A 54,318-nucleotide genomic window follows, 5' to 3' on the forward strand; every position below is an offset into this window, starting at 1 on the left:
CGCGAGCTCGAGGCCCTCTCGACCGTGGCGGCGAGCGACGCCGAGCCGGGTCCGCGCACCTGGGAGACGACCAACCTCCTGCACCTCGGGCAGGCGCTCGCGCTCCTGGCCCACCGGCGCGAGGAGACGCGCGGCGGGCATGTGCGCACCGACGTCCCGCGGCGCGACGACGAGCGCTGGCTCGTGCACCAGTCCGTCGTGCGGGCTGCCGACGGACGGCTCGACGTGCTCGAGCGCCCCGCCCTCGACCCCCTCGGAGGACCCCTGTGAGCGACCTCGGCTTCCCCCTCGACGACGCCCGGCTCGTCGTCGAGCGCGCGCTCGACGAGGACCTCGGCACGTCGGGCTCCGGTGGGCGCGACGTGACCACGCTGTCCACGATCCCCGCCGAGCAGCGGTCCGTGGCGCACGTCGTGGCCCGCGCGGGCGGCGTCCTCGCCGGGCTGCCGGTCGCCGCGCTCGTGTGCGAGGCGGTGGCCCGCAGGCTCGGGACGGGTGCCGTCGAGGTCGAGGAGCACGTGGCCGACGGGGCGCGCATCGCCCGCGGCGACCACCTCGCGACGCTGCGGGGGTCGACCCGGACGACGCTCGTCGCCGAGCGGACCCTGCTCAACGTCCTCTCCCGGACCTCGGGCGTCGCGACGCACACCCGGCGGTGGGCCGACGCCCTCGACGGCACCGGCGCGACCGTGCTCGACACCCGGAAGACCACCCCGGGTTTGCGCGCGCTCGAGAAGTACGCGGTGCGCTGCGGCGGCGGCACGAACAAGCGGATGGGCCTGTACGACGTCGCGATGATCAAGGACAACCACAAGCTCGCGGCCGGTGGGCTGGGGGCGGCCTACGCGGCGGTGCGGAACGCCTACCCCGACGTCGAGGTGCAGGTCGAGGTGACGACGACGGCCGAGGCGCTGGAGTCGGTGGCGGTCGGCGCCCGGTTCCTCCTCTGCGACAACATGTCCCCGGACCTGCTGCGGGCGACGGTCGAGGCCGTCCGCGCCACCGGTGAGGTCGTCGAGCTCGAGGCCACCGGAGGACTGACGCTCGAGGTGGTGCGCGAGTACGCCGAGACCGGGGTCGACTACCTGTCGGTCGGGGGGCTGACGCACTCCTCGCCGATCGTCGACATCGCCCTCGACCTCGACCCGTCGGACGCCTGACGCGTCAGGCGCGGGGCCACTCGCGCACCACGACGCACACCGTCGTCGCGTCGAGCATCGCGAACTCCCGGGCGCCCCAGGGGCGCAGGGTGGGGCTCGGCAGGTTGGGGTGCAGCAGGTCCGGGCGCCGCGCGGCGACGTCCGCGAACACGGCGTCGAGGTCGTCGGTCTCGAGGCCGAGCTCGGGACGCTCGCTGTGGGCCGCGGCCTCGGCGTTCTCGGCGAGCTGGATCTTCGCGCCGTCCCGCTCCAGCACGACGAAGCCGCCGTCGCGGTGCACGACCTCCATTCGCAGGCCGCCGACGAACAGGTCGAGACCGACCTCGAGGTCGGCGTAGAAGACGGTCGCCACGAACCGGGTCAGCATCCCGCCAGTCTGCGGGCGGAGCAGGCCTTACGGAAGACCTAGGCTCGGTGGATGCGCCACGAGCTCGCCGTCCAGCACGGCCCCGAGGACGACCGAATGCGCCCCGGCGCCGCCTACCGGCTGATGACGTCGGCCGTCGTGCCGCGGCCCATCGCGTGGGTGAGCAGCCGGTCCGCCGACGGCGTCGACAACCTGGCGCCGCACTCGTTCTTCACCGTCGTCAGCACCGACCCGGCGATGCTCGCGTTCACCTCGGTCGGTCGCAAGGACACGCTGAACAACATCGAGGCCACCGGCGAGTTCGTCGTCAACGTCGCGCCCGGCCCGCTGTTCGAGGTCGTCAACGCGACGAGTGCGGACTACCCGCCGGAGGTCGGCGAGTTCGACGCCGAGGGCGTGGCGCGCGAGCCGTCGCTGACCGTCGCGCCGCCCCGCGTCGCGGGGTCGCCGGTCGCCTTCGAGTGCCGGCTGCACGAGGTGCGCCCGACCGGCAACTGCTTCGTCGTCGTCGGGCTCGTGCTGCACGCGGCCGTCGACGCCTCGGTCGCCGCCAGCGACGACATGGTGCGCCGTCCGCACGTGGACATCGGTGCGCTGCAGCCCTGGTCGCGCCTCGGCGCCGACGAGTGGGGCCTGCTCGGCGAGATCCGCGAGATCGAGCGGCCGAGGTACGACGGCTGATGGCGACGCCCGACTTCATCGTCTCGCTCCGGCGCTCGGTCGGTCACGAGCTGTTGTGGCTGCCCGGCATCACGGCGGTCGTGCTGCGCGGCGACGACGTGCTGCTCGTCCGCCGCGCCGACACGGGGGAGTGGACGCCGGTCACGGGCATCTGCGACCCCGGCGAGCACCCGGCGACGACCGCCGTGCGGGAGTGTCTCGAGGAGACCGGCGTCCGCTGCGAGGTCGAGCTCCTCGCGTGGGTCGACGTCACGCCGGTCATCGAGTACCCGAACGGTGACCGGTCGCAGTACGTCGACCACACCTTCCGCTGCCGCTGGCTCGGCGGGGACGCGCACGTCGCCGACGACGAGTCGTCGGAGGTCGCGTGGTTCCCGCTGCCGGCGCTGCCGCACATGGCCGCGGACCACCGCGAGCGCATCCGCACCGCCGTCGCGCACACCGGCCCCACCCGCCTCACCTGACCCTTCCTCCCCGCGAACGCGTGTGAAACCGCCGGAGGACCCCGGCGAGTTCACACACATTCGGGGAGAAGTGGGGGAGGGGTCGAGGTCAGGAGCGGCGCCAGCGGAGGGCCACGGCGTAGTCGACCTCGAGCCCCTCGTGCTCGGCGAGGACGGCGTCGGCCGGCCCGGGCGGCAGCTCGATGCGGACGACCGCCTCGAGGTCCTCGCGCCGGTCGAAGGTCCACCGGATGGTCAGCGCCTGCGTCGTGAAGCCCTGCCGGTCCCAGAAGCGCTGCACGGCGACGGGGTCGTAGGCGGGGTAGGCGCGTGCGAACCACCCGCCGAAGGTCGAGCGCGTCACGTCGTTGTCGACGAGGCAGGCGACCCCGCCGGGCCGCAGGACGCGCTCCAGCTCGGCGAGCCCCGGCTCGCACCCGGCGCCGAAGAAGTACGCCCAGCGTGCGTGCACGACGTCGACGGAGGCGTCGGCCACCGGCAGCGCCTCGGCGCTCCCCGCCACGACCCGGGCGCGGGACCCCTTGGCGCGCAGCCGGTTCGCCGCCCGACGGACGAGCGGGAGATACGGCTCCACACCCAGCACGGTCGCGCCGCGCTCGGCGAACCGCGGCAGGTGGAACCCGGTGCCGCAGCCGACGTCGACGAGCACCGCCCCGCGCAGGGGGTGCAGCGCGGCGATCGCGGTGTCGATGACGCCGGCGCGGTCGGACGCGAGGTTCTCGAGCTCGTAGACCTCGGGGGTGTCCCAGATGTTCGGGCTGCGGATGGCCCGCCCGGACCCGCTCACCCCTCGCGGCGTCCCCGCGCCGGCCGGGCGGCGACCGGGTGGGCCGGCTCGTTCGCGCCGTCCTCGTCACCGGGCAGGGCGTTGGTGCCCCGGCGGCGCTTGACCCGCTCGCGGCGTCCCCCGATGGTCCCGGCCTCGGCCGTGGCGGGGTGGACGAGCAGCGGGATGAGCTTGCGGGCGCCGGCCGACTGCGCGTGGCGGACGACGGCGAGGTGCGCCTCGCAGCGGACGACGAGCTCGTCGTAGCCGGCCTGCCCCATGAGGGCGACGAGCTCGGCGTGGCTGCTGCGGTAGACCGGCTCGCGCCCGACGTGCGCCTCGGGGTTGGAGGAGCAGTACCAGTCGAGGTCGTGCCCGCCGGGTCCCCAGCCGCGGCGCGTGTACTCGGCGATGGTCACCTCGAGGTACGAGGTGTCGTCGGGCTGCTCGACCGTCCGGTAGGAGCGGCGGATCGGCAGCTGCCAGCAGACGTCGGGCTTGACCTCGTGGGGCTGCTGGCCGGTGAGGACCGCGTGCTGGTGGAGCGCGCACCCGGCCCCGGCGGGGAACCCCGGCCGGTTGAGGAAGATGCAGGCGCCGTCGACGACCTTGGTCTTGCGGTCGCCCTCGTCGTCGACCTCGGTCCAGGCCGAGCGGCGGGCCGGGCTCTTGTCGCCGCGCTTGCCGTGCCCCGGGTGGTGCTGCCACTCGTCCTCGCCGAGCTCGGCGACGACGGCGCGGACGCGCTCGAGGTCGTCGTCGTCGGTGAAGTGCGCGCCGAGGGTGCAGCACCCGTCGTCGGGCCGGTCGGCGTAGATGCCGCGGCAGCCGGAGCCGAAGATGCAGCTCCAGCTCGAGGTCAGCCAGGTGAGGTCGACCCGGAAGCGCTGCCCCGGGTCGTCGGGGTCGGCGAACTCGGCCCAGGTGCGGGGGATGTCGAGGGACGCTTCGGGCACGCGCCCACCCTATGCACGGTCGGCCGCGGGATGGGCGCGGTGGGGCCGCGCCACCCCGCAGCGGCTACCTTGTGCCCATGCGCCTCGGGGTCGTCGACGTCGGTTCGAACACCGTCCACCTCCTCGTCGTCGACGCCCATCCCGGGGCCCAGCCGCTGCCGGCGAGCAAGCACAAGATCGACCTGCGCCTGTCCGAGCACGTCACCGACGAGGGCCTCATCGCCGACGAGGGCCGCGACGCGCTCGCCGACTTCGTCGCGGAGTGCCTCGGCGTCGCCGAGGACCAGGGCGTCGAGGACCTGCGCGGCTTCGTGACGAGCGCGGTCCGCGAGGCCCCGAACGGCACGGAGGTGCTCGCCCACGTCGCCGAGCGCACCGGCGTCCGGCTCGACGTCCTGACGGGCGAGGAGGAGGCCCGGCTGACCTTCCTCGCGGTCCGCCGGTGGTTCGGCTGGTCGGCCGGCACGCTGCTCGTCGCCGACATCGGCGGCGGTTCGCTCGAGCTCGCGATGGGGATGGACGAGGAGCCCGACGTCGCGATCTCGGTCCCCCTCGGCGCCGGCCGCGTGACACGAGACCTCCTGCCGGGCGACCCGCCCTCGCCCGACGACCTGCGCGAGGCCCGCCGCCGGGTGCGCGCCACCATCGCCGCCGAGCTGCGGCCGCTCGCCAAGGCCGGCGCCCCCGACCTCGCCGTCGGCACGAGCAAGTCGATGCGCTCGCTCGCCCGCATCTGCGGCGCCGCGCCGAGCTCCGAGGGGATGTACGCGCGCCGGCTCCTGCCGCGCGAGGCGCTGCTCGAGTGGCTCCCGAGGATCGCCGCCATGACCGCGCGCGAGCGGGCGGAGCTGCCCGGGGTGTCGGCCTCGCGCTCGCGGCAGGTCCTCGCCGCGGCCGTCGTCGCCGACGCCACGATGGACCTGCTCGGCCTCGAGGCCCTCGAGATCTGCCCGTGGGCGCTGCGCGAGGGCATCCTCCTGCGCCACCTCGACCGGATGCAGTGACCGTGCCGGGCCCGCGCACCCCGCGCCGCCGCCGACCGGCGGCGCCGCGGGTCGCGCTCTCGACGTCGTCGGTCTACCCGCTCGGCTGCGCCGCGGCCTTCGCCACGGCGGCCCGGCTGGGCTACGACGGGGTCGAGGTCATGGTGTGGACGGACCCGCTGACCCGGGAGGCCGGGGCGCTGCGCCGGCTCGTGGAGCATCACGGCGTGCCGGTCGTCTCGGTGCACGCGCCGACGCTGCTCGTGACCCAGCGGGTGTGGGGGACCGACCCGTGGGAGAAGGTCGACCGCTCGCTCGACCTCGCCGCGGAGCTCGGCGCCAGCACGGTCGTGCTCCACCCGCCCTTTCGCTGGCAGCGCGACTACGCCCGGGGCTTCGCGGACGGGGTGGCGCTGCGCGAGGAGCGCACCGGGCTGCGGCTGGCCGTCGAGAACATGTACCCGTGGAAGGCGGGGGCCCGCTCGCGCGAGGTGGAGGCCTACCTGCCGCACTGGGACCCGGTGGCCCAGCCCTACGACCACGTGACGCTCGACCTGTCGCACACCGCGACCGCGGGCTCGAACGCGCTGTCGATGGCTGCCGACCTCGGACCCCGGCTCGTCCACCTGCACCTCGCGGACGGCTCCGGGGCGCCCCGCGACGAGCACCTCGTGCCCGGACGGGGCACCCAGCCCTGCGGCGAGGTGCTGGAGGCCCTCGCGAAGCGGGGGTTCGCGGGTGACGTCGTCGTGGAGGTCTCGACCCGCCGGGCCGACGACGAGCGCCGCGACCTCGACCTCGCGGAGTCGCTGGCCTTCGCCCGGCTGCACCTCGCCCCGGTGCCCTCCTGAGCAGAGGGACCGGGGCTGCGCGCGGGCGGCGGCGGTCGGTCAGCCCGAGGTGCCGACCGACGAGACGACGAGCTGCGGCGAGCCGCCGGTCGAGCCCTGGCAGGCCTGGACGGACTGCTTGACGAACGCGGCCTCGGTCGACCCGGGCGGGTAGACCCGGAACCCGTCCGCCGTCGTCGGGGCGCAGCTGCGCTGGGGGTAGTTGCCCGCGTTGGCGACCTGCAGGAGGGAGGTCGTCGAGCGGCCCGGGGCGAGGGTGACCGTGCGTGCCGTGCCGGTGCGTTCGGCGGCGGCGCCGAGCTGCGTGCCGTCACCCTCGCCGACGAAGGACACCCCCGGGAAGCCGTCGAGGACACAGCTGCGGGACCCGGTGTTGCGGAAGCTGATCAGCAGGTAGGTGCTGCCGGCCGCCGCGCCGCCGGACGGGCTGCGGACGCCGACGTCGAGCGAGCCGATCGGGCACCGACCGACCCGGCCGGTCGACGAGGTCGACGTCGTGGAGGCGCCGGAGCCGGAGGAGGTCGTCGGCGACGAGCCGCCGGTGGAGGTGGCGGAGCTCGACGGCGTGGAGGAGGTGGTCGGCGAGGCCGACGGGTCGGCGCTGCTGGTCTCGCTCGGGCTGCCCGACAGGCCCGTCGAGGCGCTGCCGGAGGACTCGAGACCGTTGCCGCAGGCGGTGAGGCCGAGGGCGGCGACCAGGGCGGTCGCCGCGAGGACGGGACGGAGGCGTCGTGTGCTCATGCCGACGACGCTAGGACGGCGAGGTCTCCGACGCGCCTCACGGCGGTCACCGTCACGCACCGGTCGGCTCACGGTCCGGTGACCCGGCCGTGACCTCGTCGTGAGGTCCACCGGACGGGCTCTCGGGCAGCCGGAGCCGTGCCCGGGCACCGCCACCGGCGGGGTTGTCGAGCTCGAGCGTCGCCCCGAGCACGCCGGCCTGCCCGGTGGCGATGACGAGCCCGAGGCCGTTCCCGTCGCCGGCGGTCCGGCTGTGCCGCAGCCGCTGAGGCCCCTCGCGGAGCAGCGACGCCTCGAAGCCGGGGCCGTGGTCCCGCACCTCCACGACCCGACCGTCCTGGACGACCTCGACCGGGGGTGCCCCGTGCCGCAGGGCGTTGCGGACGAGGTTGCTGACGACCCGGTCGACGCGGCGCGGGTCGGTCACCACCTCGGTCCCGCCGCCGGTGCGGACGGTGACGGCGCCCTCCGGCAGCTCCCCTGACGCGACACCGCGGCGGACCACGCGGTGCACGACCTCGCCGAGGTCCACCTGCTCGGCGAGGGCCTGCTCGCGACCGCCGTCGAGGCGGGCGACCTCGAGCAGCTCCTCGACGAGGGCGGCGAGGGCGCGGGCCCGGTCCCGCACGAGATCGGCTGCGCGTGAGGGCTCGAGCAGCTCGGCCGCGGTCAGCAGACCGGTCACGGGGGTGCGCAGGTCGTGGGCGACGCCGGCGGTGAAGCGCTGCTCGGCGCGGACCCGGTCGGCCAGCCGGGCGGCCATCGCGTCGACGGCGTCGGCCAGCGCGCCGACCTCGTCGTGCCGCTCGCCGACGACGCGGCGCAGCGACGCGGGGTCACCGCCGGAGGCCACACCGCGCGCGGTGTCCGCGGCCCGGCGCAGGCGCTGCGCCAGCCGTCCGGCGGTCACCCAGCCGACGAGCCCGGCGACGAGGACGACGACCGCCCCGGCGAGCAGCAGCGCGCGGTCGACCTGCGCGACCGTGCCGTCGGCCGGGACGAACCGCGTCCGCGTCGAGAGGACCACCTCGCCGTCCCGCGCCGCCGCCCACACCGTCCGCACCGAGCCACCGGTCACGAGGGTGGCGCGGGCGCCGTCGGCACGCACCGCGTCGCGCAGCTCGGCCGGGACGGACGGGTCGTCGACGCGCGCGTCGAAGGCGAGCAGCCCGGTGGCCGTCCGGACGTCGACGGCGGCGGAGATCCGGTCGGCGGCCGTGCGCCGGGCGGTGTCGACCTGCTCGCGCAGGACGAGGAGGTGGACGGCGACCCCGAGCGCGGCCACCGCGGCGAGGGCGACGACGATGACGGCCGTCGCGATCCGGCCGCGCAGGCCGCGCGCCCGCCGGCTCACCGCACCAGCCGGTAGCCGAAGCCGCGGACGGTCTCGACCCGTTCGGCGCCGACCTTGGAGCGCAGCCGCTGGACGTGGACGTTGACGACGTGGTCGTCGTCCTCGGTGTCGCCGTAGCCCCAGACCCGTTCCAGCAGCGCCCGACGCGAGAGCACGCGGCCGGGCTCGTCGGCGAGCTCGAGGAAGAGGCGCATCTCGGTCGGGGTGAGGCGCAGCACCTCGTCGCCGCGGCGCAGCTGGACGGCCCGGCGGTCCAGGACGAGGTCACCGAAGGTCTCCGGGCCCGTCCCGTCGGCGGACGAGGGAGAGCGCTCGGTGGCGGTGGGCGCCCGGTCGGCGGCGGACCGGCGCAGGGCGTTGCGCAGCCGAGCCCGCAGGACCTGCACGTCGAAGGGCTTGGTCACGTAGTCGTCCGCGCCGGCCTCGAGCCCGCCCACGACGTCGAGGCTGTCGGTGCGCGCCGAGACGAGGACGACGGGCACCTGGTCACTCTCGCGGATGCGCCGCGTCAGGCTCGCGCCGTCGAGGCCGGGGAGCATCACGTCCGACACGACGAGGTCGAACGGCGGTGCGGCACAGCGCCAGGCATCCCACGCCTCCAGCCCGTCGGTGTGCCAGACGACGTCGTAGCCGTCGCGCTCGAGGTGGGCGGCCGTGGCCTCCCCGATGACGGCGTCGTCCTCGACGAGGAGGACGCGGCGCCGTCCGGTCGCGGTGGTGCTCTCGCTCACGCGGCCACAGTAGGCGCGTCGTCGCGCCCCGTGGCCCGACGGGGCGCCGGCGGTGCTCGACACGGCGCGCGGGCGGTGCCATCGTCGGGGTCATGACCGACGACGCGATCGTGGTCGACGACCTCCGGGTGGTCCGGGGCGGGCGCGAGGTGATCCCCGGCCTGTCGATGACCGTGCCGCGCGGCGAGATCGTCGGGCTCCTCGGTCCGAGCGGTGGCGGCAAGTCGACGCTGATGCGGGCCGTCGTCGGCGTCCAGGTCGTCGCGAGCGGCACGGTGACGGTGCTCGGCGAAGCCGCCGGCTCGCCCGCGCTGCGGCGCAGGGTCGGCTACCTCACGCAGGCCCCGAGCGTCTACGCCGACCTCACCGTGCGCGAGAACGTCCGCTACCTCGCCCGGGTCGTCGGCGCCGACGCCGCGGCCGCCGAGCGCGCCATCGCCGCCGTCGACCTGACCGACCACGCGGACGCGCGGGCCGGGGCGCTCTCGGGCGGGCAGCTGTCGCGGGCCGGGCTGGCGTGCACGCTCGTCGGCGACCCGGACGTCCTCGTGCTCGACGAGCCGACCGTCGGCCTCGACCCCGTGCTGCGTCGCGACCTGTGGCGCATCTTCCGTGGGCTCGCCGCCGACGGCCGCACCCTCCTCGTCTCCAGCCACGTGATGGACGAGGCCGTCCGCTGCGACCGGCTCGTGCTGCTGCGGGCCGGACGGGTGCTCAGCGACTCGACGCTGCCCGGTCTCCTGGAGCGCACCGGCACCACCGACGCGGAGTCGGCCTTCCTCGCCCTCGTCGACGCCGACGACGGGCGGGCCGTCGACCCACCGCCGGAGGGCTACCGGGGACGGCACGCGGGGGAGGGGTCGTGAACGCGCGCATCACGCTTGCGACCGCCGCGCGCATCCTGCGCCAGCTGCGCGGCGACCACCGCACCGTCGCCCTCATGCTCGTCGTCCCCTGCGTGCTCCTCGGCCTGCTGGCCTGGCTCTACGCCGACTCCCCGGTCGACGTCTTCGACTCCGTCGGGCCCGCGCTGCTCGGCGTCTTCCCGCTCGTCGTCATGTTCATCGTCACGAGCATCGCGACCCTGCGCGAGCGCACGTCGGGCACGCTCGAGCGGCTGCTCACGACGCCGCTGGGCAAGGGCGACCTCATGCTCGGCTACGCCCTGGCCTTTGGCGTGATGGCGCTCGTCCAGGCCGTCGTCGCCAGCGCGTTCGCGGTGTGGGTGTGCGGGCTCGGCGTCGCCGGCCCGCTGTGGCTGCTCGTCGTCATCGCGGTCGTCGACGCGGTCCTCGGCACGGCGCTCGGCCTGCTCGCGAGCGGGTTCGCGCGCACCGAGTTCCAGGCCGTGCAGTTCATGCCCGCGTTCGTCCTGCCGCAGTTCCTGCTCTGCGGCCTCATCGTGCCGCGCGACCGGATGCCCGGGGTGCTCGAGGCGGTGTCGGACGTCCTGCCGCTGTCGTACGCCGTGGACGCGATGAAGGACGTGGCGACGCGGACCGACCCGCTCGGCGACGTGCTGCCGAGCCTCGGGGTGATGCTGGTCTGGATCGTCGTCGCGCTCGTCCTCGGCAGCCTGACCCTGCGCCGCCGCACCCCCTGATCCCGGCCGCGCCTCAGGGGGTCGCGATCTCGAAGTGCTGGTAGTCCTTGAGGCTCGTGTAGTCGCCGCCCCACGTGAACCCGCGGGCCGCGAACGCGCGGACCACCTCGTCGCCCGCGACGACCATCCCCGGGCGCACGTCGGTGCGGTCCAGGTAGGCAGACCCGGCGGTCGGCAGCACGAGGTCGCCCTTGACGTAGGGGTTCTCGATGGTGTTGACGTCGATCGCCTTGCCGTAGCTGTGGATCGAGAAGCGATCGGTCGTCCCGGTGATCGGCCGGCAGTTGAACGCCGAGGTGTTGTCCGCGGCCATCGAGGCGTCGTCGTCGGCGTCGTAGCGCTCGATGAGCTCCATCCGCCGGATCGGGAAGCGGTCGCGGTAGAGGTCGCCGAAGACGTGGGCCACGTCGCGGGCGACGTCCTCGTGCACCATGAGCCGCCCGAGGTGCGGGCGGTCGTCGAAGCCCCAGTACGTCATGGTGACGATCCGCAGGTCCTCGATCGGGACGGGGCACCCCGGCTTCCAGCTGACCCCGACCATCGTGGCGCGCGTCCGGTGGTCGACCGGCGTGACGACCGCGAGGAAGGGCAGGTGGTGGCCCGGGCGCCAGTGGGCGACCGCCCGGTCGAGGCCCGCCGCGGAGGCGGCCGCGACGTCGGGCGCCGACGGGCGGGCGGTCGCCGGCGCGGCAAGGGCCGCGAGGAGGGCGGTGGCGGTGGCGAGGACGGCGGTGGGGCGCAGGCGCATCGGTGGGCCTTCCGGAGCAGGGGGTCGGACGGACCCGGCCACGCTAGGCGCGCACCGCCCGCCGCGCGCGTCGAGCGGTCCCGGGCGCCCCTGCGGTCCGGGGCGGGCCCGCCGCCGGGCTAGCCTGCTCGTCGTGGACGCCTCCGACCTGCTCCGTGGAGCCCTGCTCCAGATCTCCGGCTCCGACGCGGTGCGCACCGCCGTGACGAAGGCGCCGGTCAGCCGGTCGGTCGTCCAGCGCTACGTCGCCGGGGACCTCGTTCCCGAGGCCGTCGCCGTCACCGGTGAGCTGCGCGGCACCAACCGCCTCGCGACGATCGACTACCTCGGCGAGGACGTCACCGACCGCGCGCAGGCCGAGCGCACCCGCGACACCTACCTCGCGCTCCTCGACGCGCTCGCCGAGGCCGACCTCGCCCGCTTCGGCGCGGCCGAGGTCAGCGTCAAGCTGAGCGCCGTCGGGCAGGCCATCCCCGGCGACGGGGACGCCATCGCCCTCGAGAACGCCCGCGCCATCTGCGAGGCGGCCGACCGCGCCGGGACGACCGTGACCCTCGACATGGAGGACCACACGACGACCGACCGCACCCTCGAGGCCGTGCGCGCGCTGCGCGCCGACTTCCCGTGGGTCGGGGCGGTCCTCCAGGCCTACCTCCACCGCACCGAGGCCGACTGCCGCGACCTCGCCGGCCCCGGCAGCCGGGTGCGGCTGTGCAAGGGCGCCTACAAGGAGCCCGCGTCCGTCGCCTACCAGGACGGCGGCGAGGTCGACCTCTCCTACGTCCGTTGCCTCAAGGTGCTCATGGCCGGCGAGGGCTACCCGATGGTCGCCAGCCACGACCCCCGCCTCGTCGAGATCGCCGAGGCGCTCGCGTCGCACCACGGCCGCACGCCCGACTCCTACGAGTTCCAGATGCTCCTCGGTGTGCGCTCCACCGAGCAGAAGCGGATCGCCGACCGCGGCCACCAGATGCGCGTCTACCTGCCCTTCGGCGAGGACTGGTACGGCTACCTCGTGCGCCGGCTCGCCGAGCGGCCGGCCAACCTGCGCTTCTTCCTGCGCTCGCTCGCCGGCAGCAGCTGAAACCCCCGCGCCGCCGACGCGGCCGGACGGCATACTCGGCGCCATGGCCACGACTGCGATCTTCGGTGCCGGTGTCATGGGCGAGACGCTCCTCTCGGGGCTGCTCCGCGCAGGGCGGCCGGCCGACTCCCTCGTCATCACCGAGCGCCGGGCCGACCGCGCCGCCGAGCTGACCGAGCGCTACGGGGTGCGCGTCATCGAGAACGCCGAGGCCGCCGCCGCCGCGAGCACGCTCGTCCTCGTCGTCAAGCCGCAGGACATGGGGGCGCTGCTCGACGAGATCGCGCCGCACGTCGAGCCCGGTGACCTCGTCGTCAGCCTCGCGGCCGGCATCACGACCTCGTTCGTCGAGTCCCGTCTGCCGCAGGGCCGTTCGGTCGTCCGGGTGATGCCCAACACGCCGGCCCTCGTCGACCAGGGGATGGCCGCCGTCTCGGCCGGGGCGCACTGCGGACCCGAGCACCTCACCGAGGCGCAGTCGCTGCTCGCCGCGACGGGCAAGGTCCTCGAGGTCCCCGAGAAGCTCCAGGACGCCGTCACCGCCATCTCCGGCAGCGGCCCGGCCTACATCTTCTACGTCGTCGAGGCGATGATCGAGGCCGGCGTCGTCCTCGGCATGCCGCGCTCGACGGCCACCGAGCTCGTCGTCCAGACCCTCTTCGGCGCCGCGACGATGATCAAGGAGACCGGCCAGCACCCGACCGTCCTGCGCGAGCAGGTCACCTCGCCGGGCGGCACGACCGCGGCCGCGCTGCGCGTCATGGACGACCACAAGGTGCGGGCCGCGTTCATCAGCGCGATGGAGGCCGCTGCCACCCGCAGCCGCGAGCTCGCCGGTGGCTGAGGCGGCGCCGGGCGTGCACCCCGGCCTGCGGGTGGAGTCGGTCACCGACGCCACGTGGCGCGCCTACCGCGACGTGCGCCAGGCCGCCCTCATCGACAGCCCGCGCGCCTTCTGGACGACGTACGCGCAGAGCGCGGCCCGCACCGACGACGACTGGCGCGCGCTCGTGGCCACCGGCCCGGCGCTGTGGCTCGCCTGGGACCTCGACCGCCCGGTCGGCACCGTCGGCCTCGCCCACGGCGAGGACCAGCCGGACGACGAGGTGTACCTCGTCGGGATGTGGGTGGCCGGCGCCGCCCGGGGGAGCGGCGCCGCCGCCGACCTCGTCGACGCCGCGCTGGCGCGGGCCCGCGCCGACGGCCGGCGCCGCGTCGTCCTCGACGTCGCCCGCGAGAACTCCCGGGCGCTGCGCTTCTACCTGCGGCGCGGCTTCGCCCTCACCGGTGAGACCGGGACGATGCCGTGGGACCCCACGTGTGTCGAGGAGCGCATGGTCCTCGAGCTCGCGTGACGGACCCGGGGCGCACCCGCTGTTCACCTCCCCGGTTGCCGCACACCGTGGGTGTCGTGGGAGAGTGACGGCCATGAGCGACATCACGGTCCGCACCCTGGGCGCCGAGGAGTGGGAGCACTACCGCTCCATGCGCCTCACGGCGCTGCGCGAGTCGCCCGAGGCGTTCGTCGCCTCCCACGACGAGGAAGAGGCCGAACCCGAGGACTTCTGGCGCGCCCGGATGGAGCGCTCGACCCGCCTGCTCGCCGAGCGCGACGGCGAGCCCCTCGGCATCGCCAGCGTCGGGGACGTCGACGAGGACCGCCCGGACCACGCCCAGCTCTTCGGCCTCTTCGTCACCCCGGCCGCCCGGGGCACCGGCGTCGCGGCCGCGCTCGTGCGGGCCGCCTCGCGCGTCGCCGCCGAGGACGGCCGCCGCCAGCTCCTCTACTGGGTGGGCACCGACAACGGTCGCGCCGTGGCCTTCGCCAGCAGCTTCGGCTTCCGTCCGACCGAGAGCCGCCGTCCGATGCGCGTCGTCTCCGAGGACGACGGCGAGGAGGAGGTCGCGATGACCCTCTCCCTCGCGGGTGACCGCGGGGGCATCCCCAGCGCGATCTGAGCCCGGCCGGCCCGGTTACGGCCGGGCGGCCAGCCGCTCGATGAGCGTCGTCGGCCCGCTGACGATGAGCGTGTCGTGGGCCGAGACCTTGGTCGTCGGCACCGCGTAGGTGAAGTCCTCGCCGGGCGCCTTGACGCCGACGACGGTGACGCCGTACTTGCTGCGGACCTGGCTCTGCTCGAGCGTGAACCCGATCGTCTCGGTCGGCGGCCGCATCTTGACGATGGCGAAGCCGTCGTCGAACTCGATGTAGTCCTGCATCCGCCCGCCGACGAGGTGCGCCACGCGCCGGCCGGTGTCGGCCTCGGGACGCACGATGTGGTGCACGCCGATCCGGTCGAGGATGCGGGCGTGCTCCGGCGAGAGCGCCTTGGCCCAGATGGCCGGCACCTGCGCGTCGACGAGGTTGGCCGCCGCGAGCACCGAGGCCTCGACCGAGGACCCGATGGCGACGACGGCGATCTGGAAGCGGCCGGCCTTCGCGTCGCGGATGACGCCGGCGTCGCTGGCGTCGCCGTGGACGACCTGCGAGATGCGGCCGAGGAACTTCTCGGCGAGAAAGCCGTCCTTCTCGATGGCGGTGACCTTGTGCCCGAGCCGTCGCAGCTCGAGGGCCGCCGCGGCGCCGAAGCGGCCGAGGCCGATGATGAGGACCTCGTCGTCGCGGGCGTTCCTGCCCATGGGTGCGTTCCTCCCGGTGGTGGGTCCGTGCGGTCCCAGCCTGCCACGGACCGACCACCGAGTAGCGTGCAGCCATGGCCCCACGGACGAGCGTCATCTGGGATGACGTGTTCACCGCCTACGACTTCGGTCCCGGCCACCCGATGGGCCCCGTCCGCCTCGACCTCACGACGCGCCTCGCGCGCTCCCTCGGCGTCCTCGACCACGTCGACCTCGTGAGCCCCGGTGTGGCGTACGATGACCTGCTCGCGACCGTCCACGACCCCGCCTACGTCGAGGCGGTCAAGGTCGCCTCGGCCGACCCGGCGCGGGCCGACGTGCACCGCGGCCTGGGGACCGACGACGACCCGGCCTTCCGGGGGATGCACGAGGCCTCGGCCCGGATCGTCCAGGGCACCGTCGAGGTCTGCCGGCGCGTCTGGGAGGGCGAGGCCGAGCACGGCGTCAACTACTGCGGTGGCCTGCACCACGCGATGCGCACGCACGCGAGCGGCTTCTGCATCTACAACGACATCGCCGTCGGCATCCAGTGGCTGCTCGACCACGGCGCCGAGCGCGTCGCCTACGTCGACATCGACGTCCACCACGGCGACGGCGTCGAGCGCGCGTTCTGGAACGACCCGCGGGTGATGACGATCTCGCTCCACGAGAGCGGCCAGCACCTCTTCCCCGGCACCGGGTGGCCGGCCGACGTCGGCGGGCCCGACGCGCGCGGCACGGTCGCCAACGTCGCCCTGCCCCCGGGCACCGGCGACGCGTCGTGGCTGCGGGCCATCGACTCGGTCGTGCCGCACCTGGTGCGCGCCTTCGCGCCGGACGTCCTCGTGACCCAGCACGGCTGCGACACCCACCTCGAGGACCCGCTCGCGCACCTCGCCATCACCGTCGACGCGCAGCGGCGCGCCCACGACGAGCTGCACTCGCTGGCCCACGAGGTGTGCGGCGGGCGCTGGGTCGCGCTCGGCGGCGGGGGCTACGAGCTCGTCGACGTCGTGCCGCGCTCGTGGACGCACCTGACGGCGATCGCGGCGCACGCGCCGGTCGACGTGCAGACGCCGGTCCCGCAGGACTGGCTCGACCACGTCGAGTCGCTGCTCGGGCGGCCCGGGCCGCGCCGGATGGGCGACCTGCCGAAGGACCGGCTCCCGATCTGGGTGCAGCCGTGGGGGACGGGGCACAACCCGGACAGCCCGCTCGACCGCGCGGTGTTCGCGACCCGGCAGGCCGTCTTCCCGCTGCACGGCCTCGACCCCTGGTTCGACTGACGCCCGCACGCCCCGGGGTCGGCCGTCCGGCCGGGGCCGAGCGCCCGAGCGGGGGTTCGGCCGATCGGCTCGACACGCCGAAATTCTGCTGTCGCAGACGGCGTGTCGGCTGGACAACGTCCACGAGTGCGTTCATTCCCCTTCACAGTGGTCACAACTGCCCCTATGGTTGCGACAGCACGCCACAGGGAGCTGTCCGGGCTGGATCCGGCACTGCGGCGAGCAGAAGATCGAGGTCCAGATGTCCACGGAGCGTCAGCTCGGCGAGGTGCGCTTCCTCACCGTCGCCGAGGTCGCCACGATCATGCGCGTCTCGAAGATGACGGTCTACCGCATGGTCCACGCCGGTGAGCTGCCGGCGATCCGGGTCGGCCGGTCCTTCCGGGTCCCGGAGGACGAGGTGCACGCGTACCTGCGCAGCTCGTTCGTCGACACCGCGTGACCCGGTCCCGCCGACCGAGGAGGGGCGCCCCGCCGGCCGGCGGGGCGCCCCTCGTGCGTCACCCGCACACCGTCTCCGGCCCCCGCGGTTTGGGGCCGGTGGGGGCCCGCCGGTAGGGTGGGCCGCCGTACCCCCGTACCACCGTGAGGAACACCCATGGGCTCTGTCATCAAGAAGCGGCGCAAGCGGATGGCGAAGAAGAAGCACCGCAAGCTGCTGCGCAAGACGCGTCACCAGCGTCGCAACAAGAAGTGACCACGCGTCACCTCTGAGCGTCGAGGGTCCCCGGCCGTTGCCGGGGACCTTTGTCGTCCCCCGGGCGCCCGGCCCGCGACCACGTCCCGGCTCCCCCTGTGGGTCCCGGGAGCGCCCCGGTAGTCTCGGTCCCGTCGGACCGGCATGGGAGGAGTCGCGGTGGCGAAGGTGGTGCTGGTCACCGGGGTGTCCCGGTACCTCGGGGGGCTGCTCGCGCGGCGGGTCGCGGCCGAGCCGGGCGTCGAGCGCGTCGTCGGCGTCGACGTCATCCCGCCGCCGCACCCCGTTCCCGGCGTCGAGTTCGTGCGCGCCGACATCCGCAACCCGATGATCTCCCGCGTCATCGAGTCCTCGGGCGTCGACACCGTCGTCCACATGAACGTCATCGCGACGCCGACCTTCGTCGGGGGCCGGACCCCGCAGAAGGAGATCAACGTCATCGGCACGATGCAGCTCCTCGCGGCGTGCCAGAAGTCCTCCACCGTGCGGCGCCTGGTCGTCAAGTCCTCGGCCGCGGTCTACGGCTCGACCCCGCGCGACCCCGCGCTGTTCACCGAGGACATGGACGCGCGCCGCACCCCGAGCAGCGGCTTCGGCAAGGACTCCATCGAGGTCGAGGGATACGTGCGCGGCTTCGCCCGGCGCCGCCCGGACGTCGACATCCTCATGCTCCGCCTCGCCAACGTCATCGGCCCGCGCATCCGCACCTCGATCACCGACTACTTCTCGATGCCGGCCGTGCCGGTCCCGCTCGGCTACGACGCCCGGATGCAGTTCCTCCACGAGGAGGACGCCATCGACGCCCTCGTGCTCGGCACCACCGGTGACGCGACCGGGGTCGTCAACGTCGCCGGCGACGGGGTGGTCACCGTCCTGCAGGCCGTCGCCCTCGCCGGCCGGCCCGCGGTCCCGCTGCCGCTCGGGAGCGCCTCGTTCGTCGGCGGCGTCACCCGCCGGCTCGGGCTCGCCGACTTCTCGCCCGACCAGATGTCCTTCCTCGCCTACGGCCGCGGCCTCGACACGACGCGGATGCGCGACCGGCTCGGGTTCGAGCCCCGGTACACGACCCGGGAGGCGTTCGAGGCCTTCGCCGCCACCCTCGGCTCGCAGGGGCCGGGTCTCGGCTCGGTCGTCGACGCCGTGAGCGGGGTCGCCGGCGCCGCGAGCCAGTCGGTCCTCACGGCGCTCGGCGCCGGGAGCGTGCGCTGATGGCCGCCCGCCCGGGAGCCCTCGCGGCCGGTGCCGCGCGCGCCGGTGGCGAGCGGGCCCGCCGCCGCTCGACGCCGCTCATCGGGGCCGAGCCGGTGGCGGCCGCACCGGTGGCGGTGACGACGAGCGCGACGTCGAAGGCCACCCCGGCGAAGAAGGCCACCCCGGCGAAGAAGGCCACCCCGGCGAAGAAGACCGCGCCCGCGAAGAAGACCGCGCCCGCGAGGAAGGCCGCGGCCACGAAGAAGGCCGCGCCCGCCAGGAAGGCCGCGGCGGCGAAGTCCGCTCCCGCCGCGCCCGCCCCCGTCGCGTCGGTCCGCAAGCACCGTCCGGCGCCCCGGGTCACCTCCGCCCCCTCACCACGCGCGACGACGCAGGCGGGGGAGCGCACCGGCGCCGGCCGCCTCACCCCGCGCGAGAAGGCCCGCCGCGACGCCGCCGCGCGCCGTCCGCAGCTGCGGGTCGCCGACCCCGCCGCGCCCCGCCGCCGGGCCGCGCGACCCGCGCCGCCCGCCCCGGCCACGCCGCCGGCGGCCGCCCCGCCGCTGGCCGCCGTGCCCCCGCTCGACCCCACCACCGCGTCGGCGCCCGGCCGCTCCGGCCTGCCGGTGCCCGACCTCGCCGACGTCCTCGACGCGCTCGTCGTCGGCCTGCGGGTCGCGGCCGAGGCCGCCGGCGTCGCGCCCGAGGACGTGGAGCGCCGGGTCGCGCAGGTGCTCGCGTACCTGCGCCGCCGGGTCGAGGGCGACTACGACGTCGACGACTTCGGCTACGACGAGCACTTCACCGAGAACGTCTTCTACCCGATGCTCCGGCCGCTCTACCGGCACTGGTTTCGGGTCGAGGTGCGGGGCATCGAGAACATCCCGGCGGAGGGCGGCGCCCTCGTGGTCTCCAACCACTCGGGCACCATCGCGCTCGACTCGCTCATGGTGCAGCTGGCCATCCACGACGAGCACCCGCAGCACCGGACGATGCGCGCGCTGGGGGCCGACCTCGTCTTCCAGACCCCGTTCGTCGGGACGATGGCCCGCCGCTCCGGCTCGACCCTCGCCGCGAGCGAGGACGCCGCGCGTCTCTTCGGCCGCGGCGAGCTCGTCGGCGTCTTCCCCGAGGGCTTCAAGGGCACCGGCAAGCCCTTCAGCGAGCGCTACAAGCTGCAGCGCTTCGGCCGCGGTGGCTTCGTCTCCGCGGCGCTCGCCGCCGGGGTGCCCATCGTCCCGTGCTCGGTCGTCGGCGCCGAGGAGACCTACCCGATCATCGGCAACATGGGCAGCCTGGCGCGGCTGCTCGGACTGCCGTACGCGCCGGTGACCCCGACCTTCCCGTGGCTCGGCCCGCTGGGGATGGTCCCGCTGCCGAGCAAGTGGATCATCGAGTTCGGCGCCCCGATCGACACCTCCGGCCACGACGAGGGGGCCGCCGAGGACCCCATGCTCGTCTTCGACCTCACCGACCAGGTGCGCGAGACCATCCAGCAGACCCTCTACACGCTGCTCATGCAGCGTCGGTCGGTCTTCTTCTGAGCGCCGTGGGTACCGCGCCGTGAGCACCCCCGAGCCCCGCGTGACCCTCGTGACCCGCGAGGGCTGTCACCTGTGCACGAGCGCCCGCGAGACGGTCGCCCGGGTGTGCGCCGACCTCGGCGTCGGGTGGCGCGAGCTCGACGTCGACGGCGACCTCGACCTGCTCGGACGCTGGTCGGAGGAGGTGCCGGTCACCCTCGTCGACGGGCGCCAGCACGACTTCTGGCGGGTCGACGAGACCCGGCTGCGGGCGGCCCTCGCGACCCCGCCCCGAGGGGAAGCATCCGGCCAGACCGGACGTTGAGCGCACTAGCACATCGTCGTCGTGAGGCACGTCACCGGGGTCCCGCGCAACTTTGTGCCTCCCTTCACAAAGTCGTAGGCTGACCGGGTTCCGCGGGCGACCGTGCGGCGTCTCGCCGTGCCTCTCGCCGCAGCCCGTGACCCGCGAAAGGAGTCGGTGACCGCCTGTGTCCACCGCAGCAGCCACCCGCCGGGGCATCCCGGACGCGTCGGTGGCCCGTCTGCCCGGGTACCTGCGAGCCCTCACCGCCCTCGCCGACGCCGGCATCGCCTCGGTCAGCTCCGAGGAGCTGGCCGGAGCCGCCGGGGTCAGCTCGGCGATGCTCCGCAAGGACCTCTCGCACCTCGGCAGCTACGGCGTGCGCGGGGTCGGGTACGACGTCGAGCGGCTCGCCTCCGAGATCGCCGCGGCGCTCGGGCTGACCCAGGACTGGCCGGTCGCCATCGTCGGGATGGGCAACCTCGGGCGGGCGCTCGCCGCCTACCGCGGGTTCGCCGAGCGCGGCTTCCGGGTCATCGCCCTGCTCGACCGCGACCCGCGGGTCGTCGGCGAGGAGGTGTCGGGCCGCGTCGTGCGCCCGATGGCCGACCTCACGACGCTCGTGCGCGACGAGGGGCTCTCGGTCGGCGTCATCGCCACCGCCTCCGACGGCGCGCAGGACGCCTGCGACGCGCTCGTCGCGGCCGGCATCCGCTCCGTGCTCAACTTCGCGCCGGTGTTGCTGTCGGTCCCCGAGGACGTCGCCGTGCGCACCGTCGACCTCTCGACCGAGCTCCAGATCCTCGCCTTCCACGGCCAGCGCAACGCCGTCGCCGAGGCGGTGGCGCCGTGAGCCTCGTCGTCCTCGGCCTCTCCCACCACGGGGCGCCCCTCGGGCTGCTCGAGTCGGTGGCCCTCGACGGTCCCGCCGCGACCGACCTCGAGACCGCCGTCCTGCGCTCGGAGCACGTCACCGAGGCGGTCGTCCTCTCGACGTGCAACCGCACCGAGGTCTACGCCGAGAGCCTGACCTTCCACGGCGCGCTCGTCGACATCACCAACGCTCTCGCACAGGCCTGTTCGGTCGACCGCGCCGAGCTGCAGCCCCACCTGTACGTGCACTACGAGGACCGCGGCATCGCGCACGCCTTCACCGTCGCGGCCGGCCTGGACTCGATGGCCGTCGGCGAGGCGCAGATCCTCGGTCAGGTGCGCCGCAGCCTCTCGCGCGCCCAGAAGCACGGCCACGTCGGTCCGGCGCTCAACGGGCTGCTCCAGCAGGGCCTGCGCGTCGCCAAGCGCGTCCACTCCGAGACCGAGATCGACCTCGTGAGCGGCTCCCTCGTGCAGGCGGGCATCACCCGCGCCGAGGCCGTGCTCGGGGGCCTCGGCGCCCGGTCCGTCCTCGTCGTCGGCGCCGGCGGGATGGGCGCGCTCGCCGCGACCACGGTCTCGCGCCACGGCGCTCGCGAGGTCGTCGTCGTCAACCGCAACCCCGACCGTGCGGTCGGGGTCGCCGAGCGGGTCGGCGGTCGCGCCCGCCCGCTCGCCGAGCTGACGGAGGCGCTCGCGGACGCCGACCTCGTCATCGCCTCGACCGGCGCGCGGGGCCAGGTCGTCACGGCCGAGCACGTCGCCGCCGCCCTCGCCACCCGCGGCGGACGCCCGCAGGTCTACGTCGACCTCGCCCTGCCGCACGACGTCGAGCTCGACGTCGACGCCCTCGAGGGCGCCACCCGGGTCGGTCTCGCCGAGCTCGGTGAGGACCTCGCCGAGGCCGGCTCCGCCCCGCAGGTCGCCGTCGCGCGCGAGCTCGTCACCGCCGAGGTCGCCGCCTACCTCCTCCAGCGCTCCGCGCAGGCCGTCGCCCCCACCGTCACCGCGCTGCGCGCCCGCGCCGGCGAGGTCGTCGACGCCGAGCTGACCCGCCTCGAGCGACGCACGCCCGGCCTCGACGACCACGAGCGGGCCGAGGTCCGCCGCGCCGTCGAGCGCGTCGTCGACAAGCTGCTCCACACCCCGACCGTCCGGGTCAAGGAGCTCGCCCGCGACGGCCAGGGCGGCAGCTACGCCCGCGCCCTCTCGGACCTGTTCGACCTCGACCCGCGCGACGTCTCGCTCGTCTCGGCGCCGCCGGCCATCCCGGGGGAGGACGCATGACCGCGCTGCGCCTCGGCACCCGCCGCTCCGCCCTCGCGACGACCCAGTCCTCCTGGGTCGCCGACCGGCTGCGCGCCCTCGGGCACGAGGTCGAGCTCGTCGAGATCACGACCGAGGGCGACCGCGACCGCACGACCCCGCTCGCCCAGCTCGGCGGCACCGGCGTCTTCGTCTCCGCGCTGCGCGAGGCGCTCGCCGACGGCCGGGTCGACCTCGCCGTCCACTCGCTCAAGGACCTCCCGACCGCGCCCGACCCCCGCGTCGACGTCGCCGCCGTCCCCGTCCGCGAGGACGTCCGCGACGCCCTCGTCGCGCGCGACGGCCTGACCCTCGGCGAGCTGCCGGCCGGTGCCACCGTCGGCACCGGCTCGCCGCGCCGCCGCGCGCAGCTCGAGGCCCTCGGCCTCGGATTGGTCCTCACCGACCTGCGCGGCAACGTCGACACCCGGCTGCGCGCCGTGCACGAGGGCCGGCTCGACGCCGTCGTCCTCGCAGCGGCCGGCCTGCGCCGGCTCGGCCGGGCCGACGAGGTGACCGAGCTGCTCGACCCGCTCCAGGTGCTGCCGGCCCCCGGCCAGGGCGCCCTCGCGGTCGAGGTCCGCCGCGACGACGACGCCACGCGCGCCGCCGTCGCCCCGCTCGAGGACGCCGACGCCCGCGCCTGCGTCACCGCCGAGCGCACCCTGCTCGCCGAGCTCGAGGCCGGGTGCTCCGCCCCGGTCGGCGCGCTCGCCGAGGTCGTCGAGGGGGTGGACGGGCCCGAGCTGTCGCTGCGGGCCGTCGTCGCCGCCCCCGACGGCTCCCACGACCTGCGCCGGTCCCTGACCGGTGACCCCGCCGAGGCCGCAGACCTCGGCCGGAGGACGGCCCGCCTCCTCCTCGAGGACGGCGCCGCCGACCTCATGCCCACGTCCACCGACCGATCCGTCACGGAGCGTGCCCAGTGAGCCCCACGCGCTCGTCCACCCGCCCCTCCCGCGCCCCCGCGCGCGTCGCCTTCGTCGGCGGCGGGCCGGGCGACCCCGGCCTGCTCACGGTGCGTGCCGTCGAGCTGCTCGCCGCGGCCGACGCCGTCGTCATCGACCAGGTCGCCCGCGAGGCGATCGCCCTGCGGCACGCCCGCGAGGACGTCGAGGTCGTCGACGCCGGTCACGGCGACCAGGGCGAGGCCCTGACCCAGGCCTCGCGCGCCAAGCTCGTCGTCAAGGCGGCCAAGGCGCACGCCGGCGGCCTCGTCGTCCGCCTCATGGACGGCGACCCGGCCGTCTTCAACGGGCTGGCCGAGGAGGCGCAGGCGCTCGTCAAGGCCGGCATCTCCTTCGAGGTCGTGCCCGGTGTCAGCAGCCTGAGCGCGGTGCCGGCCTACGCCGGCGTGCCGCTCACGGCCAAGTCCACCTCGGCCGTCCACGTCGTCGTCGCCGGTCCCGGCGCGCCGGCCGTCGCCGGCGGGGTCGACGCCTCGGTCACCGTCGTCGTCCTCGGCGCCCCGGACCGCGCTGCCGTCGCGCTCCGGGCGCTGCTCGACGCCGGCCGTGACGCCGCGACCCCGGTCGCCCTCACCGAGCGCGGCACGACGACCGAGCAGCGCACGCTCGTCACGACCCTCGGCGAGGCGCCCGGCGTCATGGCCGACAGCCGCTTCCCCGTCCTCGCCGTCGTCGGCGACACCGTCCGGATGCGCGACGCCCTCTCGTGGTTCGAGACCAAGCCGCTCTACGGCTGGTCGGTCCTCGTGCCGCGTACCAAGGAACAGTCGGGCACGATGACCGCCCGCCTCGAGCACCACGGCGCGCACGCCGAGATCGTCCCGACCATCTCGGTCGAGCCGCCGCGCACGCCGCAGCAGCTGGAGCGCGCCGTCAAGGGCATGGTCACCGGCCGCTACGAGTGGGTCGGCTTCACGTCGGTCAACGCCGTGCGCGCCATCCGCGAGAAGTTCGACGAGTTCGGGCTCGACGCGCGCTCCTTCGCCGGTCTCAAGGTCGCCGCCGTCGGTGGCGTCACGGCCGACGCGCTGCGCGAGTGGGGCATCAACCCCGACCTCGTGCCCACCGACGAGCAGTCCGCCCAGGGCCTGCTCGACGCGTGGCCGCCGTTCGACGCCGACCTCGACCCCATCAACCGGGTCTTCCTGCCGCGCGCCGACATCGCCACCGACACCCTCGTCGCGGGCCTGCAGGCCACCGGCTGGGAGGTCGACGACGTCACCGCCTACCGCACCGTCCGGGCCGCCCCGCCGCCCGCGCCGGTGCGCGACGCCATCAAGTCCGGGGCCTTCGACGCCGTGCTCTTCACGTCGAGCTCGACCGTGCGCAACCTCGTCGGCATCGCCGGCAAGCCGCACCCGAGCACGGTCATCGCCTGCATCGGCCCGGCCACGGCGAAGACGGCCGAGGAGCACGGCCTGCGGGTCGACGTCCTCGCGCCGGAGCCGAGCGCCGCGGCGCTCGTCGACGCGCTCGCCGACCACGGCCGCTCGATCGCCTTGGACGCCGCCGAGGCCGGCGAGGAGGTCGTGCGCCCGAGCCAGCGTCGCGCCGGCGGCCGGAAGCGCGCCACGTGACGGCGGGCCTGCCGCTGCCGGGGGCGCCGTTCCCGGTCGGCCGGCCGCGCCGGCTGCGCCGCACCCCGGCGCTGCGGCGGCTCGTCGCCGAGACGCGGCTGCACCCGGCCGAGCTCGTCCTGCCGGTCTTCGTCCGCGAGGGCATCGACGCGCCGGTCGCCATCTCGTCGATGCCGGGCGTCGTCCAGCACACGCTCGACTCGCTCGTCGAGGAGGCGCGGCGCTGCGTCGACGCCGGGCTCGGCGGGATCATGCTCTTCGGTGTGCCGTCGGCCAAGGACGGTCGGGGCTCCGGCGCCGACGACCCCGACGGCATCCTCAACGTCGGGCTCTCGCGGGTCGTCGAGGCGGTCGGTGACGACCTCGTCGTCATGAGCGACCTCTGCCTCGACGAGTTCACCGACCACGGCCACTGCGGCGTGCTCGCAGCCGACGGCTCGGTCGACAACGACGCGACGCTCGAGCGCTACGCGTCGATGGCCCTCGCGCAGGCCGCGACCGGCACGCCGGTCCTCGGCCTGTCCGGGATGATGGACGGCCAGGTCGGGTACGTCCGGTCGGCCCTCGACGCCGCCGGGTACACCGACACCTCGATCCTCGCGTACGCCGCGAAGTACACCTCGGGGCTCTACGGGCCGTTCCGCGAGGCCGTGCAGTCCTCCCTCGTCGGGGACCGCGCGACCTACCAGCAGGACCCGGCCAACGGCCGCGAGGCGCTGCGCGAGATCGAGGCCGACATCGCCGAGGGCGCCGACATCGTCATGGTCAAGCCCGCCGGGCCGCACCTCGACGTCGTCGCCGCGGCCGCCGCGGTCTCGCCGGTGCCCGTCGCGGCCTACCAGATCTCCGGCGAGTACGCCCAGATCGAGGCCGCCGCCGAGCGCGGGTGGGTCGACCGCGAGCGGGTCATGATGGAGGCACTGCTCGGCATCCGCCGGGCCGGCGCGAGCATCATCCTCAGCTACCACGCCATCGAGGCCGCCCGGCGCCTCTGAGCGCCCACCCACCCTGCCCAGGTGCGGGCTACACCGCAGTACGTGACGCTGAGGCGTCAGTTACTGCGGTGTAGCCCGCGCTCGGGGGGTGCCGCGTCAGTGCTCGTGGGCGTGCGGGGCCTCGCCGGTGACCGCGACCATCTCGACGGGCGTGTGCTCGAGCGCGTGCCGGGCGAGGACCTTCCCGGTGCCGAGGTCGGCGACGACGAGCTCCTTCTCCTCCGCGTCGGCGACGAAGGCGGTCACACTCGATGGTGAGTGCGGAAGTGGCTGCCGAAGCGACCACTTCCGCACTCGACGGCGGGCGTCAGTGGTCGCCGGCGTCGAGGCGGGCGCGCAGGCGCTCGATGCCACCGCGCAGGAGCTCGCCGTAGCCGTCGTCACCGAGCAGGTGGGCCGTGGTCTCGGCCGCCTCGAGCTCGCGACGGGCCTCGGTGATACGCCCCTGGCGGCGGTAGCCGTCGCCGAGGTTGAGGTGGAGGCTGGGCGCGAGGGCCGCGGCCGAGGGGTGCCGACCGGCGCCAGCGCGTCGTCGGCCACGTGCGCGTGCTCGCGCAGCGCGACCTCGTCCCACGCCACCTCGTCGGCGAGGGCGGGCTCGAGGTCGGCGAGGTAGTGCGCGAGCACGCAGCGCGGGGCGTGCTCGCTCGGCCCGGTCCCCTCCCAGGCGGCGAGCATCCGGGCCCGCCCGTCCTCGCGCTCGCCGCCGAGCGCCTGCGTCACGCCGGCCAGGACCTCGCTCCACTCCGTCATGCCGCGGACGCTACGGGCCGCCACCGACGGGGCCGCGGCGGCATCCACCGGGGGTCGAGGGCGCACACGGTTGCCGGGGCGACCGCTTCCGCACTCGACGCCGGACGGGATGGGGCGGGGACGGCGAACCGCCCGCCACGCGCTGCGTGACGGGCGGTCCGGGGTGGGGCATCCCGTCGTCCCTGCACGACGGGATGCCCGGGCGGCTCGCCGGAGGGAGCGGAGCCGGGGAGGGACCTCGCTCAGGCCCGCTTGGCGAGCTGGAGGTCGATGACGAGCTTGATCTTCTCGGAGACGAGGACGCCGCCCTTCTCGAGGTTGGCGTTCCAGGTGAGGCCCCACTGCGTGCGGTCGAGCTCGCCGGAGGCCTCGAAGGCCGCCTTCTCGTTGCCCCACGGGTCGGTCGCGACGCCGCCGAACTCGACGTCGAGCGAGACCGGCTTGGTGACGCCCTTGATCGTGAGGTCGCCGGTGAGGGTGGAGCCGTCGAACGAGGTCGAGCGGAAGGTCATGTCGGGGTGGTTCTCGGAGTCGAAGAAGTCACCGCTGCGCAGGTGGCCGTCGCGGTCGGCGGTGCCGGTGGCGACGGAGGCGGTCTTGATGGTGACCTCGGCGGTGGAGTCCGCGAGGGTCTCGCCGACGACGACGGTGCCGGCGACGTCGGTGAACGAGCCGCGGACCTTGCTCACCATGAGGTGGCGGGCGACGAAGCCGACCTCGGTGTGGGTGGGGTCGATGGTCCAGGTGCCGGTGGAGAGGCCGGTGAGGGTGTCGGTCATGGGTGGTGCTCCTTCGAGAGGGTGGGGCGTGCGGTAGTTGACGCTTCAACTATGCACCATCTTCGACTATTCCGCCTCCCGGGTCGTGGGACGATGACCCCGTGGAGACGACCCGGTGGCTGGCGAGCGACGAGCAGCGGTGGTGGCGCGCCTACCTGCGCGGCAACCGCGAGCTCGACGTCGCCCTCGACCGCGACCTCTCCCGCGAGGGTGTGAGCCTCTCGGACTACGAGCTGCTCTCGATGCTCTCGGAGGCCGAGGGCCGCCGGCTGCGGATGTCCGCCCTCGCCGAGCTCATCGTCCAGTCGCGCAGCCGGGTCACGCACACCGCGGCCCGCCTCGAGCGCCGCGGCTGGGTGCGCCGCACCCCGGCGCTCGACGACGGCCGCGGGGTCGTCCTCGAGCTGACCGACGAGGGCCTCGGCGCCGTCGAGCGGCTCGCCGCCGCGCACGTCGCCAGCGTCCGCCGCCACCTCGTCGACGTCCTCACGCCGTACCAGTTCCGCGCCCTCGGCGAGGCGATGGAGGCCGTCCGCGACGCGTACGCCAGCGACCCGACGACCCCGGCATCCCCCTGCGAGCCCTGCTGACCCGACAATGGGGAGGTGACCGACACCTCCACCGCCCCCGCCGCCGCTGACGAGGCGCCCGCCTCCGCCGCCCTCCTCGCCCGGGCCCGCGCCGTCACCCCCGGTGGCGTCAACAGCCCGGTCCGCGCCTTCCGCTCGGTCGGCGGCACGCCCCGCTTCATGGTCCGCGGCGAGGGCCCGCTCCTCACCGACGCCGACGGCCACGAGTACGTCGACCTCGTCGGCAGCTGGGGCCCGATGATCCTCGGCCACGCCCACCCGGCCGTCCTCGACGCCGTGCACACCGCGGCCTCGCGCGGCACGTCCTTCGGCACCCCGAGCGAGAACGAGGTCGCGCTCGCCGAGGAGATCGTGGCCCGCGTCGCTCCGGTCGAGCAGGTCCGCCTCGTGAGCAGCGGCACCGAGGCGACGATGAGCGCCATCCGCCTCGCCCGCGGCTTCACGGGCCGCCCGCTCGTCGTCAAGTTCGCCGGGCACTACCACGGCCACGTCGACTCCCTCCTCGTCGCCGCCGGCTCGGGCGTCGCCACGCTCGCGCTGCCCGACTCCGCCGGCGTGCCCGAGCAGATGGCCGCCGAGACGATCGTGCTGCCGTACAACGACGTCGCCGCCCTCGAGGAGCTCTTCGCCGCCCGCGGCGACCAGATCGCGTGCGTCATCACCGAGGCCGCCGCCGGCAACATGGGCGTCGTCGCGCCGCGGCCCGGGTTCACCGAGGCGCTGCGCCGGGTCACCGCGCAGCACGGCGCGCTCCTGGTCTCGGACGAGGTGATGACCGGCTTCCGCTGCAGCCGCGCCGGCTGGTGGGGCCACGAGGGCCTCGACCTCGCCCCGGATCTGCTGACCTTCGGCAAGGTGATGGGCGGCGGCTTCCCGGCGGCGGCGTTCGGCGGCCGCGCCGACGTCATGGCGCTCCTCGCGCCCGACGGGCCGGTCTACCAGGCGGGCACCCTCAGCGGGAACCCCGTCGCGACCGCCGCCGGCCTCGCCACGCTGCAGCACTGCGACGACGCCGTCTACGCCCGCCTCGACGAGGTGTCCCGCGCCATCAGCACCGCTGCGTCCGAGGCGCTCTCGGCCGCCGGCGTCGCGCACCGCGTCCAGTACGCCTCCTCGATGTTCTCCGTCTTCTTCCGTGACGGAGAGGTGCGCGACTACGACGACGCCCGCGACCAGGACACCGCCGCCTTCGGTCGGTTCTTCCACGCGATGCTCTCGGCCGGCGTCTACCTGCCGCCGAGCGCCTACGAGTGCTGGTTCGTCTCGGCCTCGCACGACGACGCGGTCGTCCAGCGCGTGCTCGACGCCCTGCCCGGCGCGGCCGCCGCGGCGGCCGCCGGCTGACGGCCCGCCGGGTCGCCGCGGCGGTGTCGAACCCCGTCCGCGGCACTCAGGTGGGTTTGCGACAATCGCGAGCATGACCCCGACCGCCGGTGGCGCCGTCCCCGCCGAGCCGCAGCGCACGACCGTGCACCTGCTGCGGCACGGCGAGGTCCACAACCCCGGGCAGGTCCTCTACGGGCGGCTGCCCGGATACCACCTCTCCGAGCTCGGGCGCCACATGGCCGAGCTCGCCGCCGAGCACCTCGCCGACCACGACGTCGTCCACGTCGTCTCCAGCCCCCTCGAGCGGGCGCAGGAGACCGCGGCGCCGGTCGCGGCCGTGCACGACCTCCCCGTCACCGTCGACGAGCGGGTCCTCGAGGCCGGCAACGAGTTCGAGGGACTGCCGGTCGCCGGCGGCCAGGGGCTGCTGCGCCACCCGCGCCTGTGGCCGAAGATGCTCAACCCGCTGCGGCCGTCGTGGGGCGAGCCCTACGGCGAGATCGTCGAGCGGATGCGCTCCGCCATCGTCGACGCCCGGGCCGCCGCCCGCGGCCACGAGGCGGTCATCGTCAGCCACCAGGCGCCGATCTGGATGATCCGGCTCGCCACCGAAGGACGCCCCCTCGTGCACAACCCCGCCCGCCGTGAGTGCTCCCTCGCGAGCCTCACCTCCCTGACCTTCCTCGGCGACGAGCTGCTCTCGCTGTCGTACGCCGAGCCCGCCGCCCAGCTGCTGCCCCGCGCCCAGAAGGGGGCCGGCGCATGAGCCGGACGCCGTCCCGCCGGGCCGCGCTCGGCGCCGCGGCGCTGGCCGCCCTCGTGCTGGCCGGCTGCAGCAGCGACCCCAACTCGGTGGCCGCGCAGGCGAAGGCCGGCGACCAGAAGGGGTACATCAGCGGCGACGGCGCCGTCGAGACCATCCCGGTCGCCGACCGGCTGGAGCCGGTGACGATGGACGGGCAGCTGCTCGACGGCAGCGCGTGGGACATCACCTCGACCCGCGGGCAGGTGCTCGTCCTCAACGTCTGGGGCTCCTGGTGCGCCCCGTGCGTCGCCGAGGCCCCCGACCTCCAGAAGGCCTGGGAGGAGCAGCAGGCGAAGAAGGCGCCGGTGCAGTTCATGGGCATCGACTTCCGCGAGGAGGCCGAGCGCGGCGCGGCGTTCGTCGAGAAGGCGGGCATCACCTACCCGAGCCTCAGCGACAAGCCGGGCCTGCTCATCCTGCGCCTCCAGGGCAAGGCCCCGACGACGCCGAGCACCCTCGTCCTCGACCGGGAGGGACGCATCGCCGCCCGGGTCAACGGCCCCGTCGACGCCACGACCCTCTCCGGCCTCGTCGACGACGTGGTCGCGGAGAAGTGACCGCCGGCCTCGTCGCCGCCACCGGCGACACCGTGACGAGCGGGGCGCTCCCGCTCGCGGTCGGTGTCGCCGCGCTCGCCGGGCTCGTCTCGTTCGCGAGCCCCTGCGTGCTGCCCCTCGTCCCCGGCTTCCTCGGCTACGTCACGGGGCTGACCGGCGAGTCCGCCGCCGACCGTTCGCGCGGGCGCACCCTTGCGGGCGCGCTGCTGTTCGTCGTCGGGTTCACCGTCGTCTTCGTCCTCGGGTCGATCTTCGTCACCGGCGTCGGCAGCGTCCTCGTCGAGCAGCGCGAGGTGCTGCTGCGGGTCGGCGGCGCGGTCGTCGTCCTCATGGGGCTGGTCTTCGTCGGCCTCGGCAGCCAGCGGGAGGTGCGCATCCACTGGCGCCCGCGGGCCGGCCTGCTCGGGGCGCCCCTGCTCGGTGCGGTGTTCGCGCTGGGATGGGCTCCCTGCACCGGCCCGACCCTGGCCGCCGTCCTCGTGATGGCCACCGCGTCCGGCGACGCCCAGGTCACCCGCGGGGTCACGCTCGCGCTCGCGTACGGCCTCGGGCTGGGCCTGCCGTTCCTGCTCGTCGCGGCCGGACTCGACCGCGCCGGCCGCGCGTCCGCCTGGCTGCGCCGGCACATGCGCACCATCCAGCTCCTCGGCGGCGTCCTGCTCGTCGTCGTCGGGCTGCTCATGCTCACCGGCGTCTGGGAGACGATGAACCGCTGGGTCCAGACCGAGCTCGTCTCCGGCTTCGAGGTGTCCCTGTGAGCACGACCGACGACCGTCCGACGACCGAGACCGCCCCCGCCGGCGACGGCACGCCCCCTCGGGCGCCGGTCACCCAGCCGCGGCTCGGCGCCGTCGGCTGGCTGCGCTTCCTCTGGCGACAGCTGACGAGCATGCGCACCGCGCTGTTCCTGCTGCTCCTGCTCTCGGTCGCGGCCATCCCCGGCTCGACCTTCCCGCAGCGCTCCATCGACGCCGCGCGCACGACGCAGTTCATCACCGACCACCCGACGGCGGGGCCCATCCTCGACAAGCTCGGGTTCTTCGCGGTCTACGCGTCGCCGTGGTTCGCCGCGATCTACCTCCTCCTGTTCGTGTCGCTCATCGGGTGCGTCGCGCCCCGCAGCCGCATCCACTGGCACCAGCTGCGCTCGCGGCCGCCGCGGGCCCCGCGTCGCCTCGAGCGCCTCGCCGCGCACTCCGAGGAGGTCGTCGACGGCACCCCGGACGAGGTGCGCGAGCGGCTGCGCGGCGTCCTGCGCTCCAAGCGCTACCGGGTGCACGCCCACGACGACACCTCGCTGTCGGCCGAGAAGGGCTACCTCAAGGAGACCGGCAACCTCGTCTTCCACCTCGCGCTCATCGGCGTCCTCGTCGGCGTCGCGTGGGGGCACCTGCTCGGCTGGAAGGGCGACGTCATCGTCCCGGTCGGTGACACCTTCGCCAACAGCCTCTCGTCCTACGACACCTTCAGCCCCGGCCCGTGGGTCGACGTCAACGACCTCTCGCCGTACGCCATCCGCCTGGACCGGCTCGACGTGAAGTTCGAGACCGAGGACACCGGCCGCGGGCAGTTCGGGATGCCCCGCGACTTCCGGGCGTACACGACCTTCACGACGCCCGAGGGTCGCACCGAGGCGCGCGAGATCGCCGTCAACCACCCGCTCGAGACCGGCGGCGGCAGCGTCTTCCTCCTCGGCAACGGCTACGCCCCGAAGGTGACCGTGCGCAACGCCGCCGGCAAGGCCATCTACACCTCGGCGACGCCGTTCCTCCCGCAGGACAACAACTACACGTCGGTCGGCGCCATCAAGGTGCCCGGTGCCCAGCCCGACGAGCTCGGCTTCGCGGGGTTCTTCCTCCCGACCGGCGTCATCGACTCCGAGCAGGGCCCGCACTCGACCTTCCCCGACACCCTCGACCCGCAGCTGGCGCTCACCGCGTTCAGCGGGACGCTCTTCCCGGGCGGTGGTCCGCAGTCGGTCTACACGCTCGACACGGCCGAGATGAAGCCGCTGCCCGGCAAGGACGGCGCCGACCAGCTGCGCATCCTCCTCAAGCCCGGCCAGACCTACGAGCTGCCCGAGGGGCGCGGCTCCATCACCTTCGACGGGGTCGAGCGCTTCGCCGGCCTCTCGATCCGCACCGACCCCGGCAAGACCCTCACCCTCGTCTCGGCGCTGCTCGCGCTCGCCGGGCTCGTCCTCAGCCTCGTCGTCCGGCGCCGCCGGGTCTTCGTCCGGGTTCGCCCCGAGGAGGGCACGGGTCGTACCGTGGTCTCCGTCGGCGGCCTGGCCAAGGACGACGACGAGGGGATGGCCGACGAGGTCGCCGCCGTCCTCACCGCACCCGGAGGAACCCGATGACCGACCTGACGCTCGCGCAGCTGTCGAACCTGTCCGTCTACTCGGCGATGGTCGTCCTGACCCTCGCGATGCTCGCGCACGGCCTGTACCTGGCCCGCGTCGTGCCCGCCCGGGAGGCCGTCGCCGTCGAGGCGCCCGAGCGCGAGCTCGTCGCGGCCGGTGGCGGCTCCGCGCCGGGGGACGACGCGCCCGCCGTCCCCACCGAGAAGGCCGACGAGCCGGCCGGCGCGCGCAAGGCCGCCGGCATCGGGCACTCGCTGACCGTCCTCGGGACGCTGCTGGTCGTCGCCGGCGTCGTGCTGCGCGCTCTCGAGGTGCACCGCTGGCCGCTCGGCAACATGTACGAGTTCGCCATCGTCGGGGCGATGTTCACGCTGCTCGCCTACGTCGCGTGGTCGGCCCGCCGCGACCTGCGCTGGCTCGGGGTATTCGTCACCGGCCCGGTGCTGCTCGTGCTCGGCGCGGCCATCACCGTCTGGTACACCGACGCCTCCGAGCTCATGCCGTCGCTGCGCTCGGTGTGGCTGGCCATCCACGTCACGGTCGCGACGATGTCGGTCGCGGTGTTCACCATCGGCGCCTCGCTCGGCATCCTCTACCTGATCCAGGACCGCGTCGAGGCGCGCGAGGGCGGGGCGACCGGCCGGGCGGCCTTCATGCGGCGGCTGCCCACGGCCCGGGCGCTGGAGCGGCTGACGTACGCGACGCACATCGTCGCCTTCCCGATGTGGACCTTCACTGTCATCGCCGGCGCCATCTGGGCCCGCCAGGCCTGGGGCTCGTACTGGAACTGGGACCCGAAGGAGGTCTGGAGCTTCGTCATCTGGACCGTCTACGCGGCCTACCTGCACGCCCGCGCGACGACCGGCTGGAGGCGTCAGAACGCCGTGTGGATCTCGCTCGCGGGGTTCGTCTGCGTGCTGCTCAACTTCGCCGTGGTCAACGTGTTCTTCGTCGGCCAGCACTCCTACTCGGGCATGTGAGGGACCTCGCTCGATGAACGCCTTCCTGCGCTACACCGTCCTGCGCCTGCTCATCTTCTTCGGCTGCGTCCTCGCGCTGTGGCTCGCGGGGCTGCGCGACGAGGAGCAGCTGCTGCTCCTCGTCGTCCTCGCGGCCCTGGCGTCGATGGCCATCTCGTACGTGGCGCTGCGGCGCTTCCGCCAGGACTACTCGGCGCAGCTGTCCGAGACCATCGAGCGGCGCGCGGCCGCCCGCCGGGAGAAGGGCGGCGACCGGCGCACCGACGAGCAGGCCGAGGACGAGGAGGTCATCGTCCGGCCGTCGACCGCGGCCCGCCCGGCCACTGCCGAGGACGACGACTTCCGCTGACCCGCTCCGCCCGGTCGAGGTGAAACCCGACCCTCCCGTGGTCGCCTTTCACCTCGACCCGAAGTCGATGCACCCGGTCGAGGTGAAACCCGCCCCTCTCGTGGTCGCCTTTCACCTCGACCCGCGCGCGACGGCGGAGAGCATCCGACTTCTTGCGAGATGAGCCGCTCGACGGCGCGTCGAGCGGCGGAACTCGCAAGAAGTCGGGGTCTGGGTGGGTGGAGGTATGCCGCCGGCGCCCGGTGGTGGCCGGATACTACGACCCGTGGCCTCGGTCCCGGGTCGAGGTGAAACCCGACCCTGCGGGGGTCGAGCATCGCCTCGACACGGGGGTCCGTCCACGAGACCCCGGCTCCGAGCTCATGTCTCGTGGACATTTCGGGGTGACCCCGAAATGTCGAGGCAGGTGGGGCGGGAGGGTCAGGTGAGGGCGCGGCCGAGGGCGACGCCGGCGAGGACGAGGACGGCGTACGCCACCTCGTACAGCCCCGTCGCGGCGAGCACCGGGATGAGCCCGGGCCCGGTCGTGCCGGCGCGCACGACCCGCACCCCGCGCCACCCGACGACGAGCGCGAGCAGGCCGAGCAGCGCCCACGGCTGCCAGAGGGCCATGACGAGCAGGGCCAGCACCGACACCCCGACGAGCCCGACGTAGAACGCGCGCGTCCGGGCGTCACCGAGCCGCACCGCGAGGGTCCGCTTGCCGTGCTCGACGTCGGTCGGGATGTCGCGGAGGTTGTTCGCGACGAGGATGCCCGAGGCGATGGCCCCGACGCCGACGGCGCCCGCGAGGCCGAACCACGAGACCGCGCCGGCCTGGGTGTACTCCGTGCCGAGCGTCGCCATCAGGCCGAAGAACACGAAGACGTAGACCTCGCCGAGGCCGCGGTAGCCGTAGGGGTTGTCGCCGCCGGTGTAGCGCCACGCCGCGAGGACGGCCAGCGCGCCGAGCGGGAGCATCAGCCAGGCCTGCGAGAGCGCGACGAGCGCCAGCCCGACGACCCCGGCCGCCCCGAAGGAGAGGAAGGCCGCGACCTTGACGTTGCGCGGGTCGGCGAGCCGCTGGCCGACGAGCCGCACCGGGCCCGAGCGGACCTCGTCGGTGCCGCGGATGCCGTCGGAGTAGTCGTTGGCGTAGTTGACGCCGACCTGCAGCGCGAGGGCGACGAGCAGGGCGAGCAGCGCGAGCCCGGCGTCCGCCTCGCCGACGCGCAGGGCGGCGGCGGTGCCGAGGACGACGGGGGCGACGGCGGCGGGCAGGGTGCGCGGGCGGGCGCCCGCCACCCACTGGGCGAGAGTGGCCATCGGTCGGTCAGAGTCCCTTGAGGAAGTCGGGGTCGTCGTCGGGGCCGCGCGCCGGGCGCCGCGTCGGCCCGGGGGTGCCGCGGCCCGGCCGACCGCCCCCGAGGAGCGGCCCGGCAGGGCGCCCGGCGACGAGCCAGGCGACCGGCCCGACGACCGGGAAGAGGAGGATGAGGAGCATCCAGGCGATCTTGGGCAGGTTCCGGACGGACCCGTCGTCGGTCTGGATGCAGTCGACGAGGGTCCAGATCGTCAGCGCGAGGCTGAGGACGACGGGCAGGAACCGCAGCACCCCGTCATCCTCCCACGGGGAAGAGCGCGGCCACGGCGGCCCGGTCCGGCTTGCCCGGCCCGCGCAGGGGGACGGCGCCCGCCGCGGTGACCCGCCGCGGCAGGGCGTGCGCCGGCAGGTGGGGGCGCAGGAGGTCGCGGACCTCGGCGAGCGAGAGCGGCCGCGCGTCGGGGGCCGGGACGACGAGGAGGCTGACCGCCTGACCCCACTCCGGGTCCGGCGTGCCGACGACGACGGCCTCGAGGACGCCGGGGACGTGCTCGAGGGCGGCCTCCTCGACGACGCGGGGCGCGACCTTGAGCCCGCCGGTCGTCACGAGGTCGTCGAGCCGGCCGTCCACGTGCAGCCGGCCGTCGTCGTCGAGGTGCCCGGCGTCGTCGGTGCGGTACCAGCGCGAGCCGTCGGGGTCGACCTCGAAGGCGCGGAAGGTGAGGTCCGGCCGCCCGAGGTAGCCGTGCGCGAGCGTGGCGCCTCCGAGCCGGATGCGCCCGTCGTCGTCGAGGCGGACCTCGGCGCCGCGCAGGGCGGTGCCGTCGTAGACGCAGCCGCCGCACGTCTCGCTCATCCCGTAGGTCGTGAGGACGCGGACGCCCGCGGCCTCGGCCCGGCGGCGCAGCACCGGGGGAGTGGCGGCGCCGCCGACGAGGACGCCGTGCAGCGTCGTCAGGGCGTGGGTCGCGGCGGAGTCGGCGAGCAGCCGGACGAGCTGGGTGGGCACGAGCGAGGTGTAGTGGCGGTGGCGGGGGTCCATCCGCCGCACGGCCGCGACGAAGGCGCCGGGGGTGAAGCCGGCGGAGAGGTCCGTGGCGACCGGCTCGGTGTCGGCGTCGAGGCCGCGCAGGAGGACCTGGAGGCCGGCGACGTGGCCGGCGGGCAGGGTGAGCAGCCACTGGCCGGGACCCCCGAGCCGCTCGTGGGTGGCGCGGGCGCTCGCGCCCAGCGCAGAGGCCCCGAGCATCGCGAGCTTCGGTGCGCCGGTGGAACCGGAGGTGCCGACGACGACGGCGAGGTCGTCGGCCGCGGCCGCCCGCGCGGGCAGCTGCGGGGGCTGCGACCCGGCGACGTAGGGCGCGACCGCGCCGCCGCCGGCGAGGGCCCGGCGCAGCCGGGGGAGGACCGCGACGGCCTCCTCGCCCGCGGGCACGGGCAGCGGCTCGACGTCCATGCGGTCACCGTACCCAGCCGCAGCGCGCCGCCCGGCCGCCGCCCCGGGCTGGTCATCCGCGGCGTCCCGCGGGACCATGGGGCGAGCGCGAGGAGGTGGCCGGATGCTCGGGACCACGACGACGGACCTGGAGCGCCTGCGCGCGCACCGCGCCGAGCTCGGGGAGTCGATGGCCGCCCTCGACGCGGCGCTCGCGCTGCCGGTCGGGCTCGGGCCGGTGTGGCGGCGCCGGGTGCGCGCCGCCCTGACCGAGCTCGCCCACGACCTGCGCGACCACGTCTCGCTGACGGAGGCGCCCGACGGCCTCTACGCGGACCTGCGCACCCGCGCCCCGCGGCTGGCGCACGACGTGGCCCGCCAGCTCGTCGACCACGTCGAGGTCGTCGCCGAGGTCGAGCGGCTCCTCGACGAGCGCGACGACGGGCTCGCCGACGAGGACGCCGTCCGGGTCCACCGCGAGGCGGCGACGCAGCTGCTCGGCCGCCTCGTGCGCCACCGTCAGCGCGGGTCCGACCTCGTCTACGCCGCCTACGACGTCGACCTCGGCGGGTCCGGCTGAGGGAGCGCCGGTTACGGCTGGACGGCGGGCACGAAGTCGAAGGTGTTGCCCAGCAGCCAGACGAGCAGCAGCACCACCGGCAGGTGGATCGCGAACTGCAGGAAGGTGAACCCGACGAGGTCACGGGCGCGCAGCTTGAGCACGGCGAGCAGCGGCAGCATGAAGAACGGGTTGACGAGGTTGGGCAGCGCCTCCGCCATGTTGTAGATCTGGACGGTCCAGCCGAGGTTCATCTGCACGTCGGTGGCGGCCTGCATCACGTACGGGGCCTCGACGAGCCACTTGCCGCCGCCGGAGGGCACGAGGATGCCGAGCACGGCGGTGTAGACGGCCAGCGCGACGGCGAACCCGCCGCCCCCGCCGAACGAGGTGAAGATCGAGGACAGGTGGTCCGAGAGGGTCTCGCCGCCGCGGCCCTCGGCCTTGGTGAGGACGGCCGCCATCGCCGCGTAGAGCGGGAACTGGACGAGGATGCCGGCCGTCGCGGGCACGGCCTTCTGGACGGCCATGAGGAAGCGCCGCGGCGTGCCGTGCAGGACGAGCCCGAGGACGAGGAAGACGAGCAGGTAGCCGTTGAGGCTGCTGAGCACCGCGACCGCGGACTTCTCGAGCAGCTGCCCGACGAGCCAGCCGAGCGTGATGACCCCGAGCAGGACCGGCAGCACGCGCGAGTACTCGAGCCACTCGCCGGGGCGCTCGCGCTCCGGGGGCGCCTCGGGCAGGTCCTCGGTGTCGATGCCCATGTCCTGCGCCGTGCGCACCGACGCGCCTCGGGGGCACGAGGCCCACGCGATGACGGTGGTCAGGACGATGAGGAGCAGCGCCGAGACCATCGACTGCCACGTGAAGATGGTCTTCCCGAAGTCGAGGACGCCGGTGATCTCGAGCAGCGGGGCGGGCAGCGAGGCCGGCGTCGCCTGGAGCTGGGCGGCCGACGACGAGAGGCCCAGCGCCCAGACGGCGCCCAGGCCCATGAACGCAGCGGCGCCGAGCGCGCGGTAGTCGACGGTGAGGTCCTCGCGGCGGGCGACGGCCCGGGCGAGCAGGCCGCCGAAGATCAACGACAAGCCCCAGTTGAGCAGCGAGACGCTCATCGACAGGAACGCGACGAACGCCACCGCGCGGCGGGGGTCGTCGGGCAGGTGGGCCAGCGCCTCGATGAGCCGGGCCACCGGGGGAGCGGTCGCCACGACGTAGCCGGTGAGGACCACCATCGCCATCTGGAGCGTGAAGGCCGTCAGGTCCCAGAAGCCGGTGCCGAAGGTCTCGACGACGGCGGCCGGCGTGGACCCGTTGGCCAGCGCGGCGACCGAGACGATGACGACACCGAGCGCGGCGAAGACCCACGCGTCGGGGAACCACTTCTCGGTGAACGCGGCGAAGGTCTGGGCGACGCGGGCGAGCCCGCGCTCGTCGGTCGTGGGAGCGGTCGTCGTCGACATGGTCGTCCTCGCGTCAGGGGTCGGGTCTCAGAAGTACCAGGGAAAGGGCGACCAGTCGGGGTCGCGCTTCTCGAGGAACTGGTCGCGCCCCTCGACGGCCTCGTCGGTCATGTACGCGAGCCGGGTGGCCTCGCCGGCGAACACCTGCTGGCCCATCAGCCCGTCGTCGAGCAGGTTGAAGGCGAACTTGAGCATCCGCTGCGCCTGCGGCGACTTCGACATCACGTCGCGGGCGAGCCCGAGCGCGGTGGCCTCGAGCTCGGCGTGGTCGGCGACGATGTTGACCGCGCCCATCCGGTGCATGTCCTCGGCGGTGTACTCGCGGCCGAGGAAGAAGATCTCGCGGGCGAACTTCTGCCCCACCATCTTCGCGAGGTAGGCGCTGCCGTAGCCGCCGTCGAACGAGCCCACGTCGGCGTCGGTCTGCTTGAATCGGGCGTTCTCGCGGGAGGCGACGGTGAGGTCGCAGACGACGTGGAGGCTGTGCCCGCCGCCGGCCGCCCAGCCGCCCACGACGGCCACGACGACTTTCGGCATGGTGCGGATCAGCCGCTGCACCTCGAGGATGTGCAGCCGCCCGCCCTCGGCCTTGACCCGGCGCTCGTCGACGGTGTCGGCGGTCTCGCCCTCGGCGTACTGGTAGCCCGAGCGGCCGCGGATGCGCTGGTCGCCGCCGGTGCAGAACGCCCAGCCGGCCGTGCGCGCCGACTGGCCCTCGCGCGGCGTCGGGCCGTTGCCGGTCAGGAGGACGACGCCGACGTCGGCGGTGCGGCGGGCGTGGTCGAGGACGCGGTACAGCTCGTCGACGGTGTGCGGCCGGAACGCGTTGAGCACCTCGGGCCGGTCGAACGCGACTCGGACACAACCGAGCCCGACCGCGCGGTGGTACGTGACGTCGGTGAGGTCCTCGAAGCCGGGCACGTCCTCCCAGGCCGAGGGGTCGAAGGTCTCGCTGACTCCGGGGATCGCGCTCACGGCGGCAAGGCTAGCCGGGCGGCGCGCAAAGCCCCGACGGGCTGCCGCGTCCGGCAGGGTGGGGACGCATGTCGACGACGACCTCGCCGCCCCAGCAGTCCGAGTCCGGTTCCTCGCCGCGATGGCGCCTCGTCGGGCCGGGCCTCGTGGTCGCCGCCACGGGCGTCGGGGCGGCCGACCTCGTCGCCACCCTCATCGCCGGGCAGAAGTACGGCTACGCCCTCCTGTGGGCCGTCGTCGTCGGCTGCCTCATGAAGATCGTCCTCGTCGAGGGCGCCGGCCGGTGGACGCTCGCGACCGGCTCGACGATCTACGAGGGCTGGTCGAGCCTGGGCCGCTGGACGACGTTCTACTTCGCGCCGTACATCGTCGTCTGGGGCTTCGTCTACGGCGCCGCGGCGATGGCCGGCACGGGGCTGCCGCTGCACTCGCTCTTCCCCGCCGTGTCGGTCCCGGTGTGGGGCATCGGGTCCGGCGTGGCCGGCGCGCTGCTCGTGTGGTTCGGCCGGTACGAGCTCTTCGAGAAGCTCTGCGCCGCGCTCGTCGGCCTGATGTTCGTCACCGTCGTCGGCGCAGCGGTGCTGACCGTCCCCAACGTCCCGGACCTGCTCGTCGGGCTGGCGCCGACCGTGCCCGCCGGGTCGGTCGTCAACGTGCTGTCGGTCGCCGGCGGCGTCGGCGGCACCATCACGCTCGCGGCCTACGGCTACTGGATCCGCGAGAAGGGGTGGACGACACCTCGGTTCATGCGCGTCATGCGTCTCGACAACCGTGTCGCCTACATCGTCACCGGGATCTTCGTCGTCGCCACGCTCATCGTCGGGGCCGAGCTGCTCTACTCCGCGAAGATCGCCGTGCAGACCGGCGACCAGGGGCTCCTCGACCTCGCGAACGTCCTCGACGACCGCTACGGCACGTGGGCGAGCAAGGTCTTCCTCGTCGGCTTCTGGGCCGCCGCGATGTCCTCGCTCCTCGGTGTCTGGAACGGCGTCAGCCTGATGTTCGCCGACTTCGTCGGCCACGTCCGCAGGCTGCCCGAGGACGCGCCCGAGCGCGGCATCGGCGGCCGCTGGTACCGCGCGTACATCCTCTGGCTGACCCTGCCGCCGATCGCGCTCATCCTCGTCGGCCGCCCCGTCTGGCTGCTGCTCGCCTACGGCGTCCTCGGGGCGTTCTTCATGCCGTTCCTCGCCGTGACGCTCATCTGGCTGCTCAACACCGACCGGGTCCCGCGCGAGTGGCGCAACAAGTGGTGGTCGAACCTCTGGATGGGGATCACCGCCGTCGCCTTCGTCGCGCTCGCGGCCAACGAGCTCGTGAAGGTCGTCACGGGCGACTGACCGCGGCGCGCGGTCCGTCCTACGGTGGTGCGGTGACGGTCGCAGCCCTGCCGGAGGTCCTCGCCGGCCTCCACGTCGTCGCCGTCCCCATGCGGGTCCCCTTCCGGGGGGTCCTCGTCCGCGAGGCGGCGCTCCTGCGGGGACCCCGCGGGTGGGGGGAGTTCGCGCCCTTCCTCGAGTACGGGCCGGCCGAGGCGGCGCGCTGGCTGGCCGCCGGGATCGAGGCCGCGTGGACGGGATGGCCGGAGCCGCTGCGCGACAGCGTGCCCGTCAACGCCACCGTCCCCGCCGTCGCGCCCGACGAGGTGGCCGGGGTCCTCGCGCGCTTCCCGGGCTGCACGACCGCGAAGGTCAAGGTCGCCGAGCGCGGCCAGCCGTCCGCCGCCGACGTCGACCGGGTCGCCGCCGTGCGGTCCGTGCTCGGGCGCAGCGGCCGCGTCCGCGTCGACGCCAACGGGGGCTGGGGGGTCGAGGAGGCCGCGCAGGTCCTCGGCCGGCTGGCCCGGTACGACCTCGAGTACGCGGAGCAGCCGTGCGCCACGGTCGAGGAGCTGCGCGACCTGCGGCTCCTGCTCGGCCGTCGCGGGCTCGACGTCCCGGTCGCGGCCGACGAGTCCATCCGCAAGGCGTCCGACCCGCTGCGCGTGCGCGACCTCGAGGCCGCGGACGTCGTCGTCGTCAAGGTGGCGCCGCTCGGTGGCGTGCGGCAGGCGCTCGAGGTCGTCGAGGCCTGCGGGCTGCCCGCGGTCGTGTCGTCCGCGCTCGACACGAGCGTCGGGATGGCCGCCGGCGTGGCGCTCGCCGCGGCCCTCCCCGAGCTGCCGTTCGCGTGCGGGCTCGGCACGGTGGCCCTGCTCGCCGGCGACGTGACGACCGAGCCGATGCGGCCCGCCGGCGGCGCGCTACCGGTGCGCCGCGTCGCCGCCGACCCGGGGCTGCTCGACCGATGGGCGGCGCCCCGGGAACGGACCGACTGGTGGCGCGAGCGCGTCGCGGCCGCCCACGACCACCTGACGGGAGCACCCGCATGACCGGAGCCACGAACGACGAGGTCCCCGGCGGCGGGGCCGTCCGGTGGGTCTGGCTCTTCCTCGACACCCCCGTGGCCGACGCCGAGCGGTCCTGGGCCTTCTGGTCCGAGGTGACCGGGCAGGAGGTCGTCGACCGCCGCGGCGAGCGTGACGAGTTCGCCACCCTCGCACCGCCGCAGGGCGACCCATGGCTCAAGCTGCAGGCCGTCGGCTCCGGTCGCGGGGGAGTGCACCTCGACCTCGACGTCGAGGACGTGCACCTCGCCGCCGCGCGGGCCGAGGCGCTCGGGGCCACGCGCGTGGGCGCCATCGGCGACACCGTCGTCGTCCTCCGCTCGCCCGGAGGGTTCGTCCACTGCCTCACGACGTGGGACGGTCGGGCCGGCCGTCGGGGCCAGCCACGCGACGGGCTGACCAGCATCCTCGACCAGTGCTGCCTCGACGTGCCGCGCTCGCGGTGGGAGGCGGAGAACACGTACTGGCAGAGGCTGACCGGATGGACCTGGCGGGCCTCCGACGAGCCCGGGTACGCGTCGGTCAGCGCCGGCGCCGCGATGCCGGTGCGCATCCTCCTGCAGACCCTCGGCGAGGAGGACGGCGAGGTGCGCGGGCACGTCGACCTCGCGTGCGCGGACCGGGCCGCGGACACCGCGCGGCACGTCGCCGCCGGCGCCGTGGTGCTCGAGGAGCGCTCGTTCTGGACGGTGCTGCTCGACCCGGTCGGCCGCGTGCACTGCCTCACCGACCGTCCGCCGAGCCCGGCGCGCTGACGTCCGCGCCGGTCCTGCCGGCCGCGCTCAGCGCTCGAGCGGCAGCCCGAGCAGCGCGTTCTCGACGACCTCGGCGAGGGCGGGGTGGATCCAGTACTGCCCGCGCGCGACGTCGTGCACGTGCTGGCCGAAGCTCGCCGCCTGGACGAGGGGCTGGACGATGCTCGACGCCTGCGGCCCGACCATGTGCGCCGCGAGGAGGCGGCCGTCCGGGGTCGCGTGGAGGGTCAGGACCCCGGTGGTGTCCTCGAGCGCCCAGCCGTAGGCGACGTCGCCGACCTTCTGCGTGTACGTGACGAACTCGGTGCCGTCGGACTCCAGCTGCGCCGCCGTCGGGCCGAACGAGGCGACCTGCGGGTGGCCGAAGACGGCGTGGGGCACCGGCCGGTCGTCGGCCTCGTGCGGCGGGCCGTCGAGCCGGCCGAGGTCGACCGCGAGGTTGTGCGCGACGATCCGCGCCTCCCCGTTGGCGACGTGCTTCAGCTGGTGCTCGGAGCTGATGTCACCGAGCGCCCAGACGCGCGGGACGCTCGTGCGCCCCTGCCGGTCGACGACGAGCCGCCCGTCGGGGTGGGTGTCGAGCCCGCCCGTGGCGGCATCGAGGAGGTCGCTGTTGGGGCGGCGGCCGACGGCGAGGAGCACGACCTCGGCCTCGACGTGCGCGGCGCCCTCGGGCCCCTCGGTGCCCAGCCGCCAGACGCCCGAGACGTGCTCGGCGCTCGTGACGGTCGTCGACAGGCGCACGTCGTAGCGCGAGCGCGCGACCTCGGTGTAGCGCTCGGAGACCTCGAACTCCTCGGCCATGAGCAGCCGGCCCGAGCGCTGCACCTGCGTCACGTGGACGCCGAGCGCCGAGAAGACGTGGGCCATCTCGCAGGCCACGAAGCCGCCGCCGACGACGGCCATCCGTGCGGGCAGGGCGTCCAGGCGCATGACGGTGTCGGAGGTGTGCACGCCGTTCGCGGGGTCGGCGCCGGTCAGGCCGTCGAGGGCGAGGCCGACGGGCCGGCTGCCGGCGGCGACGACGACGCGCTCGGCGGTGACCTCCTCGCCGGAGTCGAGGACGAGGGTCCGGGGGCCGGTGAAGCGCGCCCGGGAGCGGTAGAGGGTGACGTTCTCCTGGCCGGCGCGGTAGTCCTCGCCGCCGTGCGAGATCGGGTCGATCCGGCCGAAGACGCGGTCGCGGATGGCCGGCCAGTCGACCTGCGGCGGGTCGAAGGTGACGCCGAGCCGGTGGGCGTCCTCGGCCTCGACGACGCGGTCGGCGGGCAGGACGAACATCTTCGTGGGGATGCAGCCGACGTTGAGGCAGGTCCCCCCGAAGGTCCCCTTCTCGACGATCGCGACGTCGAGGCCCTCGAGCTCCGGGGTGAGGAGCGAGTTGCCCGAGCCGCTGCCGATGATCACGAGGTCGTGGTGGGGCATGGCGCCACGCTACGTGGTGCCGCTCGTCCACAGGGCGCCGGTGCGCGGGCGCTCGTCCACAGACCGGGCGCCGGTGCTGGTGCGGGGACGGGCCCGTGGGGTGGGGTTGGCGCAGGCGAGACGGGAGGAGGCCGCGGTGGACGTGGCGGAGGTGGAGGCGCTGGCCCGGCGGGTCGAGGAGGCGGTCGAGGTCGTCGGGGTGCGCGCGGGCGGCCTGGCGCGGTCGTCCGGCGAGTGGTGGGAGGGCCCGGCGGCGGACGCCCTGCGCGCGTCGGTGGACACGCGTCGCGCCCGGCTGGTGGCCCTCGCCGACGAGCTCGCGTGGCTGGCACGCTCGCTGCGCGCGCTCGCGTCGGCGCTGCGGGCCTCGGCCGACGACGGGCTGGGGAGGGCCTCGTGACGCGGGTGGCCGTGCGGTCCGAGGACCTGCTGGCCTGGGCCGGTGCGCTGGCGTCGACGGCCGAGGTCCTGCGCGACGAGGGGTCGGCCGTCGCCGGTGGGGCGGCCCGGCTGGCGTCCGGCGTGGGTCGGGGCGGGCTGCCCGGGGTCGGCGTGCTCGGCGCGTGGGTCGGGGTCGAGGCCGACGCCGCGCGGGTGGCGGGCCCGGCCGGCCTGTGGGGCGAGGCGCTCGCGCTCGACGTTCTGTCGGTCCGGCTGCGGCTCGCGGCCGTGGCGTACGCCGGGGCCGAGGACCTCGCGGCGGCGGCGCTCGCGGGGGTGCGTTCCGGGGTCGCACGGGCTGCCTCGGTCGGGTGGTTCGACGAGACCGGCGCCCGGGTGGTGGTGGAGCGGGTGCCGCCGCGGTGGACGCCCCGCACGCTCGCCGGCCCCGGCGACCTCGTGGCCCTCGGCGACGGGCTCGACGGCGGGCGGGTGCGGGTCGTCGAGGTCGCGGCGCCGGGCGGCGGGTCGGCCTGGGTCGTCGTCGTGCCGGGCACGCAGTCGTGGTCCCCCCGGGCCGGGCCGCAGCCGTTCGACCTGACGACCGACCTCGCGGCGGTCACCGGGGACGCGACGCTCGCCGGGGCCGGCGTCGTGGCCGCGCTCGACGCGGCCCGCGCGGCGTCCGCCCGCCGCCGGGCGCTGCCGCCGGGTGCGCTCGCGACCGAGCCGGTGGTCCTCGTCGGGCACAGCCAGGGTGGCCTGCACGCCGCGTCCCTCGCGGCCGACGACGGCTTCCGGCGCGGGCACCGGGTCACCCACGTCCTGACCACCGGCGCACCCATCGGGCTCGTGGAGATACCGGAGGACGTGCGCGTCCTGTCCGTCGAGCACGCCGACGACCCGGTGCCGGCGCTCGACCTCGCCCCCAACCCGGCGCGTGCGTCCTGGCTCACGCTGCGGCTCGGCGCCGGCCCGCCGGTCGACGTGGCCCGCCACGGACTCGAGGGCTACGAGCGCACGGTGAGAGCGGCGGCCGGAGCGCCCCTCGGCGCCGTGCCGGGCCTGCGCGCGTGGCAGGCGTCCGCGGGGTCCGTGCTCGGGCGGCCGGTGCTCGGGGTCAGCGAGGTCGTCGTCACGCGCGGGGCCCGGACGCCGCCCGGGGCCGGCTGGCAGAATCGCGGCCCGTGACCCCCTCCACCGCGCTCGCCACCGTGCTCGTCGACGAGCTCGTGCGCGGCGGGGTCCGCGACGCCGTCCTCGCTCCGGGCTCGCGCTCGGCCCCGCTCGCCTACGCGCTGCTCGCGGCCGACCGGGCGGGTCGGCTGCGGCTGCACGTGCGGGTCGACGAGCGGTCGGCGGGCTTCCTCGCGCTGGGGCTCGCGAAGGGCTCCGGCCGCCCGGTGCCCGTCGTCACGACCTCCGGCACCGCGGTGGCGAACCTCCACCCGGCCGTCCTCGAGGCCTCCCACACCGGCGTGCCCCTCGTCGTCGTGTCGGCCGACCGCCCGCACGAGCTGCGGGGGAGCGGCGCGAACCAGACGACCCGCCAGCCGGGGATGCTCGCCGGTGCCGTCCGCTGGGAGGCCGACGTGCCCGCCCCCGACGCCGTCCCGGTGGACGGCGACGGCCGGGGCGCCTGGTGGCGGGCCACGGTCTGCCGGGCGCTCGCCGCGGCGCAGGGCTCGACCGGTGGCGAGCCGGGGCCGGTCCACCTCGACGTCGCCTTCCGCGACCCGCTCGCGCCCGGGGCCGGAGGGCCCGAGCCGCTGCCGGAGCACCTCACCGGGCGGCCGGACGACGGGCCGTGGACCGCGGTGCGGCCCGCGGTCGCCACGGCGCCGGCAGGGAGCATCGAGCACGTCGAGCGCACCCTCGTCGTGGTCGGCGACCTGCCGGGGGGCGGTGGCGACGAGGCCGTCGCCTGGGCGGCCTCGCGCGGGTACCCGGTCGTCGCGGAACCGTTCGCCGGTCCGTCCGCGCGGGCGGCCACGCTGCCGCACGGGCCTCTCCTGCTCACCGCCACCGGGTGGGTCGACGCGCACCTGCCCGAGCGCGTCCTCGTCGTCGGGCGGATCACCCTCGCCCGGCCGGTGGCGGCCGTGCTCCGCCGGCCGGGGGTGCGGGTCGAGGTCGTCACCGGGGCGACCACGTGGCCCGACCCCTCGCACGTGGCGGCGGTGGTCCATCCCCTGGCGGCCCTGCACGCGGACGCGGGTGCCGACCCCGTCCCCCCCGGTGACTGGGCGCGGTCGTGGCACGAGGCCGGCCGCCGGCTCGCCGAGGCCGTCGCCGCGCAGGGCCTGCCCTGGCCGAGCGGCCTCGCGGTCGCGGCGGTGGTCCACGACGCCCTCCCCGCCGACGGGGTCCTCGTCCTCGGCTCGTCCAACCCGGTGCGCGACCTCGACCTCGCGACGACCGGTCGCACCGGTGACCCGCACGTCGGCGTCCGGGTCCACGCCAACCGCGGGCTGGCGGGCATCGACGGCGTCGTCTCGACGGCCGTGGGCGTCGCCCTCGGGACCGGCCGCCCGACCCACGCGTTGCTCGGGGACCTGACCTTCCTCCACGACGCCAACGGGTTGCTGGTCGGACCCCACGAGCCGCGCCCCGACCTCACGCTCGTCGTCGTCAACGACGACGGCGGCGGCATCTTCACCACCCTCGAGCACGGGGCGCCCGAGCGTGCCGACTCGTTCGAGCGCGTCTTCGGGACGCCGACCGGTACCGACCTCGCCGCCGTGTGCCGGGCGCACGGGGTCGCCCACGAGCGCGTCGCCGACCGCGAGGCGCTCGCCGCCGCCGTCGCCCGCCGCCCCGACGGGCTGCGCGTCGTCGAGGTCCGCCTCGACCGCTCGACCCATCGCGACGCGCACGCCGCGCTCCGGGCGCTCGCCGCCCGCACCCTCGACAGCTGACCGTGGGCCGATTCGGCCACGGCGCCCGCGGTTGCGAGAATCGACCCGTGCCGACCACCCCCACCCGTACCGACGTCCTCGTCGTCGGCGCCGGCCCCGCGGGCGCCTCCGCCGCGGCCTGGGCCGCGCGCGCCGGCCGTGACGTCGTGCTCGCCGACGCCGCCACCTTCCCGCGTGACAAGACCTGCGGCGACGGCCTGACCCCGCGCGCGGTCGCCGAGCTCGACCGGCTCGGCCTCGGCGACTGGGTGCGCTCGCACACCGTCAACCAGGGCCTGCGCGCGCACGGCTTCGGCCAGACGCTGCACCTGCCCTGGCCGGGGGGCACGCTGCCGTCGCACGGCTCGGCCGTGCCGCGGACCGAGCTCGACGCCGGAATCCGCGAGGCCGCGCTCGACTCCGGCGCGACCGGCGTCGAGGGCGCCAAGGCGGTCGACGCCTCGCTCGAGGGCGGCCGCGTCCGGTCGGTCACCTTCCGCCGCGACGACGGCAGCACGCAGGAGATCGAGTGCGAGCGCCTCGTCGTCGCCGACGGGGTGCGCTCGGGCCTGGGCAAGGTCCTCGGCCGCGAGTGGCACAAGGACACCGTCTACGCCGTCGCCGGCCGCTGCTACGTCGACTCCGACCGGGCCGACGACCCGTGGATCTCCAGCCACCTCGAGCTGCGCGGCGACGCCGGCGAGGCGCTGCCCGGCTACGGCTGGATCTTCCCGCTCGGCGGGGGGCAGGTGAACGTCGGCGTCGGCACGCTGGCCACGACCCGCCGCCCGGCGGAGGTCGCCATCAAGCCGCTCATGCGCCGGTACACCGACGAGCGCCGCGCCGACTTCGGGCTGACCGGCGAGCAGCGGATGCCGACGAGCGCGCTCCTGCCGATGGGCGGCGCCGTGTCGAACGTCGCCGGACCGAACTGGGCGCTCGTCGGCGACGCCGCCGCGTGCGTCAACCCGCTCAACGGCGAGGGCATCGACTACGGCCTCGAGACCGGCCGGCTCGCGGCGCTGCACCTCGACGACGACCTCGCGACCGTGTGGCCGGCGCTGCTGCGCGACCACTACGGCGAGGCCTTCTCCATCGCCCGGCGGATGGCGGCGATCTTCACGGTGCCGCGCACGCTCGCCGCCCTCGGCCCCGTCGGCATGCGCAGCGACTGGCTGATGACGCTCGCGCTGCGCTGGATGGGCAACCTCATCACGGACGAGGACCGCGACGCCTCCGCGCGCATCTGGCGCTGGGCCGGCCGGCGCTCGGTCGCCGTCGACGCCCGCCCGCCCTTCACCTGACCGACCCCGACCCCGTGGCGTCGAGGGCGCAGGCGGTCGCCGGGGCTGCCGCTTCCGCACTCGACGCGAAAGTCCGTGGCGTCGAGGGCGCAGGCGGTCGCCGGGGCCGCCGCATCCGCACTCGACGCGAAGGGGCCGCGATCAGGGGGCGTCGGCGGTGAGGGCGTCGCGCATCGGCACGAGCTTGGCCGAGGACTCGGCGAGCTCGTCGTCGGGGTCGGACCCCGCGACGATGCCGCAGCCGGCGAACAGCCGCATCCGCGAGGCGTCGTCCCGGTCGACCGCCCCGCACCGCAGGGCGATGCCCCACTCGCCGTCGCCGGCGGCGTCGATCCACCCGACCGGGCCGGCGTAGCGCCCGCGGTCCATGTGCTCGAGCTCGGTGATGACGTCGTCGGCGACGAGCCGCGGCGTGCCGCACACGGCCGCGGAGGGATGGAGCGAGGCCGCGAGGGTCAGCGACGAGGTGTCGTCGACGAGCACCCCGGCCACGTCGGTGGCCAGGTGCATGACGTTGGACAGGTGCAGGACGAAGGGCGCCTCGGGCACGTTCATCGACGAGCAGTGCGGCGCCAGCGCGTCGGCCACGGACCGCACCGCGTACTCGTGCTCCTCGAGGTCCTTCGACGAGCGGGCCAGCGACGCCGCGAGCGCGAGGTCGTGGGCGTCGTCCCCGGTCGGCCGGATGGTCCCCGCGAGCACCCGCGACGTCACGAGCCCCTTCTCGCGGCGCACGAGCAGCTCGGGCGTCGCGCCGACGAGGCCGTCGACCGCGAAGACCCACGTCGTGTCGTAGCGCTCCGCGAGCCGGTGCAGCAGCCAGCGGACGTCGAGCGGCGAGCGGGTGGTCACGCCGAGGTCGCGGGCGAGCACGACCTTGTCGAGCTCGCCGGCGGTGATGCGCGCGACGGCGGTCGCGACGGCGGCGGACCAGTCGGCGGCGGAGAGCGCGCCGTCGGAGAAGGCGACGTCGACGGGGCGCAGGGGCGCCGGCTGCGGGGCGACCTGGGCCGCGCCGGGGACGGCGGCGCCGGCGCTCATCGTCGTCAGCCAGGCGACCTCGCCGCGACGTCCGACGACGACCTCGGGGACGACGAGCGTGCCGCCCTCGGCCGACCCGGCCGCGTAGGCGACGGACCCGAAGGCCACCGGGCCGGTGCCGGGCAGGTCGACCTCGTCGCGCACGACGGCGCCGTCGACGAGCCCGCTCCACCAGCGCTCGAGCTCGCCGAACCGGTCGGGCCCGACGGCGACGTGCGACGCGGCGCGGCCCCACCCGACGAGGCCCTCGCCGCGGCGCACCCAGGAGCACGCGTCGGTCGGGCCGCCCGCCGGGAGGACGGCCAGCAGGTCCGCGGCGAGCGCGGCGTCCAGCGGCACGGTCCGGGCCACGAGGGGGGCCGCCGGGGCGTGCACCGCCGGTGCGGAGGGGGCCGGCCGGCCCGCGGGGAGCGAGGTCATCAGCAGACAACGATACGGCGCGGTGCGGGGCCCTCCGGCATCGGTGGGAGGATGGCCACCATGTCCCGCGCCTCCCTCGAGAAGGACCCCCGCGACGTCGCGTCGATGTTCGACGACGTCGCCGACCGCTACGACGTGACGAACGACGTCCTCTCCCTCGGCCAGGACCGGCTGTGGCGCCGGGCCGTCGTCGCCGCGTGCGACGCGAGGCCCGGCCAGCGCGTCCTCGACATCGCCGCCGGCACCGGCACGAGCAGCGAGCCGTTCGCCGACTCCGGCGTCGACGTCGTCCCGGCCGACTTCTCCCTCGGGATGCTCCGCGTCGGCCACCGGCGCCGCTCGGACCTCGGGTTCACCGCCGCCGACGCGATGCGCCTGCCCTTCGCCGACGACTCCTTCGACGTCGTGACGATGAGCTTCGGCCTGCGCAACGTCGCCGAGCCGTCCGTCGCCCTGCGCGAGTTCCTCCGGGTGACCAGGCCCGGAGGCCGCCTCGTGGTCTGCGAGTTCAGCAGCCCGACGAACAAGGCCTTCCGCCGCGTCTACTCGACCTACCTCATGGGCTCGCTGCCGCGGATCGCCCGCGCGGTCAGCTCCAACCCCGACTCCTACGTCTACCTCGCCGAGTCCATCCAGGCCTGGCCGGACCAGCGGGGTCTCGCCCGGCAGGTGGCGGACGCCGGCTGGGGGGCCGTCCAGTGGCGCGACCTGAGCGGTGGGATCGTCGCCCTGCACCGCGCGACCAAGCCGGTCGTCAAGGGTTAGGCATACCTCAGTTCGGGCGCCGCGAGGGGCGTCCTAGACTTCCGACCGTTCGTGAACACGTTCACAAGCATCCGAGGGACCTGTGACCTGCACTGACCGCGCGTCTCGACGCGCCGTGGCCGGGGGCGAGACGCCCCTGGGTGCGCCGTCGGTCAACGCCCCTAGGATGGCGGGGACGCCGTGTGCGGCCCCGGCGCCCGTCGACCACCCGTCGCACCCGAGCAGCGAAAGGGGAGTTCGCCCGCGATGAGCAATCCCTACGTCCCCCTCCTCATCCTCCTGGCGCTCGGCTTCGGCTTCGCGGCGCTGTCGGTGGGGACGAGCCTGGTCGTCGGACCGAAGCGCTACAACCGCGCCAAGCTCGAGGCCTACGAGTGCGGCATCCAGCCGACGCCCCGCGCCGCCGGCGGCGGGCGCGTGCCGATCAAGTACTTCCTGACCGCGATGCTCTTCATCATCTTCGACATCGAGTCGGTCTTCCTCTACCCGTTCGCCGTGGCCTTCGACCAGCTGGGCCTGTTCGCCCTCGTCGAGATGGTCCTGTTCATCATCACGGTGTTCGTCGCCTACGCCTACGTCTGGAAGCGGGGTGGGCTCGAGTGGGACTGAGCACCGCCCGCACAACCGTCAACACCGCCGAGGAGGCGTGATGGGACTCGAGGAGAAGCTGCCCGCAGGGTTCGTCCTGACGACGCTCGAGAACGTCGCCGGGTACATGCGCAAGGCCTCGATCTGGCCGGCGACCTTCGGGCTCGCCTGCTGCGCGATCGAGATGATGGCCGTCGGCACGCCCGACTACGACATCGCCCGCTTCGGCATGGAGCGGTTCTCGGCCACGCCGCGCCAGGCGGACCTGATGATCGTCGCCGGGCGGGTCAGCCAGAAGATGGCGCCCGTCGTCCGCCAGGTCTACGACCAGATGCCGAACCCCAAGTGGGTCATCTCGATGGGCGTCTGCGCCTCCTCGGGCGGCATGTTCAACAACTACGCCATCGTCCAGGGCGTCGACCACGTCATCCCGGTCGACATCTACCTGCCGGGCTGCCCGCCGCGCCCCGAGATGCTGCTCAACGCGATCATCGAGCTCCACGACCAGATCCAGAACAGCAAGCTCGGCGTCAACCGCGTCGCCGCCGCCCGCGCCGCCGAGGAGGCCGCCCTGCGCGCCACCCCGACCTCGCTCATGGCGCCGACCCACGACCACCTCGCGCACCTCGCGGCGCCGGCCGGGAAGAACCTCCTCGCATGAGCGACGCCAAGGACCCCAAGCACCTCGAGAGCGGCGAGGGCGCCCCGGTGCCCGACAAGGCCCTCGACACCGCGGCCACCCGCACCGACGACGACCCCCGCTCGTCCGACACCGCGCAGCACACCGGCGGCGGCCGCGTCGTCGAGCTCGCCGGCGCCGACTCCGAGCCGGTGCAGATCGGTGAGCGGCGCGGCATGTTCGGCGCGACCCGCGGCCAGGACACCACGGGCTACGGCGGCCTCGTCACCCCGACGCTCCTGCCCGGCGCCTCCCCCCGCCCGTACGGCGGCTACTACGACGAGGTCGCCGACCTCCTCGGCACCGCCCTCGAGGCCGGCCCCGGTCTCGGCGCCGCCGTCGAGAAGGTCGTCGTCGACCGCGGCGAGATGACCGTCTTCGTGCGGCGCGAGCACCTCCTCGAGGTCGCCCGCGTCCTGCGCGACCACCCGGGCCTGCGCTTCGAGATGTGCATGGGCGCCTCCGGCGTCCACTACCCCGGCGAGACCGGGCGCGAGCTCCACGTCGTCTACCCGCTGCTGTCGATCACCCACGGCAGCCGCCGGGTCCGCCTCGAGGTCACCTGCCCCGACGACGACGCGCACGTCCCCTCGCTCGTGAGCATCTGGCCGGGCAACGACTGGCACGAGCGCGAGACCTGGGACATGTTCGGGATCGAGTTCGACGGCCACCCGGCCCTGACCCGCATCCTCATGCCCGACGACTGGCCGGGCCACCCGCAGCGCAAGGACTACCCCCTCGGCGGCATCCCCGTCGAGTACAAGGGCGGCACCGTCCCGCCGCCGGACCAGCGGAGGGCGTACAGCTGATGACGACCCACGAGTACGACACCGTCGCCGAGGACCTCACGGTCACCGACCCCTACGGCGCATCCGTCGACGACGACACCGAGGGCGCGCGCGTCTTCACCGTCTCCGGCGGCGACTGGAACGACCTCGTCGACGAGGCCACCGCCCTCCACGAGGAGCGGATCGTCGTCAACATGGGCCCGCAGCACCCGTCGACCCACGGCGTGCTCCGGCTCATCCTCGAGCTCGACGGCGAGACGGTGACCGAGGCCCGCGCGGGCATCGGCTACCTGCACACCGGCATCGAGAAGAACATGGAGTTCCGCACCTGGACGCAGGGCGTGACGTTCTGCACCCGGATGGACTACCTGACCCCGATGTTCCAGGAGGCGGCCTACTGCCTCTCGGTCGAGCGCCTGCTCGGCATCGAGGACCGGATCCCGGAGCGCGCCTCGATCATCCGCGTCATGATGATGGAGCTCACCCGCGTCAACTCCCACCTCGTCGCCCTCGGCACCGGTGGCATGGAGATGGGCGCGACGACGGTCATGACCGTCGGCTTCCGCGAGCGCGAGCGCATCCTGCGCGTCTTCGAGGCCATCACCGGCCTGCGGATGAACAACGCCTACATCCGCCCCGGCGGCGTGGCGCAGGACGTCCCCCACGGCGCGGTCGACATGGTCCGCGAGGTGATCGCCGAGCTGCGCACCGGCCTCGGTGAGCTCGAGAAGCTCCTCAACGAGAACCCGCTGCTCAAGGGCCGCACCGTCGGCGTCGGCTACCTCGACCTCACCGGCTGCATCGCCCTCGGCGTCACCGGCCC

General features: G+C 75.0%; 62 protein-coding genes (2 of these 62 cut by a window edge). 44 read left to right on the forward strand and 18 right to left on the reverse strand.

The annotated features are described in order from the left end of the window. Together IG69_RS0102745 and nadC are read left to right on the forward strand one after the other, a co-directional pair. Nucleotides 1-270 carry the 3' end of an L-aspartate oxidase gene (locus IG69_RS0102745; protein ID WP_084696532.1) on the forward strand. It extends 1,470 nt beyond the left edge of the window, so only the last 270 of its 1,740 coding nucleotides appear in the window; its start codon lies off the left edge, out of view; it ends in the stop codon at nt 268-270. Continuing rightward, on the forward strand, nt 267-1,160 hold the full coding sequence (gene nadC, locus IG69_RS0102750) for a carboxylating nicotinate-nucleotide diphosphorylase (RefSeq protein WP_030526652.1): 894 nt from the start codon (nt 267-269) through the stop codon (nt 1,158-1,160). The genes IG69_RS0102745 and nadC overlap by 4 nt, the downstream gene beginning before the upstream one ends. Before the next feature lie 4 nt (nt 1,161-1,164). Here the strand turns inward: nadC and IG69_RS0102755 are convergent, their stop codons facing one another. Next, nucleotides 1,165-1,527: a VOC family protein gene (locus IG69_RS0102755; protein ID WP_030526653.1), complete on the reverse strand. Its 363-nt coding sequence runs from the start codon at nt 1,525-1,527 to the stop codon at nt 1,165-1,167. Nucleotides 1,528-1,578: 51 nt separating this feature from the next. On the opposite strand from IG69_RS0102755, the gene IG69_RS0102760 reads away from it, so the two are divergent. Continuing rightward, nucleotides 1,579-2,208, forward strand: coding sequence for a flavin reductase family protein (locus tag IG69_RS0102760; RefSeq protein WP_030526654.1), 630 nt, complete (start codon nt 1,579-1,581; stop codon nt 2,206-2,208). After that, entirely contained in the window at nt 2,208-2,672 is a 465-nt protein-coding gene (locus IG69_RS0102765) for an NUDIX hydrolase (protein ID WP_030526655.1), read from the forward strand. The genes IG69_RS0102760 and IG69_RS0102765 overlap by 1 nt, the downstream gene beginning before the upstream one ends. A gap of 88 nt (nt 2,673-2,760) precedes the next feature. Here IG69_RS0102765 and IG69_RS0102770 read toward each other — a convergent pair whose 3' ends face one another. Together IG69_RS0102770 and IG69_RS0102775 are read right to left on the reverse strand one after the other, a co-directional pair. After that, the gene (locus IG69_RS0102770; protein WP_030526656.1) at nt 2,761-3,459 is read right to left on the reverse strand and encodes a class I SAM-dependent methyltransferase; all 699 of its coding nucleotides are present in this window, start codon (nt 3,457-3,459) and stop codon (nt 2,761-2,763) included. Next, a complete protein-coding gene (locus tag IG69_RS0102775; RefSeq protein WP_242525727.1) occupies nt 3,456-4,394 on the reverse strand; it encodes a DUF3109 family protein in 939 nt (312 codons plus the stop codon). Before IG69_RS0102775 ends, IG69_RS0102770 begins: the two co-directional genes overlap by 4 nt. Before the next feature lie 77 nt (nt 4,395-4,471). Here IG69_RS0102775 and IG69_RS0102780 point away from each other — a divergent pair, with 77 nt between their 5' ends. Further along, a complete protein-coding gene (locus IG69_RS0102780) occupies nt 4,472-5,398 on the forward strand; it encodes a Ppx/GppA family phosphatase (protein ID WP_030526658.1) in 927 nt (308 codons plus the stop codon). A 2-nt stretch (nt 5,399-5,400) separates the two neighbouring features. After that, on the forward strand, nt 5,401-6,228 hold the full coding sequence (locus IG69_RS0102785) for a sugar phosphate isomerase/epimerase family protein (RefSeq protein ID WP_051750184.1): 828 nt from the start codon (nt 5,401-5,403) through the stop codon (nt 6,226-6,228). Between the two features lie 39 nt (nt 6,229-6,267). Here the strand turns inward: IG69_RS0102785 and IG69_RS19895 are convergent, their stop codons facing one another. Genes IG69_RS19895 through IG69_RS0102805 form a run of 3 tightly spaced genes read right to left on the reverse strand, consistent with a single transcriptional unit; the run spans nt 6,268 to nt 9,054 of the window. Then, nucleotides 6,268-6,969 (reverse strand): DUF4232 domain-containing protein, encoded by a 702-nt coding sequence (locus IG69_RS19895; RefSeq protein WP_051750089.1) that lies wholly within the window; start codon nt 6,967-6,969, stop codon nt 6,268-6,270. Nucleotides 6,970-7,021: 52 nt separating this feature from the next. Continuing rightward, complete coding sequence (locus IG69_RS0102800; protein ID WP_051750091.1) at nt 7,022-8,323, reverse strand: HAMP domain-containing sensor histidine kinase; 1,302 nt, start codon at nt 8,321-8,323, stop codon at nt 7,022-7,024. Further along, nucleotides 8,320-9,054: a response regulator transcription factor gene (locus IG69_RS0102805; RefSeq protein ID WP_030526661.1), complete on the reverse strand. Its 735-nt coding sequence runs from the start codon at nt 9,052-9,054 to the stop codon at nt 8,320-8,322. The genes IG69_RS0102800 and IG69_RS0102805 overlap by 4 nt, the downstream gene beginning before the upstream one ends. 92 nt (nt 9,055-9,146) lie before the next feature. On the opposite strand from IG69_RS0102805, the gene IG69_RS0102810 reads away from it, so the two are divergent. Both IG69_RS0102810 and IG69_RS0102815 read left to right on the forward strand, forming a co-directional pair. After that, the gene (locus tag IG69_RS0102810; RefSeq protein WP_030526662.1) at nt 9,147-9,920 is read left to right on the forward strand and encodes an ABC transporter ATP-binding protein; all 774 of its coding nucleotides are present in this window, start codon (nt 9,147-9,149) and stop codon (nt 9,918-9,920) included. Beyond that, complete coding sequence (locus IG69_RS0102815) at nt 9,917-10,657, forward strand: ABC transporter permease (protein ID WP_030526663.1); 741 nt, start codon at nt 9,917-9,919, stop codon at nt 10,655-10,657. The genes IG69_RS0102810 and IG69_RS0102815 overlap by 4 nt, the downstream gene beginning before the upstream one ends. Before the next feature lie 13 nt (nt 10,658-10,670). On the opposite strand, the gene IG69_RS22880 is transcribed toward IG69_RS0102815, so the two are convergent. Continuing rightward, nucleotides 10,671-11,405, reverse strand: coding sequence for a M15 family metallopeptidase (locus IG69_RS22880; RefSeq protein ID WP_030526869.1), 735 nt, complete (start codon nt 11,403-11,405; stop codon nt 10,671-10,673). A gap of 133 nt (nt 11,406-11,538) precedes the next feature. Between IG69_RS22880 and IG69_RS0102830 the strand changes: the two genes are divergently transcribed. The 4 genes from IG69_RS0102830 to IG69_RS0102845 all read left to right on the forward strand — a co-directional run bounded on the left by IG69_RS0102830 (nt 11,539) and on the right by IG69_RS0102845 (nt 14,448). Further along, nucleotides 11,539-12,489, forward strand: a complete 951-nt coding sequence (locus tag IG69_RS0102830; RefSeq protein WP_157577305.1) for a proline dehydrogenase family protein — start codon at nt 11,539-11,541, stop codon at nt 12,487-12,489. 43 nt (nt 12,490-12,532) lie between these two features. Then, the gene (gene proC, locus IG69_RS0102835) at nt 12,533-13,333 is read left to right on the forward strand and encodes a pyrroline-5-carboxylate reductase (protein WP_030526665.1); all 801 of its coding nucleotides are present in this window, start codon (nt 12,533-12,535) and stop codon (nt 13,331-13,333) included. Next, the gene (locus IG69_RS0102840) at nt 13,326-13,844 is read left to right on the forward strand and encodes a GNAT family N-acetyltransferase (RefSeq protein ID WP_169742032.1); all 519 of its coding nucleotides are present in this window, start codon (nt 13,326-13,328) and stop codon (nt 13,842-13,844) included. Before proC ends, IG69_RS0102840 begins: the two co-directional genes overlap by 8 nt. Nucleotides 13,845-13,917: 73 nt before the next feature. Beyond that, a complete protein-coding gene (locus IG69_RS0102845) occupies nt 13,918-14,448 on the forward strand; it encodes a GNAT family N-acetyltransferase (RefSeq protein WP_030526667.1) in 531 nt (176 codons plus the stop codon). A gap of 15 nt (nt 14,449-14,463) precedes the next feature. On the opposite strand, the gene IG69_RS0102850 is transcribed toward IG69_RS0102845, so the two are convergent. Further along, entirely contained in the window at nt 14,464-15,129 is a 666-nt protein-coding gene (locus IG69_RS0102850) for a potassium channel family protein (RefSeq protein ID WP_030526668.1), read from the reverse strand. A gap of 74 nt (nt 15,130-15,203) precedes the next feature. Here IG69_RS0102850 and IG69_RS0102855 point away from each other — a divergent pair, with 74 nt between their 5' ends. The 11 genes from IG69_RS0102855 (at nt 15,204) to hemB (ending at nt 25,827) form a co-directional block, all read left to right on the forward strand. Further along, a complete protein-coding gene (locus IG69_RS0102855) occupies nt 15,204-16,394 on the forward strand; it encodes an acetoin utilization protein AcuC (RefSeq protein ID WP_030526669.1) in 1,191 nt (396 codons plus the stop codon). 241 nt (nt 16,395-16,635) lie between these two features. Continuing rightward, entirely contained in the window at nt 16,636-16,836 is a 201-nt protein-coding gene (locus tag IG69_RS0102860; RefSeq protein WP_030526670.1) for a helix-turn-helix domain-containing protein, read from the forward strand. A 156-nt stretch (nt 16,837-16,992) separates the two neighbouring features. Beyond that, entirely contained in the window at nt 16,993-17,091 is a 99-nt protein-coding gene (locus IG69_RS21450) for a 30S ribosomal protein bS22 (RefSeq protein WP_003792170.1), read from the forward strand. Nucleotides 17,092-17,250: 159 nt separating this feature from the next. Beyond that, nucleotides 17,251-18,300 carry an SDR family oxidoreductase gene (locus tag IG69_RS0102870; protein WP_036828709.1) on the forward strand — a complete coding sequence of 350 codons (1,050 nt, stop codon included), beginning with the start codon at nt 17,251-17,253 and terminating at the stop codon, nt 18,298-18,300. Continuing rightward, entirely contained in the window at nt 18,300-19,826 is a 1,527-nt protein-coding gene (locus tag IG69_RS21455) for a lysophospholipid acyltransferase family protein (protein ID WP_084696534.1), read from the forward strand. The genes IG69_RS0102870 and IG69_RS21455 overlap by 1 nt, the downstream gene beginning before the upstream one ends. Nucleotides 19,827-19,845: 19 nt before the next feature. Beyond that, entirely contained in the window at nt 19,846-20,130 is a 285-nt protein-coding gene (locus IG69_RS0102880) for a glutaredoxin family protein (protein WP_036828712.1), read from the forward strand. Nucleotides 20,131-20,296: 166 nt separating this feature from the next. After that, nucleotides 20,297-20,962 carry a redox-sensing transcriptional repressor Rex gene (locus IG69_RS0102885; protein WP_030526674.1) on the forward strand — a complete coding sequence of 222 codons (666 nt, stop codon included), beginning with the start codon at nt 20,297-20,299 and terminating at the stop codon, nt 20,960-20,962. Further along, the gene (locus tag IG69_RS0102890) at nt 20,959-22,269 is read left to right on the forward strand and encodes a glutamyl-tRNA reductase (RefSeq protein ID WP_030526675.1); all 1,311 of its coding nucleotides are present in this window, start codon (nt 20,959-20,961) and stop codon (nt 22,267-22,269) included. Before IG69_RS0102885 ends, IG69_RS0102890 begins: the two co-directional genes overlap by 4 nt. After that, entirely contained in the window at nt 22,266-23,216 is a 951-nt protein-coding gene (gene hemC, locus IG69_RS0102895) for a hydroxymethylbilane synthase (RefSeq protein WP_030526676.1), read from the forward strand. The genes IG69_RS0102890 and hemC overlap by 4 nt, the downstream gene beginning before the upstream one ends. Beyond that, nucleotides 23,213-24,832 (forward strand): bifunctional uroporphyrinogen-III C-methyltransferase/uroporphyrinogen-III synthase, encoded by a 1,620-nt coding sequence (locus tag IG69_RS0102900; protein ID WP_030526677.1) that lies wholly within the window; start codon nt 23,213-23,215, stop codon nt 24,830-24,832. Before hemC ends, IG69_RS0102900 begins: the two co-directional genes overlap by 4 nt. Further along, a complete protein-coding gene (gene hemB, locus IG69_RS0102905; RefSeq protein ID WP_169742033.1) occupies nt 24,829-25,827 on the forward strand; it encodes a porphobilinogen synthase in 999 nt (332 codons plus the stop codon). The genes IG69_RS0102900 and hemB overlap by 4 nt, the downstream gene beginning before the upstream one ends. A 96-nt stretch (nt 25,828-25,923) precedes the next feature. Here the strand turns inward: hemB and IG69_RS21985 are convergent, their stop codons facing one another. The 3 genes from IG69_RS21985 to IG69_RS0102920 all read right to left on the reverse strand — a co-directional run bounded on the left by IG69_RS21985 (nt 25,924) and on the right by IG69_RS0102920 (nt 27,359). After that, on the reverse strand, nt 25,924-26,073 hold the full coding sequence (locus IG69_RS21985) for a hypothetical protein (protein WP_157577307.1): 150 nt from the start codon (nt 26,071-26,073) through the stop codon (nt 25,924-25,926). 61 nt (nt 26,074-26,134) lie between these two features. Further along, nucleotides 26,135-26,401 carry a hypothetical protein gene (locus tag IG69_RS22650; protein WP_211250953.1) on the reverse strand — a complete coding sequence of 89 codons (267 nt, stop codon included), beginning with the start codon at nt 26,399-26,401 and terminating at the stop codon, nt 26,135-26,137. 421 nt (nt 26,402-26,822) lie between these two features. Next, the gene (locus tag IG69_RS0102920; protein WP_030526679.1) at nt 26,823-27,359 is read right to left on the reverse strand and encodes a YceI family protein; all 537 of its coding nucleotides are present in this window, start codon (nt 27,357-27,359) and stop codon (nt 26,823-26,825) included. A 101-nt stretch (nt 27,360-27,460) separates the two neighbouring features. On the opposite strand from IG69_RS0102920, the gene IG69_RS0102925 reads away from it, so the two are divergent. The 8 genes from IG69_RS0102925 to IG69_RS19910 all read left to right on the forward strand — a co-directional run bounded on the left by IG69_RS0102925 (nt 27,461) and on the right by IG69_RS19910 (nt 34,331). After that, nucleotides 27,461-27,949 (forward strand): MarR family winged helix-turn-helix transcriptional regulator, encoded by a 489-nt coding sequence (locus tag IG69_RS0102925; protein ID WP_036828715.1) that lies wholly within the window; start codon nt 27,461-27,463, stop codon nt 27,947-27,949. Between the two features lie 15 nt (nt 27,950-27,964). Continuing rightward, nucleotides 27,965-29,293, forward strand: coding sequence for a glutamate-1-semialdehyde 2,1-aminomutase (hemL, locus tag IG69_RS0102930; RefSeq protein ID WP_030526681.1), 1,329 nt, complete (start codon nt 27,965-27,967; stop codon nt 29,291-29,293). A 73-nt stretch (nt 29,294-29,366) separates the two neighbouring features. Then, the gene (locus IG69_RS0102935; protein ID WP_030526682.1) at nt 29,367-30,041 is read left to right on the forward strand and encodes a histidine phosphatase family protein; all 675 of its coding nucleotides are present in this window, start codon (nt 29,367-29,369) and stop codon (nt 30,039-30,041) included. Continuing rightward, a complete protein-coding gene (locus tag IG69_RS0102940) occupies nt 30,038-30,637 on the forward strand; it encodes a TlpA family protein disulfide reductase (RefSeq protein WP_030526683.1) in 600 nt (199 codons plus the stop codon). Before IG69_RS0102935 ends, IG69_RS0102940 begins: the two co-directional genes overlap by 4 nt. Continuing rightward, nucleotides 30,634-31,395: a cytochrome c biogenesis CcdA family protein gene (locus IG69_RS0102945; RefSeq protein ID WP_030526684.1), complete on the forward strand. Its 762-nt coding sequence runs from the start codon at nt 30,634-30,636 to the stop codon at nt 31,393-31,395. The genes IG69_RS0102940 and IG69_RS0102945 overlap by 4 nt, the downstream gene beginning before the upstream one ends. After that, on the forward strand, nt 31,392-32,999 hold the full coding sequence (gene resB, locus IG69_RS0102950; RefSeq protein WP_051750095.1) for a cytochrome c biogenesis protein ResB: 1,608 nt from the start codon (nt 31,392-31,394) through the stop codon (nt 32,997-32,999). The genes IG69_RS0102945 and resB overlap by 4 nt, the downstream gene beginning before the upstream one ends. After that, on the forward strand, nt 32,996-33,982 hold the full coding sequence (gene ccsB / locus IG69_RS0102955; protein ID WP_030526686.1) for a c-type cytochrome biogenesis protein CcsB: 987 nt from the start codon (nt 32,996-32,998) through the stop codon (nt 33,980-33,982). Before resB ends, ccsB begins: the two co-directional genes overlap by 4 nt. Before the next feature lie 13 nt (nt 33,983-33,995). Next, nucleotides 33,996-34,331: a DUF4229 domain-containing protein gene (locus tag IG69_RS19910; protein ID WP_051750097.1), complete on the forward strand. Its 336-nt coding sequence runs from the start codon at nt 33,996-33,998 to the stop codon at nt 34,329-34,331. Between the two features lie 420 nt (nt 34,332-34,751). On the opposite strand, the gene IG69_RS0102965 is transcribed toward IG69_RS19910, so the two are convergent. From IG69_RS0102965 to menE, 3 genes are read right to left on the reverse strand one after another with little or no spacing between them, the layout of a single operon-like run. Next, nucleotides 34,752-35,636: a 1,4-dihydroxy-2-naphthoate polyprenyltransferase gene (locus tag IG69_RS0102965; protein WP_030526688.1), complete on the reverse strand. Its 885-nt coding sequence runs from the start codon at nt 35,634-35,636 to the stop codon at nt 34,752-34,754. Between the two features lie 7 nt (nt 35,637-35,643). Next, nucleotides 35,644-35,925, reverse strand: a complete 282-nt coding sequence (locus tag IG69_RS0102970) for a PLD nuclease N-terminal domain-containing protein (protein WP_030526689.1) — start codon at nt 35,923-35,925, stop codon at nt 35,644-35,646. Between the two features lie 4 nt (nt 35,926-35,929). After that, nucleotides 35,930-37,090 carry an o-succinylbenzoate--CoA ligase gene (gene menE / locus IG69_RS0102975; RefSeq protein ID WP_030526690.1) on the reverse strand — a complete coding sequence of 387 codons (1,161 nt, stop codon included), beginning with the start codon at nt 37,088-37,090 and terminating at the stop codon, nt 35,930-35,932. Nucleotides 37,091-37,193: 103 nt separating this feature from the next. Here menE and IG69_RS0102980 point away from each other — a divergent pair, with 103 nt between their 5' ends. Beyond that, nucleotides 37,194-37,649, forward strand: a complete 456-nt coding sequence (locus IG69_RS0102980; RefSeq protein ID WP_030526691.1) for a hypothetical protein — start codon at nt 37,194-37,196, stop codon at nt 37,647-37,649. Nucleotides 37,650-37,660: 11 nt separating this feature from the next. On the opposite strand, the gene IG69_RS0102985 is transcribed toward IG69_RS0102980, so the two are convergent. Further along, a complete protein-coding gene (locus IG69_RS0102985) occupies nt 37,661-39,091 on the reverse strand; it encodes a short-chain fatty acid transporter (RefSeq protein ID WP_030526692.1) in 1,431 nt (476 codons plus the stop codon). A gap of 27 nt (nt 39,092-39,118) precedes the next feature. Continuing rightward, on the reverse strand, nt 39,119-40,066 hold the full coding sequence (locus tag IG69_RS0102990) for a 1,4-dihydroxy-2-naphthoyl-CoA synthase (protein ID WP_030526693.1): 948 nt from the start codon (nt 40,064-40,066) through the stop codon (nt 39,119-39,121). Nucleotides 40,067-40,134: 68 nt separating this feature from the next. Between IG69_RS0102990 and IG69_RS0102995 the strand changes: the two genes are divergently transcribed. From IG69_RS0102995 to IG69_RS0103005, 3 genes are read left to right on the forward strand one after another with little or no spacing between them, the layout of a single operon-like run. Next, nucleotides 40,135-41,406, forward strand: coding sequence for an Nramp family divalent metal transporter (locus tag IG69_RS0102995; protein ID WP_030526694.1), 1,272 nt, complete (start codon nt 40,135-40,137; stop codon nt 41,404-41,406). A gap of 32 nt (nt 41,407-41,438) precedes the next feature. After that, nucleotides 41,439-42,437, forward strand: coding sequence for an o-succinylbenzoate synthase (locus IG69_RS0103000; protein WP_030526695.1), 999 nt, complete (start codon nt 41,439-41,441; stop codon nt 42,435-42,437). Then, complete coding sequence (locus tag IG69_RS0103005) at nt 42,434-43,207, forward strand: VOC family protein (protein ID WP_030526696.1); 774 nt, start codon at nt 42,434-42,436, stop codon at nt 43,205-43,207. Before IG69_RS0103000 ends, IG69_RS0103005 begins: the two co-directional genes overlap by 4 nt. A gap of 27 nt (nt 43,208-43,234) precedes the next feature. Here the strand turns inward: IG69_RS0103005 and IG69_RS0103010 are convergent, their stop codons facing one another. After that, complete coding sequence (locus IG69_RS0103010) at nt 43,235-44,632, reverse strand: mycothione reductase (protein ID WP_030526697.1); 1,398 nt, start codon at nt 44,630-44,632, stop codon at nt 43,235-43,237. A gap of 136 nt (nt 44,633-44,768) precedes the next feature. On the opposite strand from IG69_RS0103010, the gene IG69_RS0103015 reads away from it, so the two are divergent. The 4 genes from IG69_RS0103015 to IG69_RS0103030 are packed head-to-tail and all read left to right on the forward strand — an operon-like array spanning nt 44,769 to nt 49,214. Next, nucleotides 44,769-45,032: a hypothetical protein gene (locus tag IG69_RS0103015; RefSeq protein ID WP_030526698.1), complete on the forward strand. Its 264-nt coding sequence runs from the start codon at nt 44,769-44,771 to the stop codon at nt 45,030-45,032. Then, nucleotides 45,029-46,204: an alpha/beta hydrolase family protein gene (locus IG69_RS0103020; protein ID WP_157577309.1), complete on the forward strand. Its 1,176-nt coding sequence runs from the start codon at nt 45,029-45,031 to the stop codon at nt 46,202-46,204. Before IG69_RS0103015 ends, IG69_RS0103020 begins: the two co-directional genes overlap by 4 nt. Then, nucleotides 46,201-47,931 carry a 2-succinyl-5-enolpyruvyl-6-hydroxy-3-cyclohexene-1-carboxylic-acid synthase gene (gene menD, locus IG69_RS0103025; protein ID WP_030526700.1) on the forward strand — a complete coding sequence of 577 codons (1,731 nt, stop codon included), beginning with the start codon at nt 46,201-46,203 and terminating at the stop codon, nt 47,929-47,931. The genes IG69_RS0103020 and menD overlap by 4 nt, the downstream gene beginning before the upstream one ends. 47 nt (nt 47,932-47,978) lie before the next feature. Then, nucleotides 47,979-49,214 (forward strand): geranylgeranyl reductase family protein, encoded by a 1,236-nt coding sequence (locus IG69_RS0103030; protein ID WP_030526701.1) that lies wholly within the window; start codon nt 47,979-47,981, stop codon nt 49,212-49,214. Nucleotides 49,215-49,355: 141 nt separating this feature from the next. Here IG69_RS0103030 and IG69_RS0103035 read toward each other — a convergent pair whose 3' ends face one another. Then, entirely contained in the window at nt 49,356-50,675 is a 1,320-nt protein-coding gene (locus IG69_RS0103035; RefSeq protein ID WP_030526702.1) for an isochorismate synthase, read from the reverse strand. 60 nt (nt 50,676-50,735) lie between these two features. Between IG69_RS0103035 and IG69_RS0103040 the strand changes: the two genes are divergently transcribed. The 5 genes from IG69_RS0103040 to IG69_RS0103060 form a co-directional block, all read left to right on the forward strand. Continuing rightward, on the forward strand, nt 50,736-51,440 hold the full coding sequence (locus tag IG69_RS0103040) for a demethylmenaquinone methyltransferase (RefSeq protein ID WP_030526703.1): 705 nt from the start codon (nt 50,736-50,738) through the stop codon (nt 51,438-51,440). 246 nt (nt 51,441-51,686) lie between these two features. Next, nucleotides 51,687-52,049, forward strand: coding sequence for an NADH-quinone oxidoreductase subunit A (locus IG69_RS0103045; protein ID WP_030526704.1), 363 nt, complete (start codon nt 51,687-51,689; stop codon nt 52,047-52,049). 40 nt (nt 52,050-52,089) lie between these two features. Next, a complete protein-coding gene (locus IG69_RS0103050; protein WP_030526705.1) occupies nt 52,090-52,689 on the forward strand; it encodes a NuoB/complex I 20 kDa subunit family protein in 600 nt (199 codons plus the stop codon). Then, nucleotides 52,686-53,516, forward strand: coding sequence for an NADH-quinone oxidoreductase subunit C (locus IG69_RS0103055; protein WP_084696536.1), 831 nt, complete (start codon nt 52,686-52,688; stop codon nt 53,514-53,516). Before IG69_RS0103050 ends, IG69_RS0103055 begins: the two co-directional genes overlap by 4 nt. Then, nucleotides 53,516-54,318: the 5' portion of an NADH-quinone oxidoreductase subunit D gene (locus tag IG69_RS0103060; RefSeq protein ID WP_030526707.1), read on the forward strand. Its footprint extends 577 nt past the window's final position; the window shows 803 of its 1,380 coding nt (coding positions 1-803); it begins with the start codon at nt 53,516-53,518; the stop codon falls past the right edge of the window. The genes IG69_RS0103055 and IG69_RS0103060 overlap by 1 nt, the downstream gene beginning before the upstream one ends.

Source organism: Phycicoccus jejuensis, from assembly GCF_000720925.1.
GTDB classification, from domain to species: domain Bacteria; phylum Actinomycetota; class Actinomycetes; order Actinomycetales; family Dermatophilaceae; genus Phycicoccus; species Phycicoccus jejuensis.

What these genes read in the sequence shown, in the direction of transcription:
- IG69_RS0102755 (WP_030526653.1), bottom strand. Translation starts at nt 1,527, where the DNA reads ATGCTGACCCGGTTCGTGGCGACCGTCTTCTACGCCGACCTCGAGGTC.
- IG69_RS0102760 (WP_030526654.1), top strand. Translation starts at nt 1,579, where the DNA reads ATGCGCCACGAGCTCGCCGTCCAGCACGGCCCCGAGGACGACCGAATG.
- IG69_RS0102765 (WP_030526655.1), top strand. Translation starts at nt 2,208, where the DNA reads ATGGCGACGCCCGACTTCATCGTCTCGCTCCGGCGCTCGGTCGGTCAC.
- IG69_RS0102780 (WP_030526658.1), top strand. Translation starts at nt 4,472, where the DNA reads ATGCGCCTCGGGGTCGTCGACGTCGGTTCGAACACCGTCCACCTCCTC.
- IG69_RS19895 (WP_051750089.1), bottom strand. Translation starts at nt 6,969, where the DNA reads ATGAGCACACGACGCCTCCGTCCCGTCCTCGCGGCGACCGCCCTGGTC.
- IG69_RS0102810 (WP_030526662.1), top strand. Translation starts at nt 9,147, where the DNA reads ATGACCGACGACGCGATCGTGGTCGACGACCTCCGGGTGGTCCGGGGC.
- IG69_RS22880 (WP_030526869.1), bottom strand. Translation starts at nt 11,405, where the DNA reads ATGCGCCTGCGCCCCACCGCCGTCCTCGCCACCGCCACCGCCCTCCTC.
- proC (WP_030526665.1), top strand. Translation starts at nt 12,533, where the DNA reads ATGGCCACGACTGCGATCTTCGGTGCCGGTGTCATGGGCGAGACGCTC.
- IG69_RS0102845 (WP_030526667.1), top strand. Translation starts at nt 13,918, where the DNA reads ATGAGCGACATCACGGTCCGCACCCTGGGCGCCGAGGAGTGGGAGCAC.
- IG69_RS0102850 (WP_030526668.1), bottom strand. Translation starts at nt 15,129, where the DNA reads ATGGGCAGGAACGCCCGCGACGACGAGGTCCTCATCATCGGCCTCGGC.
- IG69_RS0102855 (WP_030526669.1), top strand. Translation starts at nt 15,204, where the DNA reads ATGGCCCCACGGACGAGCGTCATCTGGGATGACGTGTTCACCGCCTAC.
- IG69_RS0102860 (WP_030526670.1), top strand. Translation starts at nt 16,636, where the DNA reads ATGTCCACGGAGCGTCAGCTCGGCGAGGTGCGCTTCCTCACCGTCGCC.
- IG69_RS21450 (WP_003792170.1), top strand. Translation starts at nt 16,993, where the DNA reads ATGGGCTCTGTCATCAAGAAGCGGCGCAAGCGGATGGCGAAGAAGAAG.
- IG69_RS21455 (WP_084696534.1), top strand. Translation starts at nt 18,300, where the DNA reads ATGGCCGCCCGCCCGGGAGCCCTCGCGGCCGGTGCCGCGCGCGCCGGT.
- hemC (WP_030526676.1), top strand. Translation starts at nt 22,266, where the DNA reads ATGACCGCGCTGCGCCTCGGCACCCGCCGCTCCGCCCTCGCGACGACC.
- IG69_RS0102920 (WP_030526679.1), bottom strand. Translation starts at nt 27,359, where the DNA reads ATGACCGACACCCTCACCGGCCTCTCCACCGGCACCTGGACCATCGAC.
- IG69_RS0102935 (WP_030526682.1), top strand. Translation starts at nt 29,367, where the DNA reads ATGACCCCGACCGCCGGTGGCGCCGTCCCCGCCGAGCCGCAGCGCACG.
- IG69_RS0102940 (WP_030526683.1), top strand. Translation starts at nt 30,038, where the DNA reads ATGAGCCGGACGCCGTCCCGCCGGGCCGCGCTCGGCGCCGCGGCGCTG.
- ccsB (WP_030526686.1), top strand. Translation starts at nt 32,996, where the DNA reads ATGACCGACCTGACGCTCGCGCAGCTGTCGAACCTGTCCGTCTACTCG.
- IG69_RS19910 (WP_051750097.1), top strand. Translation starts at nt 33,996, where the DNA reads ATGAACGCCTTCCTGCGCTACACCGTCCTGCGCCTGCTCATCTTCTTC.
- IG69_RS0102965 (WP_030526688.1), bottom strand. Translation starts at nt 35,636, where the DNA reads ATGGCCACTCTCGCCCAGTGGGTGGCGGGCGCCCGCCCGCGCACCCTG.
- menE (WP_030526690.1), bottom strand. Translation starts at nt 37,090, where the DNA reads ATGGACGTCGAGCCGCTGCCCGTGCCCGCGGGCGAGGAGGCCGTCGCG.
- IG69_RS0102980 (WP_030526691.1), top strand. Translation starts at nt 37,194, where the DNA reads ATGCTCGGGACCACGACGACGGACCTGGAGCGCCTGCGCGCGCACCGC.
- IG69_RS0102985 (WP_030526692.1), bottom strand. Translation starts at nt 39,091, where the DNA reads ATGTCGACGACGACCGCTCCCACGACCGACGAGCGCGGGCTCGCCCGC.
- IG69_RS0102995 (WP_030526694.1), top strand. Translation starts at nt 40,135, where the DNA reads ATGTCGACGACGACCTCGCCGCCCCAGCAGTCCGAGTCCGGTTCCTCG.
- IG69_RS0103005 (WP_030526696.1), top strand. Translation starts at nt 42,434, where the DNA reads ATGACCGGAGCCACGAACGACGAGGTCCCCGGCGGCGGGGCCGTCCGG.
- IG69_RS0103010 (WP_030526697.1), bottom strand. Translation starts at nt 44,632, where the DNA reads ATGCCCCACCACGACCTCGTGATCATCGGCAGCGGCTCGGGCAACTCG.
- IG69_RS0103035 (WP_030526702.1), bottom strand. Translation starts at nt 50,675, where the DNA reads ATGACCTCGCTCCCCGCGGGCCGGCCGGCCCCCTCCGCACCGGCGGTG.
- IG69_RS0103040 (WP_030526703.1), top strand. Translation starts at nt 50,736, where the DNA reads ATGTCCCGCGCCTCCCTCGAGAAGGACCCCCGCGACGTCGCGTCGATG.
- IG69_RS0103045 (WP_030526704.1), top strand. Translation starts at nt 51,687, where the DNA reads ATGAGCAATCCCTACGTCCCCCTCCTCATCCTCCTGGCGCTCGGCTTC.
- IG69_RS0103050 (WP_030526705.1), top strand. Translation starts at nt 52,090, where the DNA reads ATGGGACTCGAGGAGAAGCTGCCCGCAGGGTTCGTCCTGACGACGCTC.
- IG69_RS0103055 (WP_084696536.1), top strand. Translation starts at nt 52,686, where the DNA reads ATGAGCGACGCCAAGGACCCCAAGCACCTCGAGAGCGGCGAGGGCGCC.